The organism is endosymbiont of Galathealinum brachiosum (genome assembly GCA_003349885.1).
In the GTDB taxonomy this organism is placed as follows: Bacteria; Pseudomonadota; Gammaproteobacteria; order SZUA-229; family SZUA-229; genus SZUA-229.
The window spans coordinates 736,900-794,570 of the sequence record QFXC01000011.1; the positions used below are offsets into that span (position 1 = coordinate 736,900).

Annotated in this window: 49 protein-coding genes and 2 pseudogenes (1 of these 51 running past the window's edge); 23 read left to right on the forward strand and 28 right to left on the reverse strand. The window is 39.8% G+C overall.

Features of this window, described 5'->3' with window-relative positions:
• Window positions 1–8 precede the first annotated feature (8 nt).
• Both DIZ80_11825 and DIZ80_11830 read right to left on the reverse strand, forming a co-directional pair.
• A pseudogene (locus tag DIZ80_11825) lies at window positions 9–348 on the reverse strand (four helix bundle protein).
• A gap of 54 nt (window positions 349–402) precedes the next feature.
• Window positions 403–1,692, reverse strand: a complete 1,290-nt coding sequence (locus tag DIZ80_11830; GenBank protein RDH82947.1) for a signal recognition particle-docking protein FtsY — start codon at window positions 1,690–1,692, stop codon at window positions 403–405.
• Window positions 1,693–1,931: 239 nt separating this feature from the next.
• On the opposite strand from DIZ80_11830, the gene DIZ80_11835 reads away from it, so the two are divergent.
• The 6 genes from DIZ80_11835 to ggt all read left to right on the forward strand — a co-directional run bounded on the left by DIZ80_11835 (window position 1,932) and on the right by ggt (window position 8,191).
• Entirely contained in the window at window positions 1,932–3,320 is a 1,389-nt protein-coding gene (locus DIZ80_11835; protein RDH83166.1) for a peptidase M16, read from the forward strand.
• A complete protein-coding gene (locus DIZ80_11840; protein ID RDH82948.1) occupies window positions 3,310–4,635 on the forward strand; it encodes a peptidase M16 in 1,326 nt (441 codons plus the stop codon). The genes DIZ80_11835 and DIZ80_11840 overlap by 11 nt, the downstream gene beginning before the upstream one ends.
• Window positions 4,636–4,808: 173 nt before the next feature.
• Window positions 4,809–5,396 carry a 16S rRNA (guanine(966)-N(2))-methyltransferase RsmD gene (gene rsmD, locus DIZ80_11845; GenBank protein ID RDH82949.1) on the forward strand — a complete coding sequence of 196 codons (588 nt, stop codon included), beginning with the start codon at window positions 4,809–4,811 and terminating at the stop codon, window positions 5,394–5,396.
• Between the two features lie 99 nt (window positions 5,397–5,495).
• Window positions 5,496–5,978, forward strand: a complete 483-nt coding sequence (locus DIZ80_11850; protein RDH82950.1) for a pantetheine-phosphate adenylyltransferase — start codon at window positions 5,496–5,498, stop codon at window positions 5,976–5,978.
• A 108-nt stretch (window positions 5,979–6,086) separates the two neighbouring features.
• The gene (locus tag DIZ80_11855) at window positions 6,087–6,335 is read left to right on the forward strand and encodes a ferredoxin (protein ID RDH82951.1); all 249 of its coding nucleotides are present in this window, start codon (window positions 6,087–6,089) and stop codon (window positions 6,333–6,335) included.
• 203 nt (window positions 6,336–6,538) lie between these two features.
• Entirely contained in the window at window positions 6,539–8,191 is a 1,653-nt protein-coding gene (gene ggt, locus DIZ80_11860) for a gamma-glutamyltransferase (protein RDH82952.1), read from the forward strand.
• Between the two features lie 23 nt (window positions 8,192–8,214).
• Here the strand turns inward: ggt and DIZ80_11865 are convergent, their stop codons facing one another.
• Window positions 8,215–8,490 (reverse strand): hypothetical protein, encoded by a 276-nt coding sequence (locus tag DIZ80_11865; protein RDH82953.1) that lies wholly within the window; start codon window positions 8,488–8,490, stop codon window positions 8,215–8,217.
• Window positions 8,491–8,590: 100 nt separating this feature from the next.
• Here DIZ80_11865 and DIZ80_11870 point away from each other — a divergent pair, with 100 nt between their 5' ends.
• Entirely contained in the window at window positions 8,591–9,124 is a 534-nt protein-coding gene (locus tag DIZ80_11870; GenBank protein RDH82954.1) for a molybdopterin adenylyltransferase, read from the forward strand.
• Window positions 9,125–9,324: 200 nt separating this feature from the next.
• Entirely contained in the window at window positions 9,325–9,930 is a 606-nt protein-coding gene (locus DIZ80_11875; protein RDH82955.1) for an alkyl hydroperoxide reductase, read from the forward strand.
• 329 nt (window positions 9,931–10,259) lie between these two features.
• Here DIZ80_11875 and DIZ80_11880 read toward each other — a convergent pair whose 3' ends face one another.
• Genes DIZ80_11880 through DIZ80_11900 form a run of 5 tightly spaced genes read right to left on the reverse strand, consistent with a single transcriptional unit; the run spans window position 10,260 to window position 14,975 of the window.
• A complete protein-coding gene (locus DIZ80_11880) occupies window positions 10,260–11,075 on the reverse strand; it encodes a DNA-formamidopyrimidine glycosylase (protein ID RDH82956.1) in 816 nt (271 codons plus the stop codon).
• Window positions 11,068–11,910, reverse strand: a complete 843-nt coding sequence (locus DIZ80_11885; protein RDH82957.1) for a hypothetical protein — start codon at window positions 11,908–11,910, stop codon at window positions 11,068–11,070. The genes DIZ80_11880 and DIZ80_11885 overlap by 8 nt, the downstream gene beginning before the upstream one ends.
• 7 nt (window positions 11,911–11,917) lie before the next feature.
• Window positions 11,918–13,288 (reverse strand): hypothetical protein, encoded by a 1,371-nt coding sequence (locus DIZ80_11890; protein ID RDH82958.1) that lies wholly within the window; start codon window positions 13,286–13,288, stop codon window positions 11,918–11,920.
• Window positions 13,288–14,040, reverse strand: a complete 753-nt coding sequence (locus tag DIZ80_11895) for an ABC transporter permease (protein RDH82959.1) — start codon at window positions 14,038–14,040, stop codon at window positions 13,288–13,290. Before DIZ80_11895 ends, DIZ80_11890 begins: the two co-directional genes overlap by 1 nt.
• Window positions 14,037–14,975, reverse strand: coding sequence for an ABC transporter ATP-binding protein (locus DIZ80_11900; GenBank protein ID RDH82960.1), 939 nt, complete (start codon window positions 14,973–14,975; stop codon window positions 14,037–14,039). Before DIZ80_11900 ends, DIZ80_11895 begins: the two co-directional genes overlap by 4 nt.
• Before the next feature lie 101 nt (window positions 14,976–15,076).
• Between DIZ80_11900 and DIZ80_11905 the strand changes: the two genes are divergently transcribed.
• Window positions 15,077–17,071, forward strand: coding sequence for a hydantoinase (locus tag DIZ80_11905; protein ID RDH82961.1), 1,995 nt, complete (start codon window positions 15,077–15,079; stop codon window positions 17,069–17,071).
• A 12-nt stretch (window positions 17,072–17,083) separates the two neighbouring features.
• Here DIZ80_11905 and DIZ80_11910 read toward each other — a convergent pair whose 3' ends face one another.
• Together DIZ80_11910 and DIZ80_11915 are read right to left on the reverse strand one after the other, a co-directional pair.
• Complete coding sequence (locus DIZ80_11910) at window positions 17,084–18,283, reverse strand: hypothetical protein (GenBank protein RDH82962.1); 1,200 nt, start codon at window positions 18,281–18,283, stop codon at window positions 17,084–17,086.
• A 166-nt stretch (window positions 18,284–18,449) separates the two neighbouring features.
• A pseudogene (locus DIZ80_11915) lies at window positions 18,450–18,851 on the reverse strand (hypothetical protein).
• 317 nt (window positions 18,852–19,168) lie between these two features.
• Here DIZ80_11915 and folB point away from each other — a divergent pair.
• Both folB and folK read left to right on the forward strand, forming a co-directional pair.
• A complete protein-coding gene (gene folB, locus DIZ80_11920; protein RDH82963.1) occupies window positions 19,169–19,522 on the forward strand; it encodes a dihydroneopterin aldolase in 354 nt (117 codons plus the stop codon).
• A 4-nt stretch (window positions 19,523–19,526) separates the two neighbouring features.
• Window positions 19,527–20,021: a 2-amino-4-hydroxy-6-hydroxymethyldihydropteridine diphosphokinase gene (gene folK, locus DIZ80_11925; GenBank protein RDH82964.1), complete on the forward strand. Its 495-nt coding sequence runs from the start codon at window positions 19,527–19,529 to the stop codon at window positions 20,019–20,021.
• Between the two features lie 153 nt (window positions 20,022–20,174).
• Here folK and DIZ80_11930 read toward each other — a convergent pair whose 3' ends face one another.
• Window positions 20,175–21,482, reverse strand: a complete 1,308-nt coding sequence (locus tag DIZ80_11930; protein ID RDH82965.1) for an ergothioneine biosynthesis protein EgtB — start codon at window positions 21,480–21,482, stop codon at window positions 20,175–20,177.
• A 52-nt stretch (window positions 21,483–21,534) separates the two neighbouring features.
• Here DIZ80_11930 and DIZ80_11935 point away from each other — a divergent pair, with 52 nt between their 5' ends.
• Window positions 21,535–22,485: a TIGR04348 family glycosyltransferase gene (locus DIZ80_11935; GenBank protein RDH82966.1), complete on the forward strand. Its 951-nt coding sequence runs from the start codon at window positions 21,535–21,537 to the stop codon at window positions 22,483–22,485.
• Between the two features lie 37 nt (window positions 22,486–22,522).
• Here the strand turns inward: DIZ80_11935 and selD are convergent, their stop codons facing one another.
• Complete coding sequence (gene selD, locus DIZ80_11940) at window positions 22,523–24,802, reverse strand: selenide, water dikinase SelD (protein ID RDH82967.1); 2,280 nt, start codon at window positions 24,800–24,802, stop codon at window positions 22,523–22,525.
• A gap of 106 nt (window positions 24,803–24,908) precedes the next feature.
• Here selD and egtD point away from each other — a divergent pair, with 106 nt between their 5' ends.
• Window positions 24,909–25,874, forward strand: coding sequence for an L-histidine N(alpha)-methyltransferase (egtD, locus tag DIZ80_11945; protein ID RDH82968.1), 966 nt, complete (start codon window positions 24,909–24,911; stop codon window positions 25,872–25,874).
• 197 nt (window positions 25,875–26,071) lie between these two features.
• Window positions 26,072–26,848: a hypothetical protein gene (locus DIZ80_11950; GenBank protein ID RDH82969.1), complete on the forward strand. Its 777-nt coding sequence runs from the start codon at window positions 26,072–26,074 to the stop codon at window positions 26,846–26,848.
• Window positions 26,849–27,075: 227 nt separating this feature from the next.
• On the opposite strand, the gene DIZ80_11955 is transcribed toward DIZ80_11950, so the two are convergent.
• Window positions 27,076–27,822, reverse strand: a complete 747-nt coding sequence (locus tag DIZ80_11955; protein RDH82970.1) for a pteridine reductase — start codon at window positions 27,820–27,822, stop codon at window positions 27,076–27,078.
• Between DIZ80_11955 and DIZ80_11960 the strand changes: the two genes are divergently transcribed.
• From DIZ80_11960 to DIZ80_11985, 6 genes are all read left to right on the forward strand, one after another.
• A complete protein-coding gene (locus DIZ80_11960) occupies window positions 27,788–29,032 on the forward strand; it encodes an SAM-dependent methyltransferase (protein RDH82971.1) in 1,245 nt (414 codons plus the stop codon). The genes DIZ80_11955 and DIZ80_11960 overlap by 35 nt on opposite strands.
• A 42-nt stretch (window positions 29,033–29,074) precedes the next feature.
• Entirely contained in the window at window positions 29,075–29,878 is an 804-nt protein-coding gene (locus tag DIZ80_11965; protein RDH82972.1) for an undecaprenyl-diphosphatase, read from the forward strand.
• Complete coding sequence (locus DIZ80_11970; GenBank protein ID RDH82973.1) at window positions 29,871–30,266, forward strand: hypothetical protein; 396 nt, start codon at window positions 29,871–29,873, stop codon at window positions 30,264–30,266. Before DIZ80_11965 ends, DIZ80_11970 begins: the two co-directional genes overlap by 8 nt.
• A gap of 177 nt (window positions 30,267–30,443) precedes the next feature.
• Window positions 30,444–30,695, forward strand: coding sequence for a sulfurtransferase TusA (locus tag DIZ80_11975; protein RDH82974.1), 252 nt, complete (start codon window positions 30,444–30,446; stop codon window positions 30,693–30,695).
• Entirely contained in the window at window positions 30,692–31,234 is a 543-nt protein-coding gene (locus tag DIZ80_11980) for a hypothetical protein (protein RDH82975.1), read from the forward strand. Before DIZ80_11975 ends, DIZ80_11980 begins: the two co-directional genes overlap by 4 nt.
• A 12-nt stretch (window positions 31,235–31,246) precedes the next feature.
• On the forward strand, window positions 31,247–33,712 hold the full coding sequence (locus DIZ80_11985; GenBank protein RDH82976.1) for a hypothetical protein: 2,466 nt from the start codon (window positions 31,247–31,249) through the stop codon (window positions 33,710–33,712).
• 62 nt (window positions 33,713–33,774) lie between these two features.
• Here DIZ80_11985 and DIZ80_11990 read toward each other — a convergent pair whose 3' ends face one another.
• The 7 genes from DIZ80_11990 to DIZ80_12020 all read right to left on the reverse strand — a co-directional run bounded on the left by DIZ80_11990 (window position 33,775) and on the right by DIZ80_12020 (window position 46,695).
• Window positions 33,775–34,422 (reverse strand): DNA-binding response regulator, encoded by a 648-nt coding sequence (locus tag DIZ80_11990; GenBank protein ID RDH82977.1) that lies wholly within the window; start codon window positions 34,420–34,422, stop codon window positions 33,775–33,777.
• The gene (locus tag DIZ80_11995; protein ID RDH82978.1) at window positions 34,419–35,804 is read right to left on the reverse strand and encodes a hypothetical protein; all 1,386 of its coding nucleotides are present in this window, start codon (window positions 35,802–35,804) and stop codon (window positions 34,419–34,421) included. Before DIZ80_11995 ends, DIZ80_11990 begins: the two co-directional genes overlap by 4 nt.
• A gap of 3 nt (window positions 35,805–35,807) precedes the next feature.
• Window positions 35,808–36,758: a hypothetical protein gene (locus DIZ80_12000; protein ID RDH82979.1), complete on the reverse strand. Its 951-nt coding sequence runs from the start codon at window positions 36,756–36,758 to the stop codon at window positions 35,808–35,810.
• A 9-nt stretch (window positions 36,759–36,767) separates the two neighbouring features.
• Window positions 36,768–38,999 carry a hypothetical protein gene (locus tag DIZ80_12005; GenBank protein RDH82980.1) on the reverse strand — a complete coding sequence of 744 codons (2,232 nt, stop codon included), beginning with the start codon at window positions 38,997–38,999 and terminating at the stop codon, window positions 36,768–36,770.
• A gap of 302 nt (window positions 39,000–39,301) precedes the next feature.
• Window positions 39,302–41,557 carry a hypothetical protein gene (locus DIZ80_12010; GenBank protein RDH82981.1) on the reverse strand — a complete coding sequence of 752 codons (2,256 nt, stop codon included), beginning with the start codon at window positions 41,555–41,557 and terminating at the stop codon, window positions 39,302–39,304.
• 2 nt (window positions 41,558–41,559) lie between these two features.
• Window positions 41,560–42,426 (reverse strand): hypothetical protein, encoded by an 867-nt coding sequence (locus DIZ80_12015; protein ID RDH82982.1) that lies wholly within the window; start codon window positions 42,424–42,426, stop codon window positions 41,560–41,562.
• A gap of 9 nt (window positions 42,427–42,435) precedes the next feature.
• Complete coding sequence (locus DIZ80_12020; GenBank protein RDH82983.1) at window positions 42,436–46,695, reverse strand: hypothetical protein; 4,260 nt, start codon at window positions 46,693–46,695, stop codon at window positions 42,436–42,438.
• 303 nt (window positions 46,696–46,998) lie between these two features.
• On the opposite strand from DIZ80_12020, the gene DIZ80_12025 reads away from it, so the two are divergent.
• Entirely contained in the window at window positions 46,999–47,724 is a 726-nt protein-coding gene (locus tag DIZ80_12025; GenBank protein RDH82984.1) for a hypothetical protein, read from the forward strand.
• A gap of 126 nt (window positions 47,725–47,850) precedes the next feature.
• On the opposite strand, the gene DIZ80_12030 is transcribed toward DIZ80_12025, so the two are convergent.
• From DIZ80_12030 to DIZ80_12040, 3 genes are all read right to left on the reverse strand, one after another.
• A complete protein-coding gene (locus DIZ80_12030; GenBank protein RDH82985.1) occupies window positions 47,851–49,083 on the reverse strand; it encodes a multifunctional CCA addition/repair protein in 1,233 nt (410 codons plus the stop codon).
• 335 nt (window positions 49,084–49,418) lie between these two features.
• Window positions 49,419–50,591 (reverse strand): alanine--glyoxylate aminotransferase, encoded by a 1,173-nt coding sequence (locus DIZ80_12035; GenBank protein ID RDH82986.1) that lies wholly within the window; start codon window positions 50,589–50,591, stop codon window positions 49,419–49,421.
• A gap of 154 nt (window positions 50,592–50,745) precedes the next feature.
• Window positions 50,746–52,755 (reverse strand): hypothetical protein, encoded by a 2,010-nt coding sequence (locus DIZ80_12040; GenBank protein ID RDH82987.1) that lies wholly within the window; start codon window positions 52,753–52,755, stop codon window positions 50,746–50,748.
• Window positions 52,756–53,146: 391 nt separating this feature from the next.
• On the opposite strand from DIZ80_12040, the gene DIZ80_12045 reads away from it, so the two are divergent.
• Entirely contained in the window at window positions 53,147–54,088 is a 942-nt protein-coding gene (locus DIZ80_12045) for an EamA family transporter (protein ID RDH82988.1), read from the forward strand.
• Entirely contained in the window at window positions 54,058–55,338 is a 1,281-nt protein-coding gene (locus tag DIZ80_12050) for a hypothetical protein (GenBank protein ID RDH82989.1), read from the forward strand. The genes DIZ80_12045 and DIZ80_12050 overlap by 31 nt, the downstream gene beginning before the upstream one ends.
• A 61-nt stretch (window positions 55,339–55,399) precedes the next feature.
• Here the strand turns inward: DIZ80_12050 and DIZ80_12055 are convergent, their stop codons facing one another.
• The 5 genes from DIZ80_12055 to DIZ80_12075 form a co-directional block, all read right to left on the reverse strand.
• A complete protein-coding gene (locus DIZ80_12055) occupies window positions 55,400–56,008 on the reverse strand; it encodes a hypothetical protein (protein ID RDH82990.1) in 609 nt (202 codons plus the stop codon).
• 95 nt (window positions 56,009–56,103) lie between these two features.
• On the reverse strand, window positions 56,104–56,709 hold the full coding sequence (locus DIZ80_12060; GenBank protein RDH83167.1) for a glutathione S-transferase: 606 nt from the start codon (window positions 56,707–56,709) through the stop codon (window positions 56,104–56,106).
• A 24-nt stretch (window positions 56,710–56,733) separates the two neighbouring features.
• Window positions 56,734–57,138 (reverse strand): MAPEG family protein, encoded by a 405-nt coding sequence (locus tag DIZ80_12065; protein ID RDH82991.1) that lies wholly within the window; start codon window positions 57,136–57,138, stop codon window positions 56,734–56,736.
• Window positions 57,139–57,204: 66 nt separating this feature from the next.
• Window positions 57,205–57,618, reverse strand: a complete 414-nt coding sequence (locus DIZ80_12070) for a MarR family transcriptional regulator (GenBank protein ID RDH82992.1) — start codon at window positions 57,616–57,618, stop codon at window positions 57,205–57,207.
• Between the two features lie 52 nt (window positions 57,619–57,670).
• Window position 57,671 carries a 1-nt sliver of a type III effector gene (locus tag DIZ80_12075; protein RDH82993.1) on the reverse strand. It continues 338 nt past the right edge of the window, so just 1 of its 339 coding nucleotides falls inside the window; the start codon falls outside the window, past its right edge; its stop codon straddles the right edge of the window (only 1 of its three bases is visible, at window position 57,671).

Below are 57,671 nucleotides of genomic sequence, written 5' to 3' on the forward strand. Positions count from 1 at the left end.
GTCGTAAGTCAAAATTTTAGATACTTCATAAGCCCTGTCAACATGGCTGATAGCTCTTTGGTTTCTTTTATCCAGATGTTACCAGTCGCGCTGGAAATGTAGCCAATTTCTATGCCTATATATTTGAGTTCTTAACTCGGCACATGAGCCTTTGGCGTAATTCAAAAAATTACGCTTATCTTTATCAGTATCCCGCCCAAAGGCTTCAGCAATGTTGCCAGGAACAGATAATCCGGAACGGGTAATCTGATCCTTAAACCCAAAGTCTTTCAAATCAACAAGGTAACGATAAATTTCAACCGATAACCGAGAAGACCGTTTCCAAACATCCATATCTTCAAAACGCATAACAACTCCTTTGTTTAAGCTTTTGACTAACGACTTAAGACTTACGACTATCTTCTAATCCGGTATTTTATCTAATAGTGCATCAACAAATTCAGTTGCATGAAATTCACGCAGATCATCAATGCTTTCACCCACACCGATAAAACGAATGGGTAAGCCCAGTTTTTCTGCGATAGCGAATAAAATGCCACCCTTGGCTGTGCCATCGAGTTTAGTCAGAATTAAACCGGTAATACCCATCGCTTCATTAAACTGTTGAGCCTGTATTAAACCATTCTGGCCAAAACCCGCATCCATAACGAGCAGGGTTTCATGAGGAGCTGAATCATCCAGTTTACCCATGACGCGTTTAATTTTAATTAACTCATCCATTAGATTCATTTGAGTATGTAAACGTCCTGCGGTATCAGCGATAACGATATCGATATTTTTTGATTTGGCTGATTCAATGGCATCATAAATAACCGATGCGGAATCTGCACCGGTTCCCTGTGCTACAACCGCAATTTCATTGCGCTCGCCCCAGGTTTGTAGTTGCTCAACTGCCGCTGCACGGAAGGTATCACCGGCTGCAAGTAAAACAGATTTTCCCTGTGCCTGATAACGTTTTGCCAGTTTACCTATGGTGGTTGTTTTACCCGCACCATTAATGCCGATAACAAGAATAACGAAAGGTGATTTTGTTTCATCAATAACAAGTGGCTGATCTACGGGCTGTAAAATTTCAACCATATCATCACAAAGAGCATTAAACAGGGCAATCGGATCTTTAAGCTCATTACGTGAAATACGTTTAGTCAGGTCGGTTATAATGCGATCGGTGGCTTCTACTCCTACATCTGCTGTCAGCAGGCGCATTTCCAGTTCTTCGAGTAACTCTTCATCGATGACCTTTTTGCCCAGTAGCAGGTCAGCCATGCCATCGGTTAATCCTGCACGTGTTTTATCCAGGCTATCTTTAAGGTATACAAACGAGCTTTCTTCTTTTGCTTTTGCCCATTCTTCAGCGGTTGGCGGTGTAAATGAAGAGCCGCCTTTTACCTCTGTTGGTTTCTCTTCTGGTTTTTCTATTTCAGTGTTGTCTTGCTGAATGTCTGCACGGGTTTCTTTTGCTGCATCTTCTTTTATCTCTTCCTGTGTGACTTCTATAACAGCAGGTGATGCTTCTTCAGCTTGTGCTGGCGCTGGGCTGCTAACCTGCTTGCGTGCCCCTGCAGGTGTGAAAGATGCACCTGATTTTATTGCAGGTGTGCTGCTTTCATTGCTGAGTTCTGTCGAGTTCTCATTATCAGTTTCAGAGGTAACTTCAGAATTTTCTTTGTCGCGGCGTAAAAAACCAAACATAATTTATTAAAGTGCTTGTGTATAAGGAGGGGCTTATCCTATCATCGCGTGGAACTCAGGTTAAGTATTCCGGTCATTATTCTTCAGATCGGATTGATAAGTTAAGCGTAAACGGGTGAATATCTCCGGGATATAGCCATTTATAGTTGGAATAGTTACTTTAACCACCTATTTTTACTTACAGGGTAAATTGAATGATTTTAAAGAAATACAGTGCATTGCTCGTGTGTTCGGGCTTGATGTTAGGTTTGTCTGCCTGTCAGACGAATCCGGGTAAAACGACACAAACTGAGTCGAAAATCAGTGTGAGTGAGTCGGGTGTGCATAGTTTTATGCTGAATAACGGCATGAAAGTGCTGGTTAAGCCTGATCACCGTTCACCGGTTGCGGTTTCACAGGTGTGGTACAAGGTGGGCAGTTCTTATGAGTATGACGGGGTAACCGGTGTTTCTCATGCGCTTGAGCATATGATGTTTAAGGGAACTAAAAAACTGGAACCCGGTGAATTCTCGGAAATTATTGCGGCTAATGGCGGCAGTGAAAATGCCTTCACCGGGCAGGATTACACGGCTTACTTTCAACGCATATCCAGTGATCGTCTGGAGTTATGTTTTGAACATGAAGCTGATCGCATGCGTAACCTTCAGTTAAATGAAGCAGAATTTAAAAAAGAAATTGAAGTTATTAAAGAAGAACGTCGCTCTCGCACAGAAGACAAACCAACTTCTTTAACTTATGAGCGATTCAATGCAGCCGCTTTTATTAATTCCAGTTACCAGCAGCCAATCATTGGCTGGATGGAAGATCTGGATAGTATGGAATTAAAAGATTTAAGTCAGTGGTATAAAACCTGGTATGCACCGAATAATGCAACCCTGGTGGTGGCAGGTGATGTTGACCCAGCACAGATAAAAACATGGGCTGAAAAATATTTCGGTGTATTAGAAATTTCGGACATTACGCCACCTAAACCGCGTCGTGAAGTTAAACAAATGGGTGAGCGGCGTATAACGGTTAAAGTGCCGGCAAAGGTTCCTTATTTATTAATGGGTTATAAAGCACCCGTAATGAATACTGCAAAAGATGAAAAAGATATTTATGCATTAGAAGTGCTTGCGGGTGTACTTGATGGTGGTGACAGTAGTCGCTTAAGTCAGCGACTGGTGCGTGAAACAGAAATTGCAACGTCTGCCGGTGCGGGTTATGACCCTTATGCAAGACAGCAAACATTATTTTTATTTGATGGTATGCCACGAGCAGGTCACAGTGTTGAAGAGCTGGAAGTCGCGATTAAAAAACAGATCAGTGAAATTCAAAATAAAGCACCCTCCGTGCAGGAACTTAATCGTGTGAAAGCACAGGTAATGGCCTCATCAGTTTATGAAAAAGATTCTGTTTTTTATCAGGCGATGCAGTTGGGTACTTTAGAAACTGTGGGTGTTGGCTGGCAGAAAAAAGATGAATACCTGAAAAACATTCAGCAGGTAACTGCAGAGCAGGTTCAGGCAGTGGCAAAAAAATATTTACAGGATGATAGTTTGACAGTGGCTGTATTAGATCCGCAATCGACAGATACTGCAAAACAGAAGAGAAGAAAAGCTGCTGCAGGAGGTCGTCATGGTCATTAATAAAAGTTTAGTTACATTAGGCCTTCTGTTTGTTCAGGGCCTGGTATTTGCATCACCTGATATTCAGCATTGGCAGACAGAAAACGGTGCGGATGTTTATTTTGTACCATCAAATGATATTCCGATGGTTGATGTTCGTATTGTTTTTGATGCGGGTAGTGCACGTGATTCGGAAGTAGGTAACAACCTGGCTGGCACTGCAATCATGACTAATGGTTTGTTATCTGAGGGTGCCGCGGGTGATGATGCGCAAGTGCTAGCCGAAAAGTTTGAAGCGGTTGGCGCTTCTTTTAGTAATGGTTCTTTAAAAGATATGGCGTGGTTAAGTGTGCGTAGTTTGCGTGATGATCGATATTTGCAGCCTGCATTAATTAATCTGAAAAATATTTTAAGTTTACCTGATTTTTCAAAAGCGTCTTTTAAACGTGAAATTGAACGATTAAAAATTTCAGTGAAAGCAGGAAAACAATCCCCCGCAACAATTGCATCATTACGTTTTTATGCTGAGTTGTATGGCGATCATCCTTATGCACAACCCAGTGAAGGTACAGATGAAAGTTTGAAAAAAATAAAACTGAATCATCTGAAAGCGTTTTATAAAAAATACTATGTCGCAAAAAATGCGGTAATTGGCATTGTTGGTCAGCTGACAACAGAAGAGGCTAAAAAAATAGCAGCTGATCTGGTTGCAGATTTACCTGCGGGAGAACATGCTAAAAAATTACCTGAAGTGAAAGCGTTAACAGAAGCAAAAACTATTCACATAGATTTTCCATCAAGACAAAGTAGTGTGATGATGGGGCAGGTAGGCATGGCCAGGGGGGATGTGGATTACTATGCATTGTATCTGGCTAATCATGCGTTCGGTGGTAGCGGTTTTGGTTCACGTTTAATGCAGGAAGTGCGAGAAGAGCGTGGTCTGGCTTACAGTGTGTATAGTTATTATTCACCCATGCATGCACAGGGCCCATTCATGATTGGTTTGAAAACACGTAACGACCAACTTGAACAGGCGATGGGTATTATTAATTTAGAGTTAAAAAAATATGTAAATGAAGGTCCGGAGCAGGATGAGTTGCAGGACAGTTTAAAAAATATTACCGGTGGTTTTCCTCTGCGCATTGATAGCAACAAGAAAATTGTAGAATACTTATCAGTGATTGGTTTTTATGATCTGCCGCTGGATTATCTGGATACTTTTGTTGGTAGCGTGAATCAACAGGATAAGATAAAAGTAGATGATGCATTAAAACGTCGAGTTCATCCGGATAAGATGTTGACGGTGATAGTCGGTGCGAAGAGTGATCAGGAGTAAATAACACCACTTTTAGTTATGCTGAAAGAGCAGTTTTTGTCTCGTTCCCATGCTCTGCGTGGGAGCGAAAAATGTGGTAGCAATAAATTGTATGTGCTCCTTCAGGTGCACAAAAGTTTAAAAAACATAAATGATATAATGTGCGCCTGAAGGCGTACCTACAGAAGTTAACAATGGCAAAACAACAGAGAAAAGCTTCCGCAGGAAAACTCCGTATCATTGGTGGAAAATGGCGTAGCCGATTTTTACAGGTTGCAGACCTTCCCGGTTTAAGGCCGACAACTGATCGTGTGCGTGAAACATTATTTAACTGGTTGCAGAATGATGTGGCCGGTGCGCAGTGTCTGGATTTATTTGCGGGTAGTGGTGCCCTGGGGTTTGAAGCAGCGTCACGAGGTGCAGCTTCTGTATTGATGTTGGAAAAACAGAGCCCGGCAGTAAGAATATTAAATGCTAATGTGCAGGAATTAAATGCAGATACCGTTCAGGTCCTGCAACAGGATGCCATTGGCTGGTTAAATTCAAACCCGCCGACTATTTTTGATATAGTTTTTATCGACCCACCGTTTGCGAGTGACTATCTTGCACCGGCCTGTCAGTTACTGGAAGATAAGCAGTGTTTGTCTGAGCATGCCTGCATCTATCTTGAGATGGATCGTAAAGATGACCTGCCGGAGTTACCACAGGGCTGGAATGTTGTAAGAGAGAAAAAAGCCGGTCAGGTAAGCTATTATCTAGTCAGGCGGAATTACGACGGGTAAAGAGCAGTGTGCCCCGGTTGTCAGTTATGAATTCTCCTGTAGGAGTTAGTTTTAGCTGACGATCAGGGTTACCCATTAGTTTATTTAAGAGGAAACACCATGTCGGTGATAGCAGTCTACCCGGGTACTTTTGACCCGATTACCAATGGTCACAGTGATCTGGTAGCCAGAGCATCGGGTTTGTTTGATAAGGTCATTGTTGCCATTGCAGCAAGCCCGTCAAAAGCGCCTTTACTTGATTTAGAGCATCGAATTCGACTTGCAGAACAGGTGCTGGATAAACATAATAACGTCGAAATTTGTGGCTTCTCAGATTTACTGGTGGATTTTGTGCGCAAAAGGCATGCAAACGTGATTCTCAGAGGGTTACGAGTAGTCTCAGATTTTGAGTTTGAGATGCAGCTTGCGAGTATGAATCGACATCTGGCTGCAGAAATAGAAACCCTGTTTCTGACGCCCTCTGAAAAGAGCAGTTTTATTTCGTCTTCACTGGTGAAAGAAATAGCCTCCCATAAAGGTGATGTATCTGAATTTGTGCATCCATTAGTTGTGGATGCGCTGCAGGAAAAGTATTCAGCATAAAGGCATGTGACAAGTAAGGGCGAATTGACCTGTTATAAGGTATAATCATCCGCTAATATTACCGGTCTCCCCGTGAGACTCTTTAAATTTATAAAGTAGGGCTAAAAAATGGCATTGATCATAACTGACGAATGCATTAACTGTGATGTATGTGAACCGGAATGTCCAAATGAGGCAATTGAAGCCGGTGATGAAATTTACGAGATAGATCCGAGTAAATGCACCGAATGTATCGGGCATTATGATACACCTCAGTGTGTAGAGGTATGTCCGGTTGACTGTATTCCTAAAGATCCGGATCATGAAGAGACGGAAGACGAGCTGATGGATAAATACAAATTGCTCACCGGGGAATAAATACTACCTGATTTTAAAAAAGGCTCCTATATGGAGCCTTTTTTTTAAGTCGTAAGTCGTAAGACAAAAGACAAAAGACAAAAGACAAAAGACAAAAGACAAAAGACAAAAGACAAAGACAAAAGCTAAACAGGCGAAGCCTGACTGCTTTGACTGACGACTACTGACTTAAGACTTACGACTTCTTTAAAAGGCCATAAAAAATGAAATATTACATAGCCATACTACTATTCATTTTCTCTACAAATTTACGAGCTGAAGCTGGCATAGCGACTGCGCATCCACTCGCTACAGAAGCGGGTGAGAAAATTCTTGCACAGGGTGGTAACGCATTTGATGCGGCAGTTGCAATTAGTGCCGCACTGGCAGTTGTAGAACCCTATAGTTCGGGTATCGGTGGTGGTGGTTTCTGGTTGTTGCATCGAAGTAGCGATGGCTTTGAAACCATGATTGATGGCAGAGAAAAAGCCCCTTTAAAAGCTCATCGCGATATGTATCTTGATAAAGAAGGTGATGTCATTCCGGGTGCGTCAATGAATGGCGCACTGGCAGCCGGCATTCCCGGTGTGCCAGCTGCACTTGAACATTTATCTAAAAAATATGGAAAACTCAGTTTAAATAAAAGCTTACAACCCGCTATTGAGTATGCGGAAAATGGTTTTGTAGTTACACCTCATTATATTCGTATGATCAAGTTTCGCCTTGAAGCACTCAGGGCATCACCAGCAGCGGCATCTATTTTTTTAAAAAATAATGATGTGCCCGTTGAAGGTGACATTATTAAGCAGGCTGATCTGGCAAAAACATTAAAGTTAATGGCAGAAAAAGGTTCGGCAGGTTTTTATACGGGAGCGTTGGCGCAAAAGTTAATACGCGGTGTTGCAGAGGCGGGAGGAATATGGAGTCATGAAGATTTAAAAAAATATTTTGTAATAGAGCGTAAACCCATCACAGGAAAGTTTCATGAAATGAAAATTACTTCTGCTGCACCACCTTCTTCAGGAGGTATAGCAATAGTAGAAATTCTGAATCAGTTGTCTCATTATTCTTTAAGTAATTTAGATAAACCTCAATTAATTCATTTAACCATTGAAGCTATGCGTAGAGCGTATCGTGACAGGGCTCAGTTTTTAGGTGACACAGATTTTGTCTCAGTGCCGGTTGAGCGTTTAATCAGTCAGGATTATGCGGCGGGTTTAGCGGCCAGCATACATCCGGACAAAGCGATGCCGAGTGAATTGCTGCCTGGTGTTGTGCATGAAAATAATAGTAGGGATACAACGCATTTTTCTGTAATTGATCACCAGGGAAATCGTGTGTCAGCAACCTTATCAATTAATTATCCATTTGGTTCGTGTTTTGTTGCGCCAGGCACCGGTGTTTTGCTTAATGATGAAATGGATGACTTTTCTGCTAAGCCGGGTGTAGCGAATGCTTATGGATTAGTTGGTGCTGAAGCTAATGCCATTGAACCGGGTAAACGTATGTTGTCGAGTATGTCGCCTACTTTTCTTGAAACAGATGATCGTATGGCTGTGATTGGTACACCCGGTGGCAGTCGTATTATTACTATGGTGCTGCTTGGTAGTTTGCGTTTTTACTTTGGTGACGATGCAGACGGTATTGTAAACGCACCGAGATTCCATCATCAGTATTTGCCTGATAGTGTTGCGTATGAGCCGCAAGCATTCAGTAATGAAACTTTACTGGTGTTAAAAAATAAAAAACATAAGTTAAAACAGGCACAACAAAGCTGGGGAAATATGCAGGTGGTAGTGATGGATAAAAGAAATAAAAAAATGACGGCCGCATCTGATAAACGAGGCGAAGGAAAAGCTAAAATTATTGCTGATTAATGGGTTGAATTATTAATCAGCAATTATTCCAGACCGAAGCTATCACTATCGCTTTTTGATATGCGTGTTTCTTCTTCTTTGATTTTTTCAATACAGCGTAATAACTTCATACGTTCATGTTCTGCCAGACCATGATTCATATAACGATCAGCAGCAGTTAATAATTCTTCGTAATACTTCAGGCGAAAGTTATGATTGAGCAGCGATTTTGCGATATAGAAGGGATCTTTATCGTGTTCTTTCATTGTGCCAGCTGCAACCAGTGCGGTTTTTAACTCAATGTCTGTTGGTTTACTCATAGCTATAAGTTTAGTAGTTAATTTAAATAATTATATAAGAATTTTATGGATTAAAAATTGATATAATAGGGTTCATTTCACAATGTTGACAGGTTTAACTATGTCCAAAATTAAAATAGGCGTATTAACCGCCTCAGACCGTGCTAGCGCTGGTGTGTATGAGGACCTTTCGGGGCAGGCTATTATTGATACTTTAAACGAGTATCTGGTATCAGACTGGGAGCCTGTCTATAAAGTGATACCGGATGACCAGCCGGGCGTAGAAGAAACCCTGATTGAAATGGCAGATAAATCTAAATGCTGTTTGATTGTAACCACAGGTGGTACAGGGCCAGCCCCAAGAGATCTGGTGCCAGAGGCGACGGCTGCTGTATGTGAAAAAATGATGCCTGGTTTTGGTGAGTTAATGCGTCAGGTGAGTTTGCAGTATGTGCCCACAGCAATTTTGTCTCGTCAGACAGCGGGTATCAGAGGGCAGAGCTTAATTGTTAATCTTCCCGGTAAACCAAAGTCTATCAGAGAGTGTCTGGATGCTGTTTTTCCTGCTATCCCTTATTGTGTGGACTTAATTGAAGGGCCTTTTCTTGAGGCGAATGAAGAAATAATTAAGGTTTTCCGTCCTAAGGCAAAATAATACAAGCAATTATTTAAGGGCTTTTGTTAGTTATTGAATTTATCTATCGGACTGATAGATATTATTTACGCAATATTGAAAGAAAAGGGTTTGAATTTACTCCATTTAACTTTATCTTACGGGTCTGATTTTTTAATAATATTTCTTACAGATCAGGTATTACTGATTTGTTATAGAGAATAATAACTAAGGAGACTCTCATGGGTGTACTAGTCGGTCGTGACGCGCCAGATTTCACTGCAGCAGCAGTATTAGGTAATGGCGAAATTGTTGAAGATTTTAATTTTAAGAGTGCAACTAAAGGTAAAAATGCAGTTGTTTTCTTTTATCCATTAGATTTTACATTTGTGTGTCCATCAGAGCTAATTGCTTTTGATCACCGTCTGGAAGAGTTTAAAAAACGCAATGTCGAAGTAATTGGTGTATCAATTGATTCTCAGTTTTCTCATAATGCATGGCGTAATACAGCAATTAATGATGGCGGCATCGGCCAGGTTGGTTATACATTAGTTGCTGACGTTAAGCATGATATTTGTCAGGCATATGATGTTGAGCATCCTGATGCAGGCGTAGCTTTCCGTGGTTCTTTTCTGATTGATACTAATGGCATGGTAAGACACCAGGTTGTTAATGATCTGCCTCTAGGTCGTAATATTGATGAAATGTTACGCATGATCGATGCACTTGCGTTCCACGAAGAGCATGGTGAAGTTTGTCCTGCTGGCTGGAAAGACGGTGATAAAGGTATGGATGCGTCACCTAAAGGTGTAGCTGACTATCTTGCATCAGAGTCTGATAAGCTTTAAAAAGTCGTAAGTCCAAAGTCGTAAGTCTTAAGTCAAGAGCTTGAGGCTGCGGCTTCCGGGTTTAAATTTCCTTATACCTTTACTCCTCACTCATTACCTTACCCACATCTTCAAAAAAACTGCTATTAAACGGGTCTTCGTTATTTGCAGTTAATCCTAAAAAGACTAAACCAAAAAATATAGTAATGAAAATAACAGCACCAATGATGTTGCCTATATCTATGGGTTTTTGTTTTTTGTTCTTTGCCATCTCTACGCTCAATAATATCTATATGGATATCCTAGAATATTATTAGAATAATATAAAGCCTGCTAAACAGCTGTTTTTATTATTTCTGGCAGTTTGTACAATAAAAAGTTGAGCGCTGGGCCTGAGTAATCTGTTTAATGGCTTTACCACAGTTAGGGCAGGGTTTATTGGTCAGGCCATATACTAATAATGTCTGTTGAAAGTATCCGGGGCTTCCATCCTGTTGTGTGAAATCACGCAATGTAGTGCCGCCCTGCTCAATTGAACGTTTTAATATGTTTTTTACAGCGCTAACCAGCTTTACATATCGTTGGAGTGATATTTTATGTGCTAAACGCTTTGGATTAATGCCCGCCGTAAACAAAGATTCATTTGCATAAATATTACCAACGCCTACCACGATATGACTGTTCATTAAAAATGTTTTAATAGCGACCTTTCTATTTCTGCTTGATTCAAAAAGATACTGTGCCGTGAATTCATCTTCGAGAGGTTCGGGTCCCAGTTTGGATAAAAGCTTATGTTTTAATGGGTCTTTTTTTGTCCATAAAACTGCGCCGAAGCGTCTGGGGTCACGTAAACGTAATACTTTGTTATTGCTAAAGATGATATCAAAATGATCGTGTTTATCAGGTGGTGTTGATTTATTGAGAATACGTAAGCTACCCGACATGCCAAGATGCAGAATGACCGTACCAGCCTCTGTAGTGAGTAATATATATTTCCCTCTGCGTTCAACTGTTTGAATTTTTTGACCACTCAGTTGTTTCTTTATTGATGAGGGTATAGGCCAGCGAAGATTCTTTTGTCGAATAATAACATCAGTTACTTTCTTGTTAAGGATGTGTGGTTTAATTCCTCGTCGTGATGTTTCTACTTCAGGTAACTCAGGCATCGGGTGAGTCCGGCTTTAAGTTTCCATATAAGATATTTTTAAGAGAATTATCTAAGTGGTACTCAATGTTTATTTCTGGTATGGCCAGGATAAGCCATGGATCATCATCTGTTATTTCAAAAGTAATGGTTTCTGACCTGTCTCTGATTTCTATCTTTCCGAGTTGTTTACGAGGCATATATTTATGAACAGCAAAAGCCTGTGCAGATTTCCAGTGTTGAAGTAAAGACTGTATCTGATCGGCATTGAGTTTATTTGCTTTTGAAGATTCCCATGTATCATTTACAAGCTGGATTAAGGTGGAAGGAGTTTCAATTCGTTTGATAGTAAAATCATCAGGAATAAGAGATAAATCTATAAAGCTGGCAGCCTGCGCGCTGACTAATGGGTAGACCTGATCATTGAGTAAAACCATTTTGTTGTCTGCGAGTAAATAACGTTTGTTATTAACCGGGTTGGTTTTCCCAAATAAAACATCTGTCTGGTCAAATGTTATTCGAGCCCTGGGTGGCTCTAATGCATAATCGCTTAAATCAAGTGCCTCTATATCGTAACGAGTATCAACAGGTGTCTGTATCAGGCCTAGCAAGGTGTTTATTCTAAATTGATGAGCCTTTAAGTTATATGGGCTAGTCATGCGCCAGATATTGTTGTTGTCTTTATTAAATTTTATATCATGGGTTGAGTTTTTATGTATTTGAATGGTGTTTATTTTATCTGTATTCATCGAAGTTAAAAGGTTGATGTTTATATTATCATTTCGATTTGAAAATATAAAAATTGAAATGATTAAAAAAACAAATAAACCAATATTAACTAAAGTTCTATTATTCATTAAGGCTTTACTTTTTGTGCCGTTTGAACCAGATGCTTGCACCGATTATAAAAAATAAAACAGGAAGTGCAATCAGGAACAAAAGGCCTAAGATGGCAGCAACTGGTGCAGAAAGGTTAAGCTGCAAATCAGGCGCGTCTTTTGGTGATATGGAAATTAACTGATCGTCCTGTGCAAGCCAGTTGAAAGTGTTGAGAATGAAATCAAGATTAGCGCCATTGCCAAGGTAATTGTTAGCAATAAAGTCGGTGTCGCCAATTATGACAATACGTTGGTCGGATGATTTTTCTGCGGATGATATTTCGCGTTGTTGTGCAATGCCAATAACCAGTGGCCCGGAAAAATCTTCTTCTTTATTGAATTCAACACCGAGTATAAAGTTTTTTGTTTCAGACCAGCTGCTATCTGATGTGATTAACAGGTCTGAAACCAGCCAGTCGGATTCGCTGTTATTGTTGTCATTGGTGATAGCAGCAGCGGTGGTGAATAAAGTGAAGTACTGCATCTTCTCAGTTATAGGGTGAACTTTGTATTCAAGAACAGGAATAATTGCTGGGTGACTAAGTTTAAGCATGCGGTTAACTTCCTGATTGTTATCAACCACAACACCAGCGACAAAGTTTATATTCAGGAGCTTGCTCAATGTTGATTGAGAATCATCTATTGACGGATCCTGTAACCATAATAAATGTCCGCCATTTTCAATATACTGTAGTATTTTTTTCTGTTCGTTATCCAGTAGTGGCTTATTTATAGAGGCCAGTACTAGTATGGTGTTTTTAGTTGTTAGGCTTTGTTGTAGTAAATTAATATTTTTAACATCGAAACCTCTGGTTAATAATTTACCTGCAAGTTGACTGTAACCAACAGGTGAGTCGTCATTGATGCTGCGCTCTCCATGTTGACTTAAAAAGTATATTTCAGGTTTTATTGCTCGCTGTAAACGGATCAGCGCATTAGTTATGGCTTCTTCAGATAGTTTTTCAATGCGTTCTGTGTTTCCATTGTATTCAATAACTGTCTGTCCATAACGTTGAATGTTATCTGCTTTGGCCTGCTCAATAAAAATATCAGGGTTAATCAGCTGGAATGTAAAATTATTCTTGTTAGTTTTATAACGTGTCAGTATTTCATTGATAGCTTTATTCAGTGCCGGATCGTCTGGTTGGTAGCTGCGTAACTTAACATCAAAGGGCAGCAGACTTAATAGTTGTAATGTGTCATTGCTTAATGAATGACGTTTTCCAGCTGTCCAGTCGCTACGCTGATTGTATTCATTACTTAACCAGCCGGAAAAACCGATGCAGGCCAGTAATAGCAATATGAATAATATGTGCTGTATGCGATATTGAAGTTTTGATTTTCGGGTAACTATCATTAACTCTGCAACCGTTGAGAATCAAGCTGGCGTATGCTGAGTAAGATAAAGCCAAGACTAAATAAAATAAAATAGGCTATATCTGCAGTATTAACGATACCGCGTAACATTTGAATACTATGATGGGTTATCGACAGGTAATTAAAAAAGTTATTACCTTCAGTTGTTGCGCTACCCGCTATATTGATTATTAAAAGAAGAATTAGCAGGCCAAATGTGCCGGCAGCCGCATTAGCTGGTTGACTGCTCAGCGATGACATATATAAACCAAGAGAAATGAATGCTGCAATAGTCAGAAACTGACCTAACATACCAGATGCAAATTTACCCATATCAAGATCGGTAGATGACAGTAATGAAAGAGGCATCAGGCTTATCAATAAAATAATGATGCTAAAAAATGATAAAGCTCCCAGGTATTTTCCAAGAACAATCTCAGTCATTGATACCGGTGAGGATAATAGTAATTTTAGTGAGCCACTCTGTTTTTCTTCGCTCAGAAGGCGCATGGTAATAAGTGGACAGATTATTAAGAGTAGCACTTTAGAAAAATCAAAAAGAGGGGCAACGATTAAATCGGTTACGCCCGGTGCATTTTTAATGTTGATGAGATCTGGTTGTAATTCAAAAAAATAATCAATAAAACCAAGAAATTTCCACGCCATTATGCCTTGAACAATGCCCATGATTATCCAGGCCAGTGGTGATAAAAACAGACTGCGCAGTTCCCTGGAAGCTATTTGTAATATCATGCTGCACTCTCGATATCTTGATTGCCTTCACCGGAAATTAAATCAAGAAACACCTGTTCAAGTGTGTTTTCTCTCGTGCATATTTCAAGTAATCCCCATTGTTTTTCTACGCAATGCTGGCTGATATCAGCAAGAGAGCCATGTATGTTCTGGCCATTTAACTGATAATAATTGGGAGATACTTCTATAACTGACTCTACTTCTGGTAATGATTGTAAAGAAGATAAATCGGGTGCGTTTTGCAGCCGTAAATTAATCTGACTGGATTTTTTAAGTTCGGAAATTTGTTTATTGATAACTGATTTTCCCTGATGAATCATTTGTACACGACTACATACTGCCTGAACTTCCGGTAATATATGAGTGGATAAAATGATTCCGTGCTGTTCTCCAAGCTCAAGTATTAATTTGCGAATTTCAACCATTTGAATCGGATCGAGCCCTACGGTTGGTTCATCAAGAATAATGATTTCAGGCTGGTGGATAATCGCCTGAGCGATGCCTACACGTTGCTGATAACCTTTAGACAGATTATCTATCAGTCGTTTATGGTGTTTTTCCAGTCCGCATCGTTGAATCGCCTGATCACGCAATGATTTTATCTGGTGTTTATTAACACGGCGTAAACGTGCGGCATAAGTCAGGTATTCTTCGACTGTTAGTTCCGGATACAGTGGTGGTTTGTCAGGCAGGTATCCGATGCTTTTTTTAGCCTGATTGGGCTTGTCGATCAGATCTGCGTCATTAATTATTATTTCGCCCGCACTGGGTGCGAGTACGCCGCAGAGCATTTGCAGGCAGCTGGATTTACCTGCGCCATTGGGGCCAAGTAAAGCAAGAATTTCGCCTTTATGTAATTCAATAGAGACATCGTTTACCGCATGGGTGTCTCCATAATATCTGTGTAAATTTCTGGCCTGAATAAGTGCTGACATGGAGCAAAATAATATCAGGAAATAGTCAGCATACAAGCTTTAAAGATGTTCTTAAGATAGTAGAATGGCATTACGTCTTTTTTATCTTATGTGATTTTATTATGTTAACTCATTGGCTCGGTGTTGATACCGGTGGAACATTTACCGATTTTGTATATTTTGATGGTAAATCAATTCAGATACATAAGGTTCTGTCTACACCTGACGCGCCTGAAAGAGCCATTTTGAAGGGTATAGATGAGCTGGGTATTTCACTGGACGGTTTGCATCTTATTCACGGTTCTACTGTAGCAACGAATGCAGTGCTTGAAGGTAAAGGTGTTAAAACTGTTTATATCACCAATACCGGTTTTGCTGATGTGCTTACGATTGGCCGACAGGCGCGACGTGAATTATATAATTTGATGCCAGAGCCTTCGCTGCCATTAATACCTGCTGATTGCTGTATTGAAGTTAATACGCGTTTGAGTGCAAAGGGTGAGTTGTTAAAGGATTTAAATCAGTCAGATATAGATTGTTTAATAAAGACGATTGAAAAAATAACCCCCGCTTCTGTTGCTATTAATCTGTTATTTTCCTTTGTTGATAATATTCAGGAGCAGAAAATAAAAAAACAGTTAACCGACAGCCTTGAATCTATTTTTGTCTGTTGTTCCAGTGATGTTTTACCTGAATATAAAGAATATGAACGGGGTATGGCAACGGTGTTGAATGCTTATGTCGGGCCTTTGATGCAGGGTTATCTTTATCGCTTGTTGCGGGGGCTGGAGAAAAAGCCCGGTAAGTATGACGTCAGGCCATGTTTATCAGTTTTACAAAGTAGTGGCGGTACTATTCAGGCAGCGCAAGCGGGTAAATATGCCGTTAATTTATTGCTCTCTGGTCCGGCGGGTGGCCTTAAGGGGGCTTTATATGTTGCGGGTCTGAGTGGTGAATCTAAATTAATGAGTTTTGATATGGGTGGCACTTCAACAGATGTCGCTTTGATTGATGAGCGAATAAAATTAAGCTCTGAAGGTTATATTGGCCAGTATCCGGTTGCGGTGCCGATGGTTGATATGCATACCATTGGGGCAGGTGGTGGTTCAATAGCGTATGTGGATGCAGGTGGTTTATTAAATGTCGGGCCGGAATCTGCCGGGGCAAGTCCCGGGCCCGCATGTTATGACCAGGGAGGTATTCTCCCAACCGTGACGGATGCAAATCTGGTGTTGGGGCGATTACAGGCGGAAGGTTTTTTAGGTAAAGGCATGCAGTTAAATGTTGCGGCTGCCAGAGAAGCATTAGGAAAAATAGCGGTTCCGCTTGGCTTGTCAGTTGAAGAGTCAGCACAGGGCATTATTGAAATTGCTAATGAGCATATGGTGAGAGCGCTTCGCACAATATCTGTACAGCGTGGTTTTGATCCGCAGGAATTTGCATTAACCTGTTTTGGCGGTGCTGGTGGTTTGCATGTCTGTGCATTGGCGGATGCATTAAAAATGCAGCGTGCAATTGTGCCGATTCATGGTGGAGTGCTGTCAGCATTAGGCATGTTAGTGGCAGTGCCAGGTCGTGATTTATCGCACTCCTGTATTCAGAAATTATTAAGCAGTGACAGAAAGAATATAGAGAGTTTATTTGTTGAACTGGAGACTCGGGGTATAGACGAACTACAGGATGAAATAACAGTAGAGCCTCGAATTCAACGTTCAGCCGATTTACGTTATCAGGGGCAGAGTTTTACATTAAATTTACCCTGGTCAGATGAATTAAATCAACTTGAGCAGAGCTTTCACGAGCTTCATAAAAACACCTATGGTCACGACCTGGAAATAGATGTGGAGCTGGTTAATTTGCGTGTAAGTATCAAAGGAGATGAGACGGTTTTTAAATTACCCGAATTATCGGAAAATAAAAAAATAGCTACTGTTCAAAAAATAGACTGTTATGGTTTCGAGGAAGAGATTAATGTCTATCAGCGAGAAGAGCTTGCTAAAGGGCAAAAAATAAAAGGTCCGGCATTAATTCTTGAAACGGTTTCTACAACATTAATAGATGCAGGCTGGTCTTGTCTAGTTGATGACTGGGGTAATTTGTTGTTATATAAAAATTAAAAAATAACACAGTTATATACTATTTAATACATCCTCAGCCCAGTTAATGGCATCTATATTAATATCAGATAATTCCTCAGTGCTTAAATTGGCAAAACGAATATTCATCCAGTCGCCTTCTTCCTGAGCCAGTGTGCAGTTAATGGCTTCGCCCAGATCACCTTCACGGTTTAATAATGCGGCAATTATACTATCGGCTAATGGTAGTGGAGAGATGAGCTCTTCCAGGCTGCGATCCATAAGTAAGTCTAATGAGGAAAACATACCGACTGTAAAAAAACTATCTGCTGGTTTCAGGTTTGCTTTTTCTGCGAGTAATTCACAGCTGCGCGCACGAACCATGGATATGCGTACCTGTTCCCGGGGTTTATTGTCCATACCGCTCAGTGCCATCATGGATGCCCATGTGCAAAGTTGTTTGCGTCCCAGCATAACAGTGGCATGTTGAATAGATTCAATTTTTGTTGATCTTGAAAAGAATGCAGAATTCATTAACTGTAATATTTTGTAGCTTAATGCCACGTCTTTACTAATGGTATCAACAACCGTATCCGTATCTGTTTCCGGGTTATGCAAAATAGAGAGCAGGTTGATTACGCTCATCTGGTTGGAGTCCAGTGATTCACCGCTAACAATGCGCGGGCGATTAAGAAAATAACCCTGAATATAATCAACACCTACATCACGGCAAATATCGTAAGCATCATGATCTTTTACATGATCAGCCAGAATAACCGGGTGGAGTTTTTTTAATATTTTTAAATGGGCGCGTATCTCAGCAGCAGCCAGATTTTCAATATTAATATCAATAATGCTCGCCATGCTGGCAAGTGGCTGTAAAGAGGGGTGTTGCAGGTAGTTGTCCAGAGCCAGCTTGAATCCTGCGTCGGCAAGTCGTTTAGTGCCGTCGATTACTTCATTGGTTACATTGACATATGAGGGTATTTTTAATATTACCCGGTCTGCAGGAAGAGGCAGCTCGTAATCGCTTTGTAAAAAATGTTCGGTCAGGGTAATAAATGCAATTTTTTTACCGACCAGTTTATCGATGCCAATTTCCATAAAAGTATTAATGATTACCTGTGAGGTAGCCATATCGGCTTGAATGCTTTCATTGTTGTCTTCACTGGCCGAGTGAGACATTAGTTCATAGGCATATACATCCAGATCCTTGGTGTATATGGGTTGTCGTCCGACAAAAAATTCAGCCATTATTAATGTTCTTTATAATTTGGTTGTTTCAGACTCTAAATATAGTCTAAAACCATAACAATTATATTGATTTGGTCGGCAAATTAAATATAAATTTCAGGCATAAAAAAACCCGCTATATAAGCAGGTTTTTTAGAAATATAACGAAACTTTTATTTGATCAGTATTATTTGATCTTGGCTTCTTTATACATCACATACTTACGAATAGTAGGATCAAATTTTTTGATCTCCATCTTTTCAGGCATGTTTTTCTTGTTCTTGTCTGTGGTATAGAAGTGACCAGTACCTGCAGATGAAACTAATTTAATTTTTTCACGCATAGTCTTCTCCTAAACCTTTTCGCCGCGAGCGCGCATTTCAGTCAATACAGTGTCTATGCCTTTCTTATCGATAAGACGCATACCTGATGTTGAAACGCGTAATTTTACATAACGCTTTTCGCTCTCCACCCAGAAACGGTGGTTGTGTAAATTAGGCAAAAAACGACGACGTGTTCTGTTCTTTGCGTGTGATACGTTGTTACCGGACATAGGCTTCTTACCTGTGACCTGACATACTCTAGACATGGATGACTCCAGTTAAAACTTTAAATATAGTAAGAGCAGGTTGATGTCTATACCGAACATGCTCTAGAAATCTGAGGGGCGTGATGATACCGGATTTAGGGGGGGTAAACAAGTCATTATGACTATTTACGAGCACTTTAATACAGGGTATTGGCAGCCTGATGTGCTTCATTGTATAGTATCGTCAAATATTAATGGCAAACTATTCGCTAACTAGTTGAATTTATTGAAAACTTGCTATTAGCTTGAGTACGTGTTCAAGGCTTGATGCCTTTTTATTATCTGATAATTAACCCCCTCTTTGTGAAGTTGAAACTATGGATATTGTTTTTATACGCGATTTACGCATCGAAACTGTAATTGGTATTTATGACTGGGAGCGTGAAATCCGTCAAATCGTCAGTCTCGACCTGGAAATGGGTACGGATATTCGCCGTGCCGGTGAAACCGACCATATAGATGATACGCTGGATTATAAGTCAGTTGCGAAGGCCTTGATTGAATTTGTTGAAAAATCGGAGTTTCAGCTGGTTGAAGCGCTTGCTGAGAAGTGCTCACAGATTATCCTCAATGATTTTAATGTGCCCTGGCTCAGACTACGCTTAAGTAAGCCGGGGGCGGTAACTGGCTCACAGGATGTGGGTGTATTAATAGAGCGGTCTAAAGAGTAATAACGTGGCCTGGGTATATATCAGTTTAGGTAGCAATATTGATCGAGAGGAGCTGACTCGTGCTGGTGTTGATGCTTTGCAGAAACGCTATGGTGAGCTGGTGCTGTCATCTGTTTATGAAAGTGAAGCAGTGGGTTTTGAGGGTGACAGTTTCTACAATATGGTGATTGGCCTGCAAACCGATGATGATGTATTGAAAGTGGCTCAGGCATTACGCCTGATTGAAGATGAAAATGGTCGCGACCGCAGTGGTCCACGTTTTTCATCACGAACGCTGGATCTGGATCTTTTGCTTTATGATGACCTGATTATAAATCAGGACAAACTCCAGATTCCAAGAGATGAAATCTTATTAAGAGCATTTGTATTATGGCCAATGGCTGAAGTTGCGCCTGATCTGACTCATCCTGAGGTTAATAAAACTTATGCTGAGTTATGGAGCGAGTTTGATAAGGAGAAAGAAAAACTCGAGCCGATTGAGTTTGATTTTGTTAGTTAGGGTATATCTCTATCGGGGAAAGAGCGCCGTTTTTTGGCGCTCAAAAAGCGAGGGTTAACCTGTTTTAGCTAAGTTATGTAATATTGTCAGTTCTATACAATTTACTTTTCCCCGAACAAAGCAATCATACGAGGGGATTAGTCAGTAGGATGATCACAACGCACAACTTCGAAATCCTGCAAACACATCATTACGATCCGGCCCATAATACGTTCTCCAGGTATTACGAATCATTCGCGCACGAGTCGTCCAGGCGCCGCCACGTAAAACTCTGGTTTGCCCGAATAAGGGTTGAGAATAATCTTCGTACATATCAGCAACAAATCCCGGGTATGGGTTGAATGTGTCTTCTACCCACTCCCATGTATTGCCAATCATTTGTCGACAACCAAATGCACTGTCACCTTCGGCTAGTGCATTTACATCAATAGTGTCCATGGCATAACCATCTAGATTGGCAAGTTTGGTTGTGGGGGCTTCATTCCCCCATGGGAACGTGCGCTTTTCATTAATATTGTCAGGTGAGCCTGAAGCGGCCAGTTCCCATTCTGCCTCGCTGGGTAAGCGACGACCTGCCCAGCGACACCAGGCTTTTGCTTCGTACCAGTTAATATGTATAACAGCTGCGTTGGGGCGTAACGTTATCCATTGATCAAACTGTTTAATTAACCAGTTTCCATTATCGTCTTTTTCCCAGCCATTCGGCGCGCTTATATTATTTGACTGTAACCATTGCCAGCCTTCGTCATCCCAGAACTGTTTATTGTTATAACCATCGTTATCTACAAAATCTGCATATTGCTGATAGCTGGTTGCAGTGCGTGAAATAGCAAAGGCTTTTACCTGAACAGGATGTAGCCATTTTTCATTATCAAAACAGAATTCAATATCTTCTGCTGCGCCTAATAAATATTCACCACCTTTTATATTTACATCACCTTCAAGGGGCACAGCGTTAACTTGTTCTGCATTGAAATAACAATCAGGCAGGGAGGGTGACGGGTAGTTTAGTGTTCGCCGGGTATAAGTGAACGCTTCTGTGTGCATGTCTTCATGAAAACCGCCGTAACGGCTGAGATAAACATCCTGCACGGTTACACGACTGCTTAGCAAAACCTGAATAACAGCATCGAGTACCTGCTGCATATAATGTTTTGTTTCGTCCAGAGATAGCAGGGGTAAATCCCAGCGGTCATTATGAGCAATGGTAATTGAGTCGTAAAGTGCATCGGCATTTTCTAAAAATGAATCAGCACCATGCAGTCCTCGTAAAATCCAGTATTCATAAAAATAGGCGGTATGACCTATTTCCCATAAGAGTGGATTAACCGTGTCCAGCATTGGGCCGATGAGTTGCTGTGAATCAAGATCATTAATTAAGGCAAGGGTGCGCTGTCGTGAATCTTTTAAATCAGTAATTAATGATTCTATTTCTTGTGAGGTTAGTTTTGAATCAGGCATATTTGATTAAATTTAATTTTTAGAGAAGAGTTTAATAGTCTAATATATAAAAATGCATATAGGAATAATAACACCTGCAGCCCCCGGGTCACTAAATGGAAACCGTGCCACTGCACAACGTTGGGCTGATTTTTTAATTGAGCTTGGTCATAAGGTCGATATTAGTGTGTCGTGGGATGGCACAGATTATGATGTCATGCTGGCATTACATGCATGGCGTAGTGCTGAATCTATTGCACAGTTTAAACAGAAGTTTCCTGATCGTGCTTTAGTTCTTGCGATGACGGGAACAGATTTATATCGATTCATTAATACTCACCCAGAGCCAACTTTAGCATCAATTCATTTAGCAGATAAACTCGTTACATTGCATCGTCTGGCTGATCGGGTATTGCCCGAATCAGTGAGAAATAAAGTTCACGTTATACACCAGTCGGCTTTACCCGTTGAGTGCTCGATAGGGCGTTCAGTTGATACATTTGATATTTGTGTTGTTGGTCATTTACGAGAAGAAAAGGATTCAATGCGGGTTGCGTATGCGGTAAGAAATTTACCTGAAGAAAGTCGTATACGGGTTCTGCATTATGGTAAAGCGCACAATGATGAGTGGGCAGGTTTTGCCAGAGAAGAAATGAAAAATAACCATCGTTACCAATGGTTTGGTGAAGTATCACATAATGATGTGTGTGAAGCTTATCGACGATGCCGGTTAATGGTATTGCCTTCGGTAATGGAAGGTGGTGCAAATGTTATATCAGAAGCAACAGTCGCTGGTCTGCCTGTGATTGCATCTAATATTGATGGCTCGGTTGGATTGCTAGGGGATGATTATGCAGGTTACTTTCCTGTTAAAGATGAAAATGCGCTGAGTGAAATTTTATTAAAGGCGGAAAGTGATGCAAATTTTGTTGAAAAATTAAGTCAACAATGTTGTGAGCGAGCAAAATTATTCACAGTTGAAGCTGAAAAACAGGGCTGGAAAAATTTATTAAATGAATTGTAAAAAGAGCATGACCTTCAAGCTCTTTTATTAATTGTCTTTACGTTAAGAGCGTCACGCTCTCAACACTTTTAGAATCTTTTGTTACCTGTCCAATAATGACACTAACGGGGTAACCCAGTTCCTGAAGTTCTACTAAACATTGTCCTGCATTTGCAGCAGGTATCGCCGCCAGCAATCCGCCAGAAGTTTGTGGGTCAAATAATAAAGGGAAATGTTTATGTTTGCGTAAGTTTTCAGATTCTTTTATGGCGCGTCGAAGGCGCACGTTCTGTTCCTGTAGCGAACTGAAAATACCGGTGGCAATCATTTCGAGTGCACCATCCATGACAGGTAAAGAATCTAAATTAACCTCAACACTTTTACCGGATGATCGGGTCATTTCAACAAGGTGGCCGAGCAAACCAAATCCCGTCACGTCAGTGCAGGCGGTTGCGCCATGTCGATGCATGCAAAATCCGGCAGCCTGATTAGATAACAGCATGCTTTGCAGTGCTTTATCTATCCAGCGACCTTTGGCTTTTAGTCTCATGTCTGCAGCAAATAAAGTGCCCGTGCCTAGCGCTTTGGTTAAAATTAAAACATCGCCATCTTGCATGCCTGATTTACGCATGACCTGTTCACGATCTGCCAGACCGGTTACAGAAAGGCCAAATGAAAGTTCAGCGCCTTCACTTGAATGACCGCCAACTAAAGCGGTATTGCTTGCATTTAATACATCTAAAGCACCAGACATAGTTTGAAATAACTGATCTTCTACCTGATTTTCTATGCCGTAAGGTATGGTTGCAATTGCCATAGCGGATTGTGATTCAGCGCCCATGGCAAAAATATCACTGAGCGCATGATTGGCTGCAATTTGACCGAAGATATAAGGGTCATCTATAAAACTACGAAAATAATCAACGCTTTGCACAATGAGTTTGCCCGGTGGTACTTCAGTAACCGCGGCATCATCCGGATCGGCTAAACCAATAATGATATCATCACGAGTAATGGGACTGAGTCGATTAACGACACGTGATAAAACCGTGCTGCCCACCTTGGCGCCACAGCCACCACAACGCATGGCGATGGCTGAAATTTCATGGATGGTTTTTTGGTCTGCCATGTCCTGATTGTATTCAGGTGCAGTGTCCTGTTTCATTTCGGGCAACTCATTAAAGTTGTCCATAAACTTACGATCAATCCAGTCTTTAATTTTCCATAACCAGTCACCTTCTAATGACCAGTTACTTCGAGAAGCGACGGCGTGTTTATCCCCTGTGCTAATCAGGCCAAGAAAATTCTTCTGTGGTTTAAAGGCTTTAAGTTTTTTGTTCTGTATAAAACGATCCAGATTTTTAGCCAATGGCATGCCCTGACGTACAGCAAATACACCAGATTTAGGTCTAGGATGATTTATGACCGCGGCAATATCGCCTGCGGCAAAAACATCTTCGTGTGAAATGGATTGCAGGTAATCATTTACAGCAATAAATCCATCTTTATCTACTTCAAGGCCAGATTCTGCTAACCAGGCAGGTGCTGAGGCATTTGTAACCCAGAGAGTTGCATCGGCGGTGTGTTGGTTTCCATTTGTATCGATGAGTTTATTGTGTTCAACTTTTTCAATTTTATGACCTGTATTTATCTTGATGTCACGTTGATGAAGGGTGCGTCTGAAGCGTCGTCGAACCTGAGAATTATGTGTTTTTAAAATATTGTCATCGTCACTATAAAGAGCAACTTCAATTTTTGCGGGTTTAATGTTTTCAAGTTTGAGCAGGTACTGTAAACGATATTGAGTCGCTAGCGCCATTTCAACTCCACCCGCACCACCACCTACAACGGCGAGATGAAAAGAGTCACCCTGTTGTGTGCGTTCTAAAATATTTTCTATCAAGCAATCCCACTGAGATAAAAAGCTATCAATGGGTTTAACGGGGATGGTGAATTCATCGGCACCCGGGGTATGTAAAGTGCCTGGTCTTGATCCAATATTGATTGAAACCAGATCGTAATTTATGGGTGGTCTGTCGGGGCAAATAATCTGTTTATTTTCAAGGTCGATAGATTTGACTTCAGCATGAAAAATACGTGCTTTTGCAAAATGGGCCAGAGGGCGTAAATCAATATGTGCCTGATCATAATCATAATGACCCGCGATATAACCTGGCAGCATGCCGGAGTAGGGGGTGTGCAGGTCACGGGTAATCAGCGTAAGTCGTAACCCGGGAACAGGGTTCATGGCAAAATACTTAAGAACTGAAAGGTGGCTGTGGCCACCACCGACTAATACCAGTTCTTTAATGACAGGGACAGTATTGGAGTTATTCATGTAACCTTTAGGTTTATCGGGTTGAATTTTTAGTTTATGCCAGACGGTAGTCTACACCTCGAGCAGCATGTATTATAGGGTCAAATTTAAAGAGCTCGTTTGTTTTATGACAAAATCTACAGATCGTTTCCAGTTTTTCGATCAGCATCCGGAAATAGCTGATTTTGAAAAGGATATTATTCAGGGCTTGTCTGCCTCCGAACCTTACATTTTACCTAAATATTTTTATGATGAAACAGGTTCAAAGTTATTTGAGGATATTTGTAGCACTGAAGAATATTATCCAACTCGTACAGAAGTTAGTATTATTCGAGACAATATCGATGATCTTGTAAATAATCTGGGTAAAGAATGCCTGTTAATTGAACCGGGTAGTGGAGATAGTTATAAGGTTCGATTATTACTTGATGCGTTAAGGCCAATTGCTTATTTGCCAATTGACATATCAAGGCGTTATTTACAGGATGAGGCAAAAAAACTGGCAGCTGAATTTACATGGTTAAATGTGCATGCGGTGTGTGCAGATTTTACGGGTAAATTAAAGTTACCCTATCATGTGGAAGCGACTGGTAAAGTTGCATTTTTTCCGGGTTCAACGATTGGTAATTTTATGCCTGAGCAGGCTGTTGCGGTACTGGAAGAAATTAAAAGTATGGTGGGCCAGGATGGTGGTCTGTTAATTGGCGTGGATTTACGAAAGGCCCCGGCAATTTTAAATGCTGCTTACAATGACAAAAAAGGTTTTACGGCGCAGTTTAATCTGAATCTGTTAACGAGAATTAATAATGAGCTAGGTGCAAATTTTAAACTGAATAGTTTTAAACACCATGCTTTTTTTAATGAAGAAAAAAGTCGCATAGAAATGCATTTGCTCAGTTTGCAGGATCAGCAGGTTAAACTTGCTGGTCAAGTTTTTGAATTTAAAAAAGATGAATCAATTCTTACCGAGTATTCTCATAAGTACTCAATTGAGCATTTTCAGGAATTGGCACAAAAGGCCGGTTTTGAAAGAGTGAAAACATGGGTAGATAATGAAAAATTATTCAGTGTGCATTATTTGAAAGTTTGCTAGATATAATTCAAGCAAAGATATATCCCTAAGTTTCAAGATTAATTTACAGCACTAGAAATGTGTCGGTGTGTTTTGTATGCTCAGCAGTTGAAAAATAACGCAAATAGTATAAAGTATCAGCGAAACAATAACTTATAAAAATAGGCGTGATTATTACGCTGCACTCTTCTTATATAGTAATTCAGGGATAGATATAAATGAAAAATAACATACAGGCTCTAATAAATGTTGGGCTGTTAACAATAGTGCTTAATTCTTTGCCGACGAATGCTGCAATTATTAATGGTATTGTTACGGGGACTGTTCAGTATTCATCTGATAGTAACGACTTCGATGAAACCTTTTTCTTCAATGCAGGAAATACCAACCCTTATGTTGGTTCAAACTATACTATTAACTTCAGTATTGATACTGCCTTAGCACCACTAGACGGTAATATTTATGGTGTTGATCCTTATATTGGTCATTACGCTACTGATTCAGGTGATTCATATAACCCCCAGCCCCATACAGACTGGTTGCAAATGTCACTAACGGTAGAGGAGCAAACAATTGATTTAAATGGCTCTCGCTCAAGTTATATTAGCCTTTCAGATGGTACTCAAAATCAAAATGTAGATATGCTTGATATTGGAAATAGTGATGCATTTTATGTTGATTATTTAAATTATGAACAAAGTGAGCTGGTTTTATCAATGTGGGATAACGATACACTGAATAATTTAATTACTGGTGACTCGTTAAATCAATCATTTTCGTGGGTTAATAATGGTAGCCCTTCAGTATATGCTTATGGTCACTTAGCCATTGGTAGAGGTCAGGGTACGTCTGAGCTGGGATATACGAGCTACGACTCGGCAAGTTTAGATTTGAGTATAGATACTATTCAATACTCAGTAGTGCCGGTACCACCTGCTATTATTTTATTTGTGTCAGGTCTTATAGGGCTTATCGGTTTTAGAAGGCTAATTTGATTTTTCAGTTATAATTTTATAATTGTGATCTGAGTTTTCTCTAGATTCTGGAACGCATTAATTAGGGGGGCATTCTTTTTTATTTTAAACTGACTTCGTAGCACAATGTAGAATAAAGTCATTCCGATTATAATAAATTTAAATATTGATAGTTGTGCTTAAACGAACAGATGTTTTTATCTGGGGGAAAGTGCCAGAATAAAATATCTATAGTTTTTGAACTAAAGCTAAATGTTCAAGCTCCGTCCACCATCAACTGGAATTACCTGCCCGGTAATGTACTCCCCATTCATTACTAAAAATCTCACAGCTTTTGCAATATCTTCCGGGCAGCCCTGTCGTTTTAGTGCTGTGCGCTCAAGAATAGATGCCTGAACCTCAGGGTCTAGTTCAGTGCTGGGCCACATAATTGCACCTGGTGCGACGCCGTTCACACGTATTTCTGGTCCAAGTTCTTTAGCAAGTGATTGAGTGATCATAGCTAGACCCGCTTTAGCAGCACAGTAAACGGGGTGTTCTTTCATTGGGCGAAACGCATGTATATCTACAATATTAATGATGCAGCCGTTATTTTGTTTTAAATAGGGTGTAGCTGACTGAGATAGGAATATGGGGGCTTTTAGATTGCTGCCCATTAAATCATCCCAGTTTGCTTCTGTTATTTTACCGACGGGAGTTGGATAGAAGCTTGATGCGTTGTTCACTAGAACATCAAGTCCACCCCAAATAGATGCGGCGCTTTTTACTAAAGCATCGAGAGTATCAATTTGAAGTAAATCTGCCTGCAATATACTGGCTGAGTCAGTACGCAGCTTATTTAATGAATTTGCAAGGTGTGTGGCGCTATCAGCTGATGAGCGATAATGGATCACAATATTTAAGCCAGCTGCATGGAGTGTGCGAGCGATTTCCGCACCGATTCGTGCAGCAGCACCGGTAATGAGTACTGTTCTGGGAACTGAATTATTTTGCATGATAGAATGCCATTTATTATTTTCAAATATTGTAACATTAATGCAGACACTAGATTTACCTGAACCGACTGATGATGAAATTGAGCAAAGTCGGAAATTGAATGAAATTATTAAACAGTCAGTAGCTGATGCGGGCGGGTGGATTGATTTTGATCAGTATATGCAGTTGGCCCTGTATGCACCTGGATTAGGTTATTACAGTGGTGGGGTGCAAAAGTTTGGTGAGCAGGGTGATTTTATAACATCACCTGAAGTCAGTCCGCTATTTGCTCAAACTCTTGCGAATCCAGTTTCAATGGTTCTGGAAAAAATGACAGATGCTAAAATAATTGAATTTGGTGCCGGCTCTGGTAAGTTGGCAGCAGATATATTGTTGGCATTACAGAAGAAGAATGAATTACCGGAAGAATATTTAATCATAGAATTAAGTGCAGAATTACAGCAAAGGCAGAAAGAGACAATTCAGCAGATAGTGCCTGACTTGTATAGCCGGGTAAGCTGGTTATCATTTTTACCGGAGAAACCGGTTAATGCAGTAGTGATTGCTAATGAAGTATTAGATGCAATGCCGGTGAAGCGCTTTTCAATAAAAGACAAAACAGTACAGTTGTTAGGGGTTGACGTATTTCAGCAGGAACTTCGATTAAGTTATAAAGATGCGGGTAAAAAAATAACAGATAGTATTGATTTATTAAACATTGAGAGTCCAGGTCATACCTATACCAGTGAAATAAATTTAAATATAGAACCCTGGATAAAATCAATTTCACAGTGCATTAATAGAGGTGCTGTATATTTAATTGATTACGGTTATCCGCGCAGTGAATATTATTCAGAAGAACGTCATATGGGTACATTTATGGGTTACTATCGTCACCGCTCTATAGATGAGCCATTATGGTATCCAGGTTTGCAGGATTTAACCGCATTTGTTGATTTTACCTCTGTTGCAGAAGCCGCTATTGAAAATGATTTTGATGTGGATGGTTTTACATCTCAGGGTAATTTTTTAATTAATGCCGGTTTAGCAAATATTGTAGAAAAAACTAGAGCAGATAGTGAAATAAAAAAATTACAAATTGTGCAGCAAATGAAAACATTAAGTTTGCCTGGTGAAATGGGTGAGCGTTTTAAAGTGATTGGATTATCGAAAGGGTTAGAAGAAAATATCCCCGGTTTTGAAGTGCGTGATTTTCGTTACAGATTGTAATTGATTGAATCATTTAAATATAAATATAGTTAAGAGATAATAATGGATTTTTTACAAATACTTGTTTTGGCGTTAGTGCAGGGTTTAACAGAATTTTTGCCAGTTTCCAGTTCGGCGCATCTTATACTCGTGCCAATTTTAACAGGATGGGAGGACCAGGGGTTAGCATTTGATGTTGCGGTGCATGTGGGAACACTTGCAGCAGTGGTTTTATATTTTAGAAATGAAATTGGAAGAATGACTGTCTCATGGGGAGCATCAGTTATTGGTAAAGGGTTTGATCAGGATGCAAAGTTGGCCTGGGCTGTGCTATTTGGAACGATACCTGTAGGGCTTGCTGGTTTGTTCTTTAAAGATTTTATTGAATTACACTTACGTGCCCCGGAGGTGCTGGCAACTTCAACGTTGGTGTTTGCACTGTTATTATGGTGGGCTGATGCCAAAGGACGAGAAACTCGTGATGAGTATTCTTTACGCTGGATTGATATTTTATTTATTGGTCTGGCTCAGGCTTTAGCTTTAATTCCCGGGACATCGCGTTCAGGCGCGACGATGACCGCAGCATTGTTTTTAGGCTTAAGTCGTAAAGCGTCAGCACGGTTTTCATTTTTATTATCTATTCCTGTTATTGTTTTAGCTGGTGGTTTAAAAACACTGGATTATCTAAAAGAAGCAACTATAGATGATATGCAGCCCTTAATGCTGGGTGCATTATTATCAGGTGTAAGTGCGTATTTTTGTATACATTATTTTCTTAAACTACTAGAAAAAATGGGTATGTTGCCATTTGTTATTTATCGAATTGTACTAGCAATATTTTTATTTGTGATGTTTGCGGATGTCTAAAAAAAATCCGTTATTAAAATATAAGCAGCTTTGGTTGATAGTCGGTTATGGTCTGATTGCGTATGTGCTTTATAGTTCATTGACATCTGACCCGATAACAATGGATGTGAAGTTTTTTGATAAATATGCGCATGTCTTTGGTTATTTTGTTTTAATGGGCTGGTTCATGCAGATTTATCATGCAAAAAAAACGGTCTATATGTGTGCTATTTTTTTTATTGTTATGGGAATAAGCCTTGAGTTTTTACAGGCTATGACGGGCTATCGTTTTTTTGATGTATACGACATGTTAGCAAATACCACGGGCGTGTTGCTTGCGTGGATGTTAGTTAGAACTCCATTTCCAGAAATACTTTCCTATATTGAATCAAAGCTATTAAAAAATTAATAGTATTGAGTTATCTGAAGTTTATTGCAGATAAAACATAGAGTTATATGTATTTAATGCATATTGTTCTTATGTGCCACCCTTTCGTGTATAACTAAATTAATAGAAAAATAGGCTATTATATATAGATCGTATACACATAAGAGTTGTGCGCATGTTGGTGTTTTTAAGAGAGTAATGAAAATGAATGAATCTGATGATAGTCTTGATGTTTGCGGTATGTGCTGCCCAATGCCCTTGATATCATTATCTAAATCTGCTGGTTCTCTTGAGGCTGGTAAAACATTAAGAATTATAGGTGATGACCCAATATTTGAGCAAGGTGTCAGAGATTTTTGTGAGTTAAATCAGCACGAAATACTCAGTGTTAAACCACAGGTTGGTCGAATGATTGAAATTATCATCAAAATATCCGAGTCAGAAGAATGACAAAATCAAAAGGTAAGAATGCAACAATATTGCTGGTGAGTGGTGAGTTAGATAAAGCGATAACCGCATTTGAAGTAGCATTAGCATTAGCATCTATGGGTGAGCAGGTGAATATGTGGTTCATTTTTTATGGGGTTAACTCTATAAAAAAACCTCAAAGCTTAATGAGACGCTTTAGAAAGCTATTCCAGAAAGCACAGCCGGCACCAGGGCGTGTAATCGAAACGGATTTGCTTCTTCAACGGTTTATACCCTTTTTAAATTCTAGCTCAAATTCAATGTTGCCATTGAGTCAATTAAACTTTCTAGGTTTAGGTTCACGTTTTGTTAAATATATAATGCGGCGTAAGGGAGCCCCGTCATTAGAGTATTTAGTTAAAGAAGCAGATAGTATGGGGGTCACTTTTAAAATTTGTCAGCCATGCGTTGATATATTAATGATAGATACAGAAAAAGATTTAATGGTTAAAGCTGAAGTTTCAGGTGTTAGTAGTTACGCAGTTGATGTAAGTAAGTCACACTATAACGTGACATATTAGGTATTTTTTACCATGTCATTGAAGCAAAATTCAGAAAAAGAAATACTTCAACAACAGCTGCATATTGCAGAGCGTCAGCTTGAACTTATCAAGACAGTTACTGATGAATTAGTTACTGAACTTGACCTTAATAAGTTGCTGGATTCTATTGCTATTAAAGCACGTGAAGTTATTTCAGCTGAAACACTTACGATTCCAGTTATACATTCAACAAAAGAAAAATATACATATCAGGCTGCAGCTGGAAAAAATGCTGCTGATATTTTGAATGTAACATTTCCTATATCGACTGGAATGTGCGGCTGGGTGCTGAGTAACCAGAAGCCATTAATATTCGCCAAAGATTTAACATGGTCTATGAATGAAAAGCTGATATGGGAGGAGGGTATGGAATCTTCTCTGTTGGTCCCATTAATGGCACGAGGTGAAATAGTCGGTGGTTTATCTGGGCTTGGTAAGCAGGGTGGTGGAACCTTTACTCAGCAGGATTTCGATTTATTACAGATTTTTGCTAATCAGGTTAGTGTTGCTATTGATAATGCAAGAATATTTGAAGAGTTATCAGAAGAGAAAGAAAGATCTGAAACAACACTAAATTCAATTGGTGATGCTGTCATCACAACTGATACGTCTGGTCGTGTTGAACGAGTAAACCCTGTAGCAAGTCAGCTGCTAGGTGTTTCAGATAAACTGTTGCGTGGGAAACCGCTTGTTGATGTATTTAAGATACATAATTCAAAAACAGGTGAAAAAATTCAAGACCCGGTTGCCAGGGTTATTTCCAGTGGTGAAATAGTTGGATTAGGAAAACATACGGTACTGGTATCTGCTGATGGACGTGAATATCAAATAGCGGATAGTGCTGCCCCGATCAGGAATGATCACAATGAGTTGATAGGTGTGATACTTGTTTTTCATGATGTGACAGAAGAGTATAAATTAAATGCAGAATTACTTGATAGTGAGCGTAAACATCGTCAGTTGGTTGAAAACCTGAGTGATGAGTTTTTTATGTTTACACTTAATAAGGATAGAGAATTTAGTTATATTAGTCCTTCAGTGTTTAACTGTCTGGGTTTTAAAGAGAGTGAATTTATAGAAAAGTGTAGAGATAAAATAATTGATAATGAAGCAAAAGAGAATTTAAAAAATAATTTACACAAAGTCTTTAATGGTATTCAGCCACAGGCTTGTGAAATTGATATGTTTAATTCAATAAATGAAATATGTAATATACGTATAACTCATACGCCTGTCTTTAATTCGAAAGGGAGTGTTGTAGCTGTTGAAGGGCTCGCGCAAAACATTACCAATCAGAAGGTGCTAGAAGAGTCATTACGTCACTCTCAGAAAATGGAAGCAGTCGGGCATCTCTCTGGAGGCATAGCTCATGATTTTAATAATCAGTTAGGTGTTGTACTTGGTTATCTAGAAATGTTAAAGGATGAGGTAAGTGAAGATCCGCGTGTTAATTCATGGATTAAATCGGCTACAAAAGGTGCTCAGAGATGTGCGGAATTAACCAAGGGCTTGCTCGATTTTTCTCGTAAGAAAGATTTCAATAAGAAAACTTTAAATTTGAATGAAAGTCTGTTGGGTATGCAAAGTATTTTACAGAGCTCAATTACACCATCAATTGAGTTAAAATTTGTATTTTGTCATGATGTTTGGGATGTTATGGCTGACGATGGTGAGCTTCAGGATTCGGTACTAAATCTTATTATTAATGCACGTGATGCTATGACAGATGGAGGTGTGCTTGAGGTCAAAACAGAAAATATTATATTAGAAAGAGCTCAGCCATATCATGTAAATAATTTAGCTGCAGGTAAGTATGTTAAGTTAAGTGTCAATGACTCTGGTAGTGGTATGAGTGAGGATGTTCTGGAGCATATATTTGAGCCATTTTTCACAACAAAAATGGTAGGCAAAGGAACAGGGCTAGGCATGGCTATGTTGTTTGGCTTTGTTGAAAGAGTGAAGGGTGCTATAAATATTGAATCTGAGTTGGGTAAAGGTTCATGTGTTGAAATTTATTTTCCTAAATCTGTTCAGAAAAATAAATCGAGTGATATTTCAGATAATAAGGTTGTCTTGTCTGGTGGAAATGAAAGCATATTGTTAGTGGAGGATGAAGTTGATTTATGTGAACTGGCGGAGATTTATCTCACTAGTTTTGGCTATAAAGTATATGTGGCAGAAAATTCAGATAAAGCGCTGGATTTGTTGAAAGATGAAGATATAAAAAATATTGACTTGTTATTTAGCGATGTTGTTATGCCTGGTCGCATTGATGGATTTATGCTTGCTGAGAAAGTGAAAAAAATATATCCAGAGATAAAGGTATTAATGGCAACAGGGTATGCTTCTCATAAAAATATCGAAAACACATCGTTTGAATTGAAAAAAAATATTTTATTCAAACCCTATACACGTAAAGATCTTGCGATACGTATTAGGGCAGTTCTTGATCATTAAATAGAAAGATGGTTCTAAACTTTATATGTATGTGCTAAATAGTTATAAATCATAATATTAACCTAAGGTGACATTAATTCCAGTCGTATCGCTAACCGAGTTAAACCGGCGATGTCGGAGATGTCTAATTTGTTTTTAATGCTGGTCGTATGATGACCAACTGTTTTTGGGCTTAAATTTAATAAGTCGGCAATGTTGCTTACACTTTTACTGTCAGCTAAAAGTAGAAAAATTTCAAATTCTCTAGGTGTCAGTTTGGTTAGTGGATCACCATCAACTAAACTTCGAGCTTTAACCAGATAAGGCATTAATTCATGGCCAACATATATTTCTCCCTTTGCTACCTGGCGTATGGCTTCAATCATAACCTGAGATGCGCTACGTTTAGAAATGTATCCTAGTACTCCCAGATCTAGTGCCCGGGTAAGAAAAACCTCATTTTCATAAACACTAAAGACGAGTATTTTTGCTGCTTTGTCTTTTATTAAGATTCGTCGACTGGCTTCAAGACCACCTATGCCCGGCATGGATAAATCCATTACTAGAACATCTGGTTTGTGGTTAAAGTATTCGGTGTATGCTGAACCACCATCATCAGCTTCAGCTATGACTGAAATTCCATTGGTTGCTTCTAGTAATCGACTATAGCCTGCACGCACAACTTCATGATCATCCACCAGTAGTACGCTAATGTCATTCTTTATATTCATGATAAATTTAATGGAACTAAAATATTTATTGAAACACCGTCGCCTGGCTGGCTGCGCAACTGCAGTTTACCATTTAATGACTCTACCCTTTCTCTCATTCCTATTAAGCCAAGGCCGTTACAGGATGACTGTAAATTGAAACCAGTGCCATTATCAGTGATTTTTAATAAAAGGTTATTTGCATCATTATGCAATTCAATATCAACCTTGTCAGCATTTGCATGTTTAGAAATGTTTGTCAGGCCTTCCTGTACAATTCTATACAGGGTTATATTGAAATGTTCGTTTAGAGTTGATAAATCACCTGTATGTGTAAAACAGTATTGTGTTTTTTGATTTCTATTCTGCCATGCTTTTATTTCGTCTTTGAGTGCTTCGACCAGACCGAGATTGTCCAGAATGCCTGGGCGTAACCTGTGCATCATTGAGTGCACAACATCGTAAACTCGAGAAGACACATCCATAATTGCATTGGCACTGGTTTCAATGCGTTTATCTTTATCTGAAATGTCACGAATCAGTTCTGCATCTGCCTGAATAGCTGTCAGGCATTGCCCAAGTTCATCATGAAGTTCACGTGACAGGTGTTTTCTCTCTGCTTCCTGTATTTCTAGTGAGGTGTGTATCAGGCGACGATTCTCCTGTAGTAATTTTGTAGATAGTGATTCAGCTTCCTGTAATTGTCGCGTACGGTTCGATACTTCAGCCACCATTCGATTAAATGATGCTGCAGTTTTTCCTACTTCATCACATGGGGTAGTGGGTACTGTTACGGAATAATCTCCGCCTTCTACCTGTTCAGCTGCATCTGATAACATACCTAACCTACGCGTAAGACCAAGCCCGATTATGATTGTAACTACTATGGTTAAAATTATTTCTATGGCAGCAATGCTAATACCTCTGATGCGTGATTTATTAATTACGTCATGCATTAGCTTTAAAGAAAAACCCATTACAACTTTTCCCATAGGCTGATCGGCAACCGTTATTACTTCTGCAATATCAAAAATATTATCATCTGTAAGAGCCGGGTGTGTGTCTATCCGGGGCAGTTTTGTTTCAGGGAATGGCCCGAAAGAAAAAACGATATTATTGTCTCTATCGAGTATTGCAAGATACTGTAGTTCTTTATAACTGATAACATTTTTTAGATAATCCTCCAGTGAAGCATAATCAACAGCGACCATTAAATTACCGGATGTATTGGCTATTTGTTGAATCATACTGGTTGCTGTATCTCTGAGCCGATCTGTGTGGGTGGTTTGTATGATTGAAATGTTATTCCACACCAGTATTGAAAGCATAACAATTTCAATGATAACAACACTAACGATCAGACGACAACGCAGTGACTGCAAAAGTGGTATTGATTTACTCATGTTTTAAGGTCGCAACATTTGATTTTTAATTTTTTCATATTCACTTATTCTGGCTTTTTTAAAACCGGAAAAACGATTATGTTTAAGCACCTGTTTTCCCTCAATATTTGACGACATAGTTAGTAATAGTGTCGAAATTTCATCTGCACAGGCATCACTAATTCGATCGCCAACACTGATTGGAATGTGTGGTCCTCTTTCTGTGGTTGTGATAATTCGCATGTTATCACGTACCTGCTTGCTGGCAGCTTCATAAGGTGGTTGCATTAATGCTGATGCATCAGTGATTCCGTGGTATGAAGATAATAGTGATGCATTGTGTGTTGGGGTGAAAATTATTTTTAGATCTTTGGCAGGATTAATTTTGTTTTTTAATAAATGTTTTTTTATTAGTAATGTAGCCAGACTTTTTGCATCTACCGTTGCCAGGCGTTTACCACGCAGATCATTTATGTTTTTAACAGGGCTCTGTTTAGGCACCACAATTACAGCTTTCATACCAGGAGAGTCAACACTGGCAATTAATTGATAGCCCGCTTCATTGGCGTGGGGGTAAAAGTGGGGCGCTGTAAATAGAATGTCATATCTTTTATTTACTACAGTTCGACGGCCAAACTCTATAAAACTGGGTGCTGTTTCTATGCGTACCTGTGTATTTAAATGTTGTGATAAATAGTTCGCCATTGGAGTAAAACGTATCACCAGTTGTTTGGCGCTAACAAAAGGCAGAATACCAAAGGTCATAGGAGTGAATTTTGTGCAGTTACCGTTTTGCTCTGCTAAACATGTGTTTGTAAATAGTATAAACAGTAAGCTGCCTGATAATATTATTTTTTTCATCTGATAAGTATAGGACATCTCTGTAAGTTGATGATGCCCTTTGTTTATCTTAAGTTTGAGTGCAATAAAATGACTTAAACCGCCTGCTTTAAAAAACAGGCGGTTTAAGATCATGGTGCTTTATTAGTGACTGTGGTTATTAATGCTACCACTAAAAAAGTCAGGGCCCGCTCCAAACGGAGGTTGTACAAAACTGGCATCAGGTGTGTTGCCTGGCTGACCAATCTGTTCACTCTCTGCCTGTGGCAGGTTACCCGGGTTTTTGGAGTCTACAGTTGTTACACGTCCCTGACCTGTACCGAACTGGGCCTCTGTTACCGTGTTGTCCGTCAGACTGTCCAGATAACGACGCAGAGCATGTACCGGATGCAGGTAATTATTTGGTGCTACCTGTTTAACCACCGGGCCGGTAATAATGCCAACTTTATTCACGGGTTCTGACAGAGTAATATCACTACTGTAATCATCCGCATCTGCTAACTGGAAGAACTTGTGGTTTGCACCACCACCGGTACGACATACATGATCGAGTGCATTGCCGTGTCCATAACAGGAAGCAAAGACATAACGCTTGCCAGGGTCAAGTGGCATGCCACCAATTTTTGTTTGTACAATACGTCCGCTTGAGCTGCTAAATGGGCGGTTTTTCAGGTCGATTGTCTGTTCCATATTAGCCAGACCCAGATACCAGCCACCGCGTTGCATAAATACATTACGATTAAATACGGCGCCTAAAATAGTATTTAAACTGCCTTCAATAGACTGGCCGGCAAAGTCAGCAATATTTACTGCAGGGGCAATCGGGAACCAGGTATATAAATCACGTAATGTGATTTCACTACCAGGTAGTACGGCATTACCAAAACGGAAGCCATTTGCCATTGATATGTCCACTCCATTTTCCCAGCCAGGTACATCTCTTACATCAGGCACTGTGTTAGTTACATCAAGAATGGCGTCAGCAAGAAAATTATTCAGTGTATCTTCCAGTACATGATGGCGTAAGAGTAAAGTGTCGGTATAACCCACAACCGTATCCAGGTCATCAACTAACTGTAAACCCTGGGTTGATGGGTTAAGAAAACCACCGGGTAAAAAGCTGTGACGTTTAACCAGACCATCTTCACCAGCAATAAAATCCTCTTCCATTGCAGCAACTAATTCTGCCATGGCGGGGTCTTCAGCAATTGATTCGTCAACTGGAATCGCTTCCCAGTCAAAATCAACAACATCTCCATGATTCATTTCTAAATCAAGGCGTCCAACATACATGTCACGGTTGGTTTCAACAACAATGGCTGCGCCGTTGGATAGTTGACGGAGTTCGCCCCGGCTTAAAGACTCTCCCGGTGTTGTTCTGGTAATTTTCTTTTCAGTCACCAGTAAGGCGCCTAGTGTGACCTCATGTGTGTGTGCAGAATACATAACATCAATATCTTCAAAGGTTTGCGCAATTTTGATATTTTGTGGTAACCCTAGTTCAGACTGTACAACAATTAGTTCTGCGCCCAGTGATTTGACCTGCTCAATAATACCCGGTAGCTCTTCAATGCCCTGAGTGAAACGTAGGCCAATATTAAATGCATCTGCCTGTTGAGGAACGATAGAAGCGGTTAAGCCAATAACGGCTATTTGAGTTCCATTACGATTTAGCATTTTAAAAGGAGGTAGTACAGGTTTGCCATGTAGGAATGTGGGTAGTGGTGCTGCGTTATACACATTAGCTGCTACAGTAGGAAAACTTGCCTGGATAACGCCTTTGCCTTCAGGCGTTGGGAAAGGTGCAGTAGCGGTAATTTCATTACAGGTGTAACCACTGGCCTCATCCGTTAAGCCAGCTATAACGGGTACATCATCGCAGCCAATATGGCCAGACATGGCGCGCAGGTTGCCCGGAATAGTGGGCTTAGGGCCAAATGATGTAAAGCGATTACGGAATACCGCACCCCCGTAACCAAAGTCCCAGTTTCCCGGTGTGTATACATCAATACCAAAAGCATTCATCGGTACCATCATGGCGTCACCGACGGTAAACATGGTTTCTGCGCTACCGTGGGTTAAGTCACCGGTAGAAAGTAATACCGCTTCAGAATTGTCTGCACGAATTGTATTAACAACCGTTTTTAAACGAGCCAGGCCACCGGAACTTGCAACTTCACGTTCGCTGCCATCCAGATTTTTTAGAACTGCAGCATGAGGAACCAGAGTGCCGTGCAGGTCGCCCATTTCAATTAATGTAACGACATCGTCATCAGCAAATGCAGATGAACTGATGGCGCAAAAAGATATCGCTGCAGATAACAGGGTTTTACGTAATACCCCGGAATCACTAGCTGGTTTGTTAAGATTTTTCATTTTTTAATCCTTCATCAGATTTAGGCAATGCAAGCATTACGACAGAAATTTACACTGCATAGCCTAAATCTGATGAGGGTTTAACAATATAGGGAAACTCCTTATTCGGAGTAAGGCTCAAACTTATTAGAGTTTGCTTATGTTTTGGGTGTTAAAAGTCTGGTTTTATAAATACGGAAAGAGAAGAGGTGATATTCTGGGTAAATATTTAATATAGATATTTTTGTTTTAATGCTTTCTCAATACCTGTGATCTGGTAAATCACAGGTATTAGATTAGTTGTACGGAAACGGTCTGTAATGCTAATTTTCTCTGGCGCCTTCCAGTACCCAGTTAACTATCATATTGTAATTGGCAGGGTCAGTTATTGGTATTTCTCCGAAGTGGTGTTCGCCAAAAGGTTTGCGTAACAAAGGACTAAAAGCAGGGTCTGAAAAATTAATGCGCTGTATTATATTTTCATAAAGGGTGTATCCATTTGAATCCGTATCATAATAAACGGGAATTCCCGCTATACCCAATGTTGAATTGTGGCAATCCAGACAGCTGATAGTCGTGCCACCCTGTAGAAGATTTAATATGTCTGTATCAAATGTTATTTCAGTCTGCGAGGGAGAGAGCGTATTATCAATAGTAATATCAACCGTGTCGGTACTAATTTCGCCTGCTGTATTGCTTACGTTTAACTGAATGGTATATAGACCATTTGTATCTGCCGACAGGCTGGTTCTTAACGAAGAAGGTTCTGCAATGGTTGCAATGCTGCTATCAGGTTGCTGAATAATTTCCCAACTATAAGTATCAGCAAAAAATGTAGTTTCGGCAGAGAGATTAACTGGAGAAATAACGGTACGATCTAAACCCGCATTCGCAACGGGCTTGCCTGGAATATTTATACTGCCATCGGCATTTGCATATTTAAAACCCGGAATATGGCTAGCCAGAATTTCTGCGGCATCACCTTCCCAGAATTTATCAAAGGTTAAACGAGACATAGGCATAATGCCACGGGCAAAAACGTAATCTTCAATTTGCACAATGTGACTGGTGAATTTTTCATAACTACTGAAATTAATATCCTGATTATTATCATTAGGAGCAACTCCGTTTGAGTTGTTGATATTGCTGCCCAATGTTGTGCCGCGTTTCGAGTGACACGAAAAACAGAAAGGTTTGTACACTTTTAAATATAACTCTTCCGATGAGGCTGGTCGAGTCGCTGGAATAGAGGCATCTGTCGGGTCATATCTCCAGCCCTGAGGAATAAAGGTATCATTGAAGCCCTGATTATTGCTCGCAGTTAGAAAGTGCCCGTCATACCATCCGTCCATAACTTCACGAAGAAAGTCTGCATCCCAGTCGCCATCTGCACGTGTTGCTGAAAGTGTAGAGAACACAGCTTCATTAAGTTCTTTTAATTTGTCCTCCTGTTCTGCTCGGCTGAAACCTGTCTTGTTCGAGTATTCAAAAGTATCTACTTCAAAAGGTTGTAATCTGGAAACCGTATCACCAATTAATAGTTCTGGATTTAACTGATCAGGTAAAGCTGAGGAAGGTAATGAGCCATCAGCTAATAATGGTTTTGCAGTTCCGCCATGACAGGTAATGCAGGGAATGGGCATGAATTTTTTACCACGATTATCCAGGTTTACACTGAGTATGCGTGGTTCATCTTCAGCTGAAGCTGTTGCATCAAAAGTGAAAAATTTATTAAACATGGGATCGGTGCCATCGCAGTCACCGTCAAGGTCGCTAAACTCAATGGCATTTGTTCCGAAGTGATGAAGCTGGTCATCTTCAATTGCGGCGGTTAAATTTAATGTGTTGTAATCAAGCCCGTCTACCAGCGTTACCAGAAAATTTTCCACATAAAATGCGAGGCATCCGTTTGCATTTCGGCGCATAAACATATTTCGACCATACCCAAGGTCTTTTGTATCTCTAAAAATAACATGAACATCATGTCCCTGATCAAAACCGTTTTTGGTTTTCCATTTATTTAAAGTGTCGCGCTCATTGCCAGGGTCAATTGCAGCATAGTATGCATCGGTCCATTCTTTATTGTTTATGCGTGATTCAGGTAAATTTAATAATGCATTTCCGGATGTGCCGCTATTATCATCTTCAAATAAAATATTCTCAGATCGATCAAGTAAAATTAAATAGTTATCAACACCTGACTCAAGGCTGATGTTAATGCCTCCTGCTGTATCGAGAGTGAAATCGAATCTGGGGTTTTCAGGCGATAATGCGCTTATACCACCTGATGAAATCCAGCGACTAATTTTCTGGGTGCTGCTGCCATCGTCTTTAGTGATGGTAAGGGTGAATGAATCGGATGAACCAGAATTTACAGTGGCGGCAACTATGGTGTAGGTACCTGCTGCAAGACTAGGTTGCATATTAGGGTATTGTAAAAAATTATTTGGTGTAGATGTTGTTACTTTATCAAATAACTCAGGTGTGTCTTCACGGTCGCAACCACCGAGCATGATTGCAGATAATGAAAATAGAAATAAAAATTTTAAAGTATGAATTGTTTTCATGTGTAAAGTCATCATTACAGCCTAAATGATACCAGGTAGCTTATATTGAAAAATAAGGCGTCATAATCTACGTCATAGTCTGATTGACCAACTGCGTATCGTGCGGATAAATCAAGCGACTGTTTTTTACCTAAAACGTAATTGTAACCAAGAGTTAGTGCAGCTATGTCAGCATCAAGTTTGTAAGCAATCATATTGTCACCAAAGGTTGGGTCAAATTCAATTACTTCAGCCTGTCGAACGACATCCAGTACTTCATTGTCTGAATCATCTAATGGAATAGTTGAAACCAGATCACCGGTTAGAAAGTTAAGCGTTGTATACAAAGTTGAGTGACGACTGAGCATTAAGTCGGCATTAAAAAACACGCGATAATCTTTAGTATCAAATACACGACTATCTGAATCACGTTTGCGTGCAGTTAAGCCACTTCTGAATGATAGTGTATTGGTTACCCAGAATGAGACCATCGCTGATGCTTCGTATGCTGTTCTATCTCGAATATCAGTTTCAAAATCAGTTACATGTATATCGCCTTTAAAAATATACATAGCCTTGAGAAAACCTGCGACGGGTTTGTAATGGTAAGTAACACCTGCGCTAATCTCAGCGTTGTTTAATCCGTCAGTGTCCTGATAGCCTTCATATTTTGCCAGCAGGCGATAATCAATAAAATTTCTCGTATTCATCGGATAACTGATATTGTAACCGGCAACGGCCGTTGCAAATGCACTTTCAATTGCAGTTGTATCCGTTGGGCTGCGATTTAAATTATCATCATAACTAAGTGACGCATCCAGCCGTATTGCTTTGTCAGTGTCTGCGAATGCCAGATTATTTATATTTATGAGCACAAAGCTTATCAGTATTATTTTTTTCATATTTATTTTTTATAAGTATTTTTTACGATATAAAACGGGTAAAGCAATAAATAAAAGCCAGGCAGGGTGTAAAGTGCCAATGCTTCCTGATTTGTCTGCACAGTTATTAAACGTATCCTGACCGCAGGGGTCTTCTTCTTCAATAATCGTATTGGCATCAACTGCAATAACACCAGGGTCTCGAATAATGCCGTTTATTTCGTTATCACTATCATTTGGCCCACCATCTTGCAGACTCAGCTGTAAGCAATTATCAAAAGCATGTAATCCATTTACATAACGGGTGCTTCCCGGTGGCGGGCAAATGCCTGCAATGGAACTGGCACTGGCTATCTGGTTGTTTTCATCGACAATGAAATCCTGCCATCCGTTAGCGGGTGAATATTTTCTATAAGTTGAGTCTGGTCTGATACTGGTATTGAGCGGTAAAATAATTTTTACCGTTGCACCTGTCTCTGGAATTTCACTGATAATAAAATCAAAAATTTCACTGGTGCCGGCATAACTTTCATCCGTACCATTTTGTGCAGGTTCGCCATCATCACCAAACAACTCAATGGATTCTTTAGTTATAGCTGCAGCAAAAAATCCTGATGCAGAGGAAATGTCACCGATACAAAGTTTGGTGCCTGCTTCAGACTGTATGACACTGGCCCCTGTTGAAGTGCTGTTTACGCTGAGCTCATTAACGGCTTCCGTGCTGCTATCTCTGAAGTCTGGAATACCATCATTGTCTGTGTCAGCATAACCTTCGTCTAAATCACTGGTGCCATCACCATCAGTATCGTCTGTGCCTGATAAAATGGGTTCAGTTGAACCAAAGACATTAATAAGTAGTGTGTTATGTGTTGTGCTGCCATCATCATCAATTGTGACATCAATTGTGTAGGTGCCAATGTTTAATGATGATGGGTCAAATATAAATGTATTATCGGTTAGATCGATTTGAGCACCAATGAGTGCCGCATCTGTTAGCGACCAGTCGTGAGTTACAGTGCCAGCACCAGTTATGGCATCCAGATCAGCTGTTACTGTGATATTACCGTCGTTTATAAAAACGATATTACCTGCAGTCGAATTCTGCTCGATAGTAAAGACAATAAATGTTTCCAGAATACCTGAGCCATCTGGGTCATTGTCACACGCATCACCCAGGCCATCTGTATCCGTATCTAACTGAGGTGCATTTGGTTCGACGGGACAGTTATCATTGTAATCTGCCACTACATCACTATCCGCATCTGGTGGATTGATAGTGAGTGTAAATTGTTGTATTGCAGCAGCAACTCCGTCTTCGCCACCATCGGTTAATGTGACTGTAATAGTTGCGCTGCTATCATTGAAAATTTCTGTACGCGGTGGTAACCATTCAATCAGCCCTGTATCTGAAACGGTCATACCTGCAGGCTCATTACTTAATGCGTAACTCAGGTCGGTTCCATTATTAAGATCATCGGTATCGCTGGGCACAAGTTGATAACTGTAGAGTATTTCTTCGATTACATCGGTGACAGTAACGGGTGCTAATGCAGGTGCATCGTTTACAGGGATTGTTGAAATGCTAACGGTGGCAATGTTTGAATCCAGTGCGCCATCGTTTATCTGGTAAGTGAAATTATCTGTAGTAACTTCACTGCCATCATGCGTGTATGTAAATGTACCGTCTGTTGCAAGACTGAATCCCGGGTCAGTGGTTGGGCCAGTTATTAAGGTAATAGTTAACGGGTCACCTTCTTCGTCCGAATCATTGTCAATAACACTTGTATTGCCTGATGTTAATGTCGTTGTACTGTTGCCCTCATTAATTAAAATATTATCTGCAAGGGCGATCGGTGCGTCATTTGTATTATTAACTGTGATTGAAACGGTTGCGATATTTGAATCGGAATTTCCATCATTCACCCGATAGGTAAAACTGTCTGATGCGGTTTGAGAACCATCGTGTGTATAATCATAGGTGCCGTCACTTCTTAAAACAAAATTGCTCTGATTAGTCGGGCCAGTTACCAGTGAAGCACTTAATGGGTTGTTTTCTTCATCGGTATCATTAAGAGTAATATTTGCCGGTAGAATAATATTTACCGTTCCGCCCTCTGTTAAAGAAGTGTTATCGTCAAAAGCGACCGGGCTATCATTTGTGTTTGTGATGGTTATAGAAACCGTTGCAGCACTGAGTGATGTAAGTGATGCATCACTCACCATATAAGTAAAACTATCGCTCGAAGTTTGTGTGCCGTTGTGAGTATAGGTAAATGTGCCGTCAGGGTTGAGCGTGAAACTAGATGCGTTAGATGGCCCGCTCGTTATTGTTGCGGTGAGTGTATCGCCATCCTGATCAGTATCATTAAAAGTGACACTTGTCTGACCGGAACCAAGTACAGTAACCGTATTTCCCTCTATTATATTAATGCTGTCGTTAACGGCAACAGGGCGATAATTGGGAACCGTAATACTAATAGATACGGTTACATCATTCGCATCTGAATTCCCATCACTAGCTCGATAAACAAAGGAGTCGCTTGTTGTTTCAGTACCGTCGTGGATGTAACTGAATGTGCCATTAGCATTTAAATTAAGAGTGCCATTTGTTACATCGGTGATTAAGGATACACTTAATGTTGTACCTTCTTCGTCGCTATCATTTGCAGTGACATTGTTCTGGCCTGTGCTCAATAAAGTTTCGGTTTGTCCCTGAGAAGTGATGATCGTGTCAGCAACCGCTATGGGTGAGTCGTTTGTATTATTAATAGTAATGGATACAGTGGCATTAGCTGAAAAAGCAGCACCATCAAAAACCCGATAGGTGAAGCTGTCATTCGAAGTTTGTGAGCCATCATGCTGATAACTGAAAGTGCCATCAGTATTTAGCGTAAAGCTGCTATCAAATGCAGGTGGCGTAACAACCGATACAACTAATGCAGATGTGCTGGTCTCTTCGTCACTGTCATTGAACCTTACGCTGGACTGACCTGAATCGAGTACAGTGCGAGTGGCTCCTTCCGTAACTGTAATGCTGTCGGCTGCGGCAACAGGGTTATCGTTTAAGGCTAAAATGGTTATGTTGACGGTTTTAGCCGTAGTGGTCGCTTCCCCATCGGTTACTCTGTAGGTAAAACTATCACTGGTTGTAGCAGTACCATTATGTGTGTAACTGAATGTACCATTTGCATTTAAAGTTAAACTTCCATTGCTGGGGGCTGTATCAGTTGGAGGGCTGTAAACAACCGTAATAGCGTCATCTACATCACTGTCATTTTGTAGAACATTTGTTTGCGATATGCCTCCGATTAATAATGATGTTGCTGTGCCGCCTTCACTAATCGAGATAGTCTCTGTTTCAGAGCCCAGTATCGGTGCATCATTCTGTCCGGTAATCTGGATGGTTACTGTTGCTGTATCCTGATATAAAGCACCGTAACTGTCCTGAATTGTATAAGTAAATGTTCTAGTTGCAGTTTCTCCTGTATCTAAAGTCTCAAACAGGCCATTAGTATCAAAAGAAAAATTACAGGCAGAGCTACGTGATAATGAGCCCGTACCTGATAATGAGGTGTTTGAAACATATGAGAATGAATCGTTTTCACTGTCTGAGTCATTGGCGCACATATCAAAATCAGTGAACGAGCTACTTTCAGTGACTGACAGGTCGTTAATAGTAGAATAGTGATCATTTACCGCATTCGGTGCGTTATTAGTTATTTCAATCGTATCGGTGCCGCAGACAGGAGAGCCATCGGCTGTGTCGAAAGCAAGGTTGTCGCCATTTACCTGATTTATACAGTAGTAGAGTGTGTAGGTGCCGAGAGTGGATATGCCGGTAATGTCAAAATCCCATTTATGATTAGCGCTTTGAGGGGTGGAGTGGCTTAGTTCCTGGCCATTGACATCAGAAACCAGAGTTGCATCAGCCGCAGCTATAATGCCAGTTTGTTCCACATTACCGTTATATACCGACATATTGATGCCGTTTTCGGTGGCAGATGACATATTAAGCCCAATAGTGCAGTTTTCAGTGGTGCCATGAACGATAGACTGGCAGCGCATAGGAAAAGCGACACCAAGACTGCCGTTAAAACCTGTTCCAAGATGGCAGCCAGAGCAAGTAGCGCTCGCATCATTTGCGTGACCATGTGAGTTAAATATATAAATAGGATCACTGTTAATGTCTACTTCATCACCGCTATTGGATAAAGCCAAATTCGGTATAAATAGAAATGTAATAATTAAACTGGTTAATATTGGCAGGGAAAATTTAAAAAAATACGACATAATATTAACCAACGCTAACGTTTAAAACATTTATTTAAGATAACTTAACTAAGAGCACGCTCATTTGAAATGGGGGAGGAGCTTACGTAAGTATAGTAAAAATTATTTAATAATTATCAAAATTAAGTAATTTTAAGAGCTAACGAACTATACTATAAACACTTGTCTAAGAAGTGTTGTAATGGGTTTTTCAGATTATCCTTACAAAAAGATCCTATTTAGCTGACAGGTATTTAAATTGGTTAAGTAGATAATGCTTATATAGCCATTCCCCCACTGGATACATGCGCGCAGGAAGTTTTTATGAGTGATGAGATTGACGACCCCCGTCGAGATTTTTTAGTAAAACTGTTAACAGCAGGTGCGTTTGCAACAGGTGCACTGTCATTATCGGCAACGGTTCAGAGTATGGGTAAAATTCCCAAAGTGCTCCCCTCGGGTAAATCATTTTTTGATATTAGTGGCGATGTAAAAGTAAATAACGTTACCGCTACGTTGGATACCTTTGTAAAAAATAGTGATGTTGTGACAACTGGTTCAGGAGCCCATGCCGTTTTTGTAGTGGGTAGCGATGCTTTTATGCTTCGAAGTAATAGTAGTATGGAAATTCAGGGTAGTGAAATTATCAGTACTATCCGTTTGTTTTCTGGAAAACTATTGTCAGTATTCGGGCATAGGGAAAATAAAAATAAATTACATATGAGAAGCGCTACCGCCACTATAGGAATTCGTGGTACTGGCGTTTATATGGAAGCCGATCAGGAACAAACTTATTTGTGTACTTGCTATGGCATAACAGATGTTCAATCAAGTGTAGATAAAAATCAAATAGAAAGAATTGTTTCAGAACATCATGACAAACCAAAATATCTTTTAGCAAAGCCATCACGAAAAGGTAAATTGATCGAGCCTGCACCCATGATAAACCATACTGATCTGGAGCTTGCATTGATTGAAGAGCTGGTAGGGCGTGAGCCTCCGTTTGGTATCGAAGGTAACTTGTATAAAGGTCCGCGTCGGGATTATTAAATAAAATTTTTCACAGGGATAATTTTATTTTCAGGTTCGAATTTATTCGGTCAAAGGACAGTGTTAATATATCCATGTGCAAATATAATTGCACCTGACTTGGTGGTTAAACTTCATAACGGTGTTTTAAATATTTTCTGGCGTTATTAACTGTTTATTTAATGCAGATTGTCGGGCAGTGTGAATAGCATCAGCCATATCTTTTCCCTGCAGCCCTGCATCTTTCAAAGACTGAATATCAACTGATTTTATTATTTTTAAAGCATCACGATAGTGATTTGCCTGTGGGTAGGGGTGGGTTTCATAACCGGTTCGCCCACGAATATCAGCCGTGCATGCGAGTAAAAATTGTTCATATCTTTCAGGTTTTCTCATGCCATCAAGTTTTTCAATAGTCTTTAATAATGTAGATTTTTTAATTTCAAATGCGCGATGAACATGTAAGTGAAATTCTGCGGTAATGCATGCCAGTTCATTAAAGTTATTTGGGATACGCAAGCGTTTGCAAAGTTGTTTAACTGGCTTTACGCCCTTTATCTCATGTCCGTGATGGCTGGGCCAGTTTTCTTGCGGTGTTAATGCTTTTCCCAGATCATGGCACAACGCTGCAAAACGAGTTGATGCTTCTGTGCTTAATAATGCTGCCTGTTGTAATACCATTAAGGTATGAATGCCGGTATCAATTTCAGGGTGATGTTCTTTCGGTTGAGGGACACCAAACAATGCATCAATTTCAGGTAAAATAATTTTAAGTGCACCACAGTCGCGTAGAACCTGTATAAAAACTTCCGGGTTGCGTTCACCGAGTGCTTTATGAAATTCCTGCCAGACACGTTCTGCTACCAGTGCATCTGCTTCACCATCGCTCACCATTTTTTGCATTAGGTTTAACGTTTCATCTGCAACGCTAAAACCCAGATGAGCATAACGTGCAGCAAATCGAGCGACGCGTAAAATGCGCACAGGGTCTTCACTAAAAGCAGAGGAAACATGGCGTAAAAGTTTTTCCTTTAAATCGGTCTGACCGTTATAAGGGTCTACCAGATTGCCTGCTTTATCTTTTGCTATTGCATTAATGGTGAGGTCGCGACGAATTAAATCTTCTTCAAGTGTTACATCCGGTGATGCATGAACTTCAAAACCTTTATAACCCGGTGCAGTATTTCGCTCTGTGCGAGCCAGTGCGTGTTCATCTTTTGTTTCAGGATGAAGAAAAACGGGAAAGTCTTTGCCAACTTGCTGATAACCAAGTTCAAGCATTTCATTAACAGTAGCACCGACAACTACCCAGTCTCTTTCTATAAAAGGGTAATCTAAAAGTTCATCGCGAACAGCGCCGCCTACGAGGTAAATTTTCATGGAGAAAGTATACTGGAAAGTTGAGTCGACTGTTAATAACTAGATGAAGTCAATTAGTAGGTTTGCGAGGTGTTTTAACTGGTTATAGTGCATCTCCCTCGGGGAAAGAACGCGTTTTTTGCGCTCTGTCCCCTTATTGAGACCACCGAAAGTTGTTCGGAGTAGCTATTCAGTCTGCCAGTCTGATCGGAATCATAACAGGGGACGAAGTGCATAACGCTACGGTTACCCTGTTGTAGCCAGGTTAAGTAATATTACCAGTTCTATACAATTTACTTTTCCCCGAGCAAAGCAAACATACACTTTTGCTTTAATAATCAGAATAAAAAGCTTAATTAAGCGCCAAGAATTTCCTGTGCAGCAGCAACAGCAACACCCTGTTTAACCGCATCACCTAAAACAGCTTCAAGTGCGCTTAAACAAAGTATGATGTTTTCAGCACGGCTACTGTGCCCCATTAAACCAATGCGCCAAACCTTACCGGCAAGTGCGCCCAAGCCAGCGCCAATTTCTAAATTAAACTCATTTAGTAACTGGCCACGAACAGCTGCTTCATCAACACCGTCTGGTATGGTTACAGAGTTTAGTTGCGCTAAACGATCTGCTTCATCAACAATAAAACTTAATCCCATTGCTTCAAGACCGGCACGAAGTGCCTGATGATTCTTTGCATGACGTGCCCAGGAGTTTTCCAGACCTTCATCCTGCAGCATAACGAGTGATTCATGTAATGCATAAAGTGCATTAACAGGAGCGGTATGGTGATAAGCGCGCTTTGTGTTGGCACCCCAATAACCCATAACCAGATTCATATCAAGGAACCAGCTATTAACTTTAGTTTTGCGAGAGGTAATAACGTCAGTTGCTTTTTTGCTAAAGCTGACTGGAGATATGCCCGGTGTGCATGAAAGGCATTTTTGTGTGCCAGAGTAAATAGCATCAATACCCCAGTCATCAACACGTAGCTCTGAACCACCCAGAGATGTAACTGCATCAACAATGGTCAAACAGTCGTGTTTTCTGGCTATTTCGCATAATGTTTTTGCATCAGATACAGCCCCAGTTGATGTTTCAGCGTGTACAAAAGCCAGGATTTTTGTATCAGGGTTGGCTTTTAATGCTTCTTCAACTTTATTGCAGTCAACGGCTTTGCCCCATTCGTCCTCAACCATAATAGCGGTTGCACCAAGACGTTCGACATTTTCTTTCATGCGACCGCCAAATACGCCATTCTGGCAAACTACAACCTTGTCTCCAGCTTCAACCAGATTCATAAAGCAGGTTTCCATGCCGGCAGAACCCGGTGCTGATACCGGGATAGTGAGCTCATTTTTTGTCTGAAAAGCATATTGCAGTAAGCTTTTCACTTCATCCATCATGCCTACAAATAAAGGGTCAAGGTGACCAATGGTAGGGCGTGCCATAGCGCTAGAGATGCGAGGGTGTACATCTGAAGGGCCCGGGCCCATTAAAGTACGTACAGGGGGTAAAAATGATGTAATGCTCATAAACTTAATCCTGGGTTTTCTGTAGAGGTAAAATTTTTGAATTTTAGCTAATTAATTGTGGCCTAATTCATGCCAGACAGCTTACAGGCTAGGCTGGAAGTGAATAATGCCACAAAAACATTAGGAATATATAGTGATTTTTGAAGGGTTTATTTTATTTGGGGCTTTCTGTGTATTTGCTCAGGATATCCTCTAACTGGGATTCACTAACCGGTTTACTGAGAAAATCGTCCATACCTGCGCTCAGGCAGCGGTCTCTATCTTCAGAAGTCGCCATCGCTGTTAGCGCTATGATGGGTAAGTGGCTATTGTTATTTTCAAGACGACGCCATTGCAGAGTCGCATCAATACCGTTTGTATTTGGCATATTAATGTCCATTAAAACCAGGTGATAGTGATGTTTGTGCATCGCGTAAAGGGCAGTGGTACCATCGGTAGCAATATCAACATTGTGCCCGAGATCGGTTAAATAGCTATAAACAACACTGGCATTAATCTCATTGTCTTCGGCGATAAGTATATTTAGAGGTTTCTGTTTAGTTAAAACGGGCTCTTTGTTGATAGAGTCCGGATTGAGTAAGTCTGATATCGTATTTTTTAAGATTCCAAGTGATACGGGTTTTATAATGGTTGCCTGAATCCCCTCCAGATTTTCTGCCTCTATCTGCTCAATACTGTGCATATAAGTGGCATACAGGATTGGTGTTTCGCATTTTGCTTCATTACGAATACGTGCGACCAGATCATGACAGTATTTATGTTTGCTATCTTCGCCAAGGATAATAATATCAAAAGGTTTATTTTTTTCATGACTCCAGATGATATGCGCTATTAAATTATCATGTCCGGAAGTAGCATAAACATTCATGCCAAGTTGCTTACAATACTTTTCTAGCACATCCAGATTAATTTTATCCGAATCGTAAATAAGAGCTCGTTTGTTTATTGGAAGAAGACTGTCTTCATTGACCCGATTACTTAATTTCTTCCAGTTAAAGTGTAAATTAAAATTAATGTCCTGTTTATTGTTGTATTGAATTTCGAATAAGCCATTCATCAACCTTGTTAGCTGGTAAGCAATACGTAGCGGTAGAGCATCATTTGTTTCAGGTATCGTATTGGATTGCAGGTGGTCAATGTCAGTATTTTGCTGAAATTTAATTTCTATATTAGCGTTAAGGTGTTCACTGGAACTGGTTTGGCCTGCATATGCGTGAATATAAATGCTTTTTGAGATGCTATGTTCTATGGCATAACGAACCAGATTTGATAACAACTGTCTGAATCGCTGGGCATCAATGTAAACCTCTTCAGGGAACGTCTGATCAATATAGCAGGTTAGCTCAAGCTCACGTTCATGGCCTAAAGCGGCCAGACTATGTACCAGACTGTCAATTAATACGCGAGGATTTGAGCTTGACTGATTAATGGATAAATTGCCGTTTTCTATTTGTGAAAAATCAACAATATCTTCTATGATTTCCTGTAAAGAGTGGCTTGACTGACTCAGTGATTGTAAATACTGTTTTTGTTGTACATCTAAATCAGTTTTGTTTAACAGATCAATCATACCTACAATGCCACCAATGGGGGTGCGAATTTGATGTGTCATTGTGGATATGAATTCAGATTTAGCAATGCTTTTTGAATCGGCATTATCTGCAATTTTCATTAAACGTTTTTGCATTGAGTACAGGTATGCAGGTAAAGCAATAATCAGCAGTAAAAATGCAATGGCTTCAAGTGTTAATAAGTGCCATGCATCTTCTGATAATAGAAGAAGATTGTAACCAATGAAAGTGAGTCCAACGGCGACACTTAGAAATTTCAAACCATAACGCGTACCGTAACCAATATATATCCATAAATAAATCAGCACGTAAACACTATTGATGCCACCCGTTAAAAACGAAGAAAAAGTAGTGCTTGCTATATCGAAGGTTAGCGCTAAATAACGTCGGGGTGTATTTATCGGAACCCATAATATAGTCAGAATATTAAAAAAACTGAAACAGAAAAAACCGATAGTAAAGTAGTTGAGCGTAGTGTGAGAAGCAATAAAGTAACCACTATCTATACCTGCTGAAATATAAAAATAGGTCAGCGTGCCAATACAAAGTCGGATAAGAGATTGAATTAGTTCGGTATTTTTTAGCTTTTTCATAGCTTAAGCCGGCTATTATTAAGAAAGGATATAATAACACCACTCATCCTGAGGGTAAAACAGGATGAAATTGATGAATCAGGGTGATTTGAGATAAAGGTGTAGAGGGGGAAGTGAGGAGTATAAATAGAGGCTTATTTTCTTTTTAAGAAAAACTTGACAGTTTGAAAAAATTAACACAATCTATCGTCATGATTAAATATAAACGAACAGTTAAAGCAGTAGCGATTCGACCATGTCTTATGTGGTATGAATGTATTGTCTGTGCGTTAATTTTATAATTTTAAATTAAATTTAAATAATTTTAAAAGCCACAGACGTAATAAGTCTGTGGCTTTTTACGTTTATGGGGATTAATTAACTTAAATACTTCAAATTAAGGAAAGAAGTAATGTTAGCAACAAGCGTAAACCAGACTAAATATCATAAATTAATAATTGCCTCAGCATTTATTGCGGTGATTCTTATCTGGTCAACTACACCAATTACAATAAAGTGGAGTGGGGAAGGTGTTAGTTACCTGTTTGGGATTGTTATGCGTATGAGTATAGGCACCTTGCTGGCAAGTTTTCTTGTATATCTGAAGTATAAAAAACTGGCACTGGATAAGTCTGCCTGTAAAGTTTATTTTGCATCTGCTGTAGCAATTTTCGGAGGCATGATGCCCGTTTATTGGGGGGCGCAATATATATCATCTGGTCTGATATCTGTGGTATTTGGTTTGTCACCCATTGTTACCGGTTATCTCGCGTGGCGTTTTATACATGAGCAAAGTTTCAACCTGTTAAAGATATTAGGTGCGATAGCTGGATTGAGTGGTCTGGTTATAATTTTTTATAAGGGTATTTCTACGGGTGAAGATTACATTTTGGGTATTATTGCTGTATTAGTTGCAGTGGTGCTCCACTCTGCAAGTGCAGTGTGGATAAAAAGCATTAAAACAGATGTGCCCCCCTTGTCGTTGGTTGCAGGTGGATTATTGTTTTCTATGCCATTATTTTTGACCGTGTATCTGGTATTTGCACCACCACTTCCGGAGGTGATTCCGTTAAAAGCGATATGGTCTATTGTTTATTTAGGTATAGTGGGTTCAGTTATTGGTTTTGTTAGTTACTATTACCTGCTAAAACACCTGCCCGCTTCTAGCGTGGCACTGATTACTCTGGTTACACCGGTCGCTGCTTTATGGATAGGCAATGTGGTAAATAATGAGCTAATAAGTTTTGAGGTTTATGCTGGCACAGCATTTGTTCTGATTGGTTTAGCATTGCACCAGGGGGAGGATATACTGTCAAAAAGATTATGGATAAAGCGAAAAAAACATTATGGCTGATACTCGTATTTTACAGTTTTAATGTAGGCGCGGTGTCGTACATTAATAATATAAAATACAAGGGTAATGAGGTTACTCAACCTTCTGTTTTAGATAGGGAAATTTATATAGAACCAGGTGATGAATTAAATGAACGTTTAATTGAAAAATCAAGACAGGCAATAATGGACACAGGCCTGTTCAGGTCTGTGTCTTATTATCTGGAAGAAAATTATACAGATAAAAACGAATCTGCTGCTTCTCTGGTTGATATAGTTTTTGTTGTAAAAGAAAAGTACTACCTGTTAATAATTCCCCGGCTTAAAATTGATGATAATGAAATTCATTATGGTCTGCAATTGAAGTGGGATAATGTTTTTGGTTTGAATCATGAAACACGGATACAGGCATTAAATCGAGGTAATACTCAAGGTGTAGATGAAACTCGTCATTCATTCAGATATTTTTATCCCAATGTTAATGATAGTTCTTATAATCTTGGTTTTTCAGTGCAAAGAGAAAATAATGTTGATGAAATAGAGGAAATAGGTCGTTTTATAGACAGACAGGATGATAGTTTCAGGGTTGAAGTTTCAAGATGGTTGAATGAACGAGGGCGTAACAGGGGGTACTTTGTTGGTTCAAATGTTATGTATCAGAAGCGATTCAATCATGACCTTGTGATTGAATCTAACTCGGAATATTTAGATGCAATTATTCTGGGATTAGATGTTGGTTTCAAGGATTTAAATAATTATAAATATAATCGAGGTGGTAAGGAGTATGGTTATAAGTTAGATTTTTCTCATGAAGCCTTAAGTAGTGAATCTGAATTTACCAAACATCGCTTTTATTATCGAAGTTATTACCGTTTTGCAGATCGACCTGCTTCAAATTTAAATGTACAGGTGAAGTTTGGCCATTCAAATAATCAGGTATTAGGTGAAGATGCTTTCAGTTTGGGTAGTAGTAATGACTTGCGTGGTTATGAGAAAAAACGCTTTACAGGTAATACCAAATTTGTAACTAATGTTGAATACATGTTTCCCCATGCTGATCACCCGGTAATTCGTTATGTGACTTTTATTGATGCGGGAAATACATATGATGCATTAAGTGATGTTTTTCACGAGGCCTTAAATATAGGAGCTGGATTTGGTCTTAGATGGAAAATAAGAGTATTAGTGAAAATTGACTTACGTGCAGATGTTGGTTATGGCTTTACAGATGAAGATTACAGATTTAGTTTTGGTACACGACATGCATTTTAAGAGTGTCGGTCATACCTGACTAGGGTTCAGGATGAACACCAAAGTTCACCCTGATTTTATTTTAGTATGCGCGGCCTTTAGGTGCTGACTGTGTGTCAGTGTTCAGGCTCTTTGGCGGGAAGTTTTGCAGAATTTCCTGTACCGCATTTTCTATTTTTTCAGTTTGTTTTTCAGGTGTGGATGCAGGGCTAACAATTGCTTTTGCTGTGGCGCGCCAGATAAGTTTCCTGGTGTTAGCGTCTACCAAATCTAAAATTAAAGTGCCCTGTTCATATTCGTATACACTTACACCACCGGTGTTTGCATATGAACCGGCATATCCTCTATGGCGATAACCATATCCACCGTAGTAACCATTGGGTGCATAGGTGTAACCCCAGTTCGTAATATCGACTTTATTTTCCTTACCAAAGTGCGTGGCGATTACAAAATCCGGGTTAGAAGAATTCTGGTTAAATCCTTTTGATGCTAGATTGTTTTCAACGGCAGTCACAAATCGAGCGCGATTGAGCTCGTCTACTTTCATGTCTTTAGGAAAGGGTAACCAGTCATACTTTTTGTACTGACTAAAATTGGCTTTCTGATCGAAGTCATAATCAACAGATAATGTTGAACAGCCGCTCAGAAATATTAAAGCGATGGACGTTGTTATTATATTGCCTAATCTCATTGTAATCCCTTTGTCTTCTTTTTGAGGTTATCACCAGATTCTAACGGCAATTTATTATTTAATCTATGACTGAAAGGGTATTAGCTGGAACGTTTTCACAGTCCTGGCATGTTCGTGTAGCCTTTTAGTTGTTGTATGCGTTCGAACCAGTTATGAATTGCAGGGTAATTATTAAGAGAGATATCACCTTCTTCGCATAATGCGACATATGGATAACATGCAATATCGGCGATACTTGGTTTGTCTGTTGCTAACCACTGATTATTGTTAAGGTGCCTGTTTAGCCATTTTAAAACTTTTTTTCCCTGTTTTTGATATAACACCAGATCTCCATCGTAACCAAATTTAAGTATAGATCGTGCTTTTCCCAAAGTATGAAAAATTTCATCATTAGCTACAGTTAGCCATTGTGTGATGTAAGCCAGCTCTGTGGCGTTATCGGGATACCAGTGGTTTTCATTATGTTTTAAACCGTATTTACGAGCAATGTAAATAAGTATTGCCTGTGAATCCCAGATCACGATTGATTCATCTTCAAGTACAGGAAATTCACCCCGAGGGTTTAGTTGAAGAAATTCATCACTCTTATGTTGTTTATGTTCTATATCAATTTCGATAAAATGATATTTAATGTCTAGCAGGTGCAGTAATAGTTTAACTTTGTAAGTATTACCTGATATTTCAAGGCCATGTAGTTTTATCATTGTATTTATCCTCTGCCGTTGTTAAGTAAGCTTTAAAAGGCTTAAGCCAAGAATTACCTGCACTGAAAATCCAGTTAAAAATGCCGGAACCCTGATAAGGGGAATAGCAAAGGTAAAAGCACAAAAATGAACAAGACGGGCGTAGAAATATAGAACAACCGCAAATTCGGTTATTGTGGAATGTGATCCGGTGATTTCAATCAATATCACCAATGGAGCAAATATCACCAGATTTTCTATAGCATTTTCATGGGCACGCATCATACGCATGGCCCATTGTGCTTTTGGACGGATATCTGGTTGGGGATTATATAGTGCCGGCCATGCTCCCATTTCGTACATGCGATTAATAATGTAGGGAATCCACATTATTGATGTAAAAAGGGTGATAAAGCATAACCAGATTAATTCAGATGAGAGATTCATTTATACTTCCTTTATTTGTGTGTACATACAACTTAAATGTGTATGTGATTAATTTTTTATTTTTTCTTATAGCTGTTTACGGGTTGTTCTCATGTCCGTTACGAGTTCAGCAAAGGCTTTTTTACCAATAACTTCATTCATATTGGCATAGAGCGCCTGGCCGGTATTTTCCAGTTTTCTGTGAATTTTTTTCGATTGCTGAGTAGGAAAGATTTGCGTGCCCCTTTTGTCGTCATCATTGGATACGCGTTTCAAAAAGTCTTTATTTATAAGGCTATCTACAAACCGGGTGACCGTAGAAGGGGCTAATTCAAGTTCTTCAGAGATCTGTTTCATTGAAATTCCGGGTTGGTCTAAAACAACTCGAAGTACATAAGCGTGTGATGGAGAAAGACCAAAGGGTTTAAATGCATCATCCCAGATTTTATTTATCTGACGTGCAAGGGCATTGGTATTGAAGTAGATGCATTTTTCAAACATGGCAATATTGAAACATTAATTAGTTGTATATGCAACTAATTAATGAGGTGAGT

What these genes read in the sequence shown, in the direction of transcription:
- folB (RDH82963.1), top strand. Translation starts at nt 19,169, where the DNA reads ATGGATATTGTTTTTATACGCGATTTACGCATCGAAACTGTAATTGGT.
- DIZ80_12030 (RDH82985.1), bottom strand. Translation starts at nt 49,083, where the DNA reads ATGAAAATTTACCTCGTAGGCGGCGCTGTTCGCGATGAACTTTTAGAT.
- DIZ80_12020 (RDH82983.1), bottom strand. Translation starts at nt 46,695, where the DNA reads ATGTCGTATTTTTTTAAATTTTCCCTGCCAATATTAACCAGTTTAATT.
- DIZ80_11905 (RDH82961.1), top strand. Translation starts at nt 15,077, where the DNA reads ATGTTAACTCATTGGCTCGGTGTTGATACCGGTGGAACATTTACCGAT.
- DIZ80_12050 (RDH82989.1), top strand. Translation starts at nt 54,058, where the DNA reads ATGGATAAAGCGAAAAAAACATTATGGCTGATACTCGTATTTTACAGT.
- DIZ80_12005 (RDH82980.1), bottom strand. Translation starts at nt 38,999, where the DNA reads ATGAAAAATCTTAACAAACCAGCTAGTGATTCCGGGGTATTACGTAAA.
- DIZ80_11935 (RDH82966.1), top strand. Translation starts at nt 21,535, where the DNA reads ATGCATATAGGAATAATAACACCTGCAGCCCCCGGGTCACTAAATGGA.
- rsmD (RDH82949.1), top strand. Translation starts at nt 4,809, where the DNA reads ATGGCAAAACAACAGAGAAAAGCTTCCGCAGGAAAACTCCGTATCATT.
- DIZ80_11870 (RDH82954.1), top strand. Translation starts at nt 8,591, where the DNA reads ATGTCCAAAATTAAAATAGGCGTATTAACCGCCTCAGACCGTGCTAGC.
- DIZ80_12040 (RDH82987.1), bottom strand. Translation starts at nt 52,755, where the DNA reads ATGAAAAAGCTAAAAAATACCGAACTAATTCAATCTCTTATCCGACTT.
- DIZ80_11840 (RDH82948.1), top strand. Translation starts at nt 3,310, where the DNA reads ATGGTCATTAATAAAAGTTTAGTTACATTAGGCCTTCTGTTTGTTCAG.
- DIZ80_11890 (RDH82958.1), bottom strand. Translation starts at nt 13,288, where the DNA reads ATGATAGTTACCCGAAAATCAAAACTTCAATATCGCATACAGCACATA.
- DIZ80_11910 (RDH82962.1), bottom strand. Translation starts at nt 18,283, where the DNA reads ATGGCTGAATTTTTTGTCGGACGACAACCCATATACACCAAGGATCTG.
- DIZ80_12025 (RDH82984.1), top strand. Translation starts at nt 46,999, where the DNA reads ATGAGTGATGAGATTGACGACCCCCGTCGAGATTTTTTAGTAAAACTG.
- DIZ80_12045 (RDH82988.1), top strand. Translation starts at nt 53,147, where the DNA reads ATGTTAGCAACAAGCGTAAACCAGACTAAATATCATAAATTAATAATT.
- DIZ80_11965 (RDH82972.1), top strand. Translation starts at nt 29,075, where the DNA reads ATGGATTTTTTACAAATACTTGTTTTGGCGTTAGTGCAGGGTTTAACA.
- DIZ80_12000 (RDH82979.1), bottom strand. Translation starts at nt 36,758, where the DNA reads ATGATCTTAAACCGCCTGTTTTTTAAAGCAGGCGGTTTAAGTCATTTT.
- DIZ80_11835 (RDH83166.1), top strand. Translation starts at nt 1,932, where the DNA reads ATGTTAGGTTTGTCTGCCTGTCAGACGAATCCGGGTAAAACGACACAA.
- DIZ80_11995 (RDH82978.1), bottom strand. Translation starts at nt 35,804, where the DNA reads ATGAGTAAATCAATACCACTTTTGCAGTCACTGCGTTGTCGTCTGATC.
- selD (RDH82967.1), bottom strand. Translation starts at nt 24,802, where the DNA reads ATGAATAACTCCAATACTGTCCCTGTCATTAAAGAACTGGTATTAGTC.
- DIZ80_12070 (RDH82992.1), bottom strand. Translation starts at nt 57,618, where the DNA reads ATGTTTGAAAAATGCATCTACTTCAATACCAATGCCCTTGCACGTCAG.
- DIZ80_11985 (RDH82976.1), top strand. Translation starts at nt 31,247, where the DNA reads ATGTCATTGAAGCAAAATTCAGAAAAAGAAATACTTCAACAACAGCTG.
- DIZ80_11900 (RDH82960.1), bottom strand. Translation starts at nt 14,975, where the DNA reads ATGTCAGCACTTATTCAGGCCAGAAATTTACACAGATATTATGGAGAC.
- DIZ80_11970 (RDH82973.1), top strand. Translation starts at nt 29,871, where the DNA reads ATGTCTAAAAAAAATCCGTTATTAAAATATAAGCAGCTTTGGTTGATA.
- DIZ80_11950 (RDH82969.1), top strand. Translation starts at nt 26,072, where the DNA reads ATGAAAAATAACATACAGGCTCTAATAAATGTTGGGCTGTTAACAATA.
- DIZ80_11955 (RDH82970.1), bottom strand. Translation starts at nt 27,822, where the DNA reads ATGCAAAATAATTCAGTTCCCAGAACAGTACTCATTACCGGTGCTGCT.
- DIZ80_12010 (RDH82981.1), bottom strand. Translation starts at nt 41,557, where the DNA reads ATGACTTTACACATGAAAACAATTCATACTTTAAAATTTTTATTTCTA.
- DIZ80_11885 (RDH82957.1), bottom strand. Translation starts at nt 11,910, where the DNA reads ATGAATAATAGAACTTTAGTTAATATTGGTTTATTTGTTTTTTTAATC.
- DIZ80_11865 (RDH82953.1), bottom strand. Translation starts at nt 8,490, where the DNA reads ATGAGTAAACCAACAGACATTGAGTTAAAAACCGCACTGGTTGCAGCT.
- DIZ80_12055 (RDH82990.1), bottom strand. Translation starts at nt 56,008, where the DNA reads ATGAGATTAGGCAATATAATAACAACGTCCATCGCTTTAATATTTCTG.
- DIZ80_12035 (RDH82986.1), bottom strand. Translation starts at nt 50,591, where the DNA reads ATGAGCATTACATCATTTTTACCCCCTGTACGTACTTTAATGGGCCCG.
- DIZ80_11880 (RDH82956.1), bottom strand. Translation starts at nt 11,075, where the DNA reads ATGCCTGAGTTACCTGAAGTAGAAACATCACGACGAGGAATTAAACCA.
- DIZ80_11930 (RDH82965.1), bottom strand. Translation starts at nt 21,482, where the DNA reads ATGCCTGATTCAAAACTAACCTCACAAGAAATAGAATCATTAATTACT.
- DIZ80_11850 (RDH82950.1), top strand. Translation starts at nt 5,496, where the DNA reads ATGTCGGTGATAGCAGTCTACCCGGGTACTTTTGACCCGATTACCAAT.
- egtD (RDH82968.1), top strand. Translation starts at nt 24,909, where the DNA reads ATGACAAAATCTACAGATCGTTTCCAGTTTTTCGATCAGCATCCGGAA.
- DIZ80_11960 (RDH82971.1), top strand. Translation starts at nt 27,788, where the DNA reads ATGAGTACTGTTCTGGGAACTGAATTATTTTGCATGATAGAATGCCAT.
- DIZ80_11990 (RDH82977.1), bottom strand. Translation starts at nt 34,422, where the DNA reads ATGAATATAAAGAATGACATTAGCGTACTACTGGTGGATGATCATGAA.
- DIZ80_11830 (RDH82947.1), bottom strand. Translation starts at nt 1,692, where the DNA reads ATGTTTGGTTTTTTACGCCGCGACAAAGAAAATTCTGAAGTTACCTCT.
- DIZ80_11980 (RDH82975.1), top strand. Translation starts at nt 30,692, where the DNA reads ATGACAAAATCAAAAGGTAAGAATGCAACAATATTGCTGGTGAGTGGT.
- DIZ80_11895 (RDH82959.1), bottom strand. Translation starts at nt 14,040, where the DNA reads ATGATATTACAAATAGCTTCCAGGGAACTGCGCAGTCTGTTTTTATCA.
- DIZ80_11855 (RDH82951.1), top strand. Translation starts at nt 6,087, where the DNA reads ATGGCATTGATCATAACTGACGAATGCATTAACTGTGATGTATGTGAA.
- DIZ80_12015 (RDH82982.1), bottom strand. Translation starts at nt 42,426, where the DNA reads ATGAAAAAAATAATACTGATAAGCTTTGTGCTCATAAATATAAATAAT.
- DIZ80_11975 (RDH82974.1), top strand. Translation starts at nt 30,444, where the DNA reads ATGAAAATGAATGAATCTGATGATAGTCTTGATGTTTGCGGTATGTGC.
- DIZ80_12065 (RDH82991.1), bottom strand. Translation starts at nt 57,138, where the DNA reads ATGAATCTCTCATCTGAATTAATCTGGTTATGCTTTATCACCCTTTTT.
- DIZ80_11875 (RDH82955.1), top strand. Translation starts at nt 9,325, where the DNA reads ATGGGTGTACTAGTCGGTCGTGACGCGCCAGATTTCACTGCAGCAGCA.
- ggt (RDH82952.1), top strand. Translation starts at nt 6,539, where the DNA reads ATGAAATATTACATAGCCATACTACTATTCATTTTCTCTACAAATTTA.